This window comes from Flavobacterium sp. T50_26, assembly GCF_057652995.1.
Genome location: NZ_JBYFCC010000011.1, coordinates 57,672 through 115,342 on the forward strand (window position 1 = coordinate 57,672; position 57,671 = coordinate 115,342).

Annotated in this window: 64 protein-coding genes (1 of these 64 only partly in view); 46 read left to right on the forward strand and 18 right to left on the reverse strand. The window is 33.0% G+C overall.

From position 1 onward, the window contains the following. From AC23MC_RS08280 to AC23MC_RS08335, 12 genes are all read left to right on the forward strand, one after another. Positions 1-596, forward strand: the 3' portion of a protein-coding gene (locus AC23MC_RS08280) for an O-methyltransferase (protein WP_487567943.1). Its footprint begins 226 nt before the window's first position; 596 of the gene's 822 nt are visible here — the last part of the coding sequence; its start codon lies off the left edge, out of view; its stop codon occupies positions 594-596. Between the two features lie 73 nt (positions 597-669). Continuing rightward, positions 670-1,359 (forward strand): ABC transporter ATP-binding protein, encoded by a 690-nt coding sequence (locus AC23MC_RS08285; protein WP_248434807.1) that lies wholly within the window; start codon positions 670-672, stop codon positions 1,357-1,359. A gap of 35 nt (positions 1,360-1,394) precedes the next feature. After that, entirely contained in the window at positions 1,395-1,529 is a 135-nt protein-coding gene (locus tag AC23MC_RS08290) for a hypothetical protein (RefSeq protein WP_487567942.1), read from the forward strand. Between the two features lie 4 nt (positions 1,530-1,533). Continuing rightward, the gene (locus tag AC23MC_RS08295; protein WP_487567941.1) at positions 1,534-2,403 is read left to right on the forward strand and encodes an ATP-grasp domain-containing protein; all 870 of its coding nucleotides are present in this window, start codon (positions 1,534-1,536) and stop codon (positions 2,401-2,403) included. Between the two features lie 82 nt (positions 2,404-2,485). After that, complete coding sequence (locus AC23MC_RS08300) at positions 2,486-3,058, forward strand: cob(I)yrinic acid a,c-diamide adenosyltransferase (RefSeq protein ID WP_487567940.1); 573 nt, start codon at positions 2,486-2,488, stop codon at positions 3,056-3,058. Between the two features lie 184 nt (positions 3,059-3,242). Continuing rightward, entirely contained in the window at positions 3,243-3,464 is a 222-nt protein-coding gene (locus tag AC23MC_RS08305) for a DUF2795 domain-containing protein (RefSeq protein ID WP_002986941.1), read from the forward strand. Between the two features lie 82 nt (positions 3,465-3,546). After that, positions 3,547-6,897: a preprotein translocase subunit SecA gene (gene secA, locus AC23MC_RS08310; RefSeq protein WP_487567939.1), complete on the forward strand. Its 3,351-nt coding sequence runs from the start codon at positions 3,547-3,549 to the stop codon at positions 6,895-6,897. 225 nt (positions 6,898-7,122) lie between these two features. Continuing rightward, a complete protein-coding gene (locus tag AC23MC_RS08315) occupies positions 7,123-7,968 on the forward strand; it encodes an MlaE family ABC transporter permease (RefSeq protein ID WP_487567938.1) in 846 nt (281 codons plus the stop codon). Next, complete coding sequence (locus tag AC23MC_RS08320; protein WP_487567937.1) at positions 7,965-8,714, forward strand: ABC transporter ATP-binding protein; 750 nt, start codon at positions 7,965-7,967, stop codon at positions 8,712-8,714. Before AC23MC_RS08315 ends, AC23MC_RS08320 begins: the two co-directional genes overlap by 4 nt. A 6-nt stretch (positions 8,715-8,720) precedes the next feature. Continuing rightward, positions 8,721-9,488 (forward strand): MlaD family protein, encoded by a 768-nt coding sequence (locus tag AC23MC_RS08325; protein ID WP_487567936.1) that lies wholly within the window; start codon positions 8,721-8,723, stop codon positions 9,486-9,488. Between the two features lie 44 nt (positions 9,489-9,532). Next, entirely contained in the window at positions 9,533-10,111 is a 579-nt protein-coding gene (locus AC23MC_RS08330) for a hypothetical protein (protein ID WP_487567935.1), read from the forward strand. A gap of 238 nt (positions 10,112-10,349) precedes the next feature. Then, positions 10,350-10,919, forward strand: coding sequence for a hypothetical protein (locus AC23MC_RS08335; protein WP_487567934.1), 570 nt, complete (start codon positions 10,350-10,352; stop codon positions 10,917-10,919). Here AC23MC_RS08335 and AC23MC_RS08340 read toward each other — a convergent pair whose 3' ends face one another. Continuing rightward, the gene (locus AC23MC_RS08340) at positions 10,920-12,314 is read right to left on the reverse strand and encodes an FAD-binding oxidoreductase (RefSeq protein ID WP_487567933.1); all 1,395 of its coding nucleotides are present in this window, start codon (positions 12,312-12,314) and stop codon (positions 10,920-10,922) included. A gap of 32 nt (positions 12,315-12,346) precedes the next feature. Then, positions 12,347-13,258 (reverse strand): AEC family transporter, encoded by a 912-nt coding sequence (locus AC23MC_RS08345; protein WP_487570641.1) that lies wholly within the window; start codon positions 13,256-13,258, stop codon positions 12,347-12,349. Between the two features lie 102 nt (positions 13,259-13,360). Between AC23MC_RS08345 and meaB the strand changes: the two genes are divergently transcribed. Continuing rightward, complete coding sequence (gene meaB / locus AC23MC_RS08350) at positions 13,361-14,452, forward strand: methylmalonyl Co-A mutase-associated GTPase MeaB (protein ID WP_487567931.1); 1,092 nt, start codon at positions 13,361-13,363, stop codon at positions 14,450-14,452. A gap of 7 nt (positions 14,453-14,459) precedes the next feature. Here meaB and AC23MC_RS08355 read toward each other — a convergent pair whose 3' ends face one another. From AC23MC_RS08355 to AC23MC_RS08390, 8 genes are all read right to left on the reverse strand, one after another. Further along, positions 14,460-14,687: a hypothetical protein gene (locus AC23MC_RS08355; RefSeq protein WP_112087232.1), complete on the reverse strand. Its 228-nt coding sequence runs from the start codon at positions 14,685-14,687 to the stop codon at positions 14,460-14,462. A 45-nt stretch (positions 14,688-14,732) separates the two neighbouring features. Then, entirely contained in the window at positions 14,733-15,911 is a 1,179-nt protein-coding gene (locus tag AC23MC_RS08360; protein ID WP_487567930.1) for an AIR synthase related protein, read from the reverse strand. A gap of 72 nt (positions 15,912-15,983) precedes the next feature. Further along, entirely contained in the window at positions 15,984-16,739 is a 756-nt protein-coding gene (locus tag AC23MC_RS08365; protein WP_487567929.1) for an OmpA family protein, read from the reverse strand. After that, the gene (locus AC23MC_RS08370) at positions 16,736-17,569 is read right to left on the reverse strand and encodes an OmpA family protein (RefSeq protein ID WP_487567928.1); all 834 of its coding nucleotides are present in this window, start codon (positions 17,567-17,569) and stop codon (positions 16,736-16,738) included. Before AC23MC_RS08370 ends, AC23MC_RS08365 begins: the two co-directional genes overlap by 4 nt. Continuing rightward, positions 17,566-18,453: an OmpA family protein gene (locus AC23MC_RS08375; protein ID WP_487567927.1), complete on the reverse strand. Its 888-nt coding sequence runs from the start codon at positions 18,451-18,453 to the stop codon at positions 17,566-17,568. Before AC23MC_RS08375 ends, AC23MC_RS08370 begins: the two co-directional genes overlap by 4 nt. A 475-nt stretch (positions 18,454-18,928) precedes the next feature. After that, entirely contained in the window at positions 18,929-21,118 is a 2,190-nt protein-coding gene (locus tag AC23MC_RS08380) for a glutamine synthetase III family protein (RefSeq protein WP_487567926.1), read from the reverse strand. Positions 21,119-21,654: 536 nt separating this feature from the next. Then, positions 21,655-22,587 carry a calcium/sodium antiporter gene (locus AC23MC_RS08385; protein WP_487567925.1) on the reverse strand — a complete coding sequence of 311 codons (933 nt, stop codon included), beginning with the start codon at positions 22,585-22,587 and terminating at the stop codon, positions 21,655-21,657. An 88-nt stretch (positions 22,588-22,675) separates the two neighbouring features. Then, complete coding sequence (locus tag AC23MC_RS08390; RefSeq protein ID WP_487567924.1) at positions 22,676-23,191, reverse strand: hypothetical protein; 516 nt, start codon at positions 23,189-23,191, stop codon at positions 22,676-22,678. Between the two features lie 107 nt (positions 23,192-23,298). On the opposite strand from AC23MC_RS08390, the gene AC23MC_RS08395 reads away from it, so the two are divergent. From AC23MC_RS08395 to AC23MC_RS08415, 5 genes are read left to right on the forward strand one after another with little or no spacing between them, the layout of a single operon-like run. Next, the gene (locus AC23MC_RS08395) at positions 23,299-23,874 is read left to right on the forward strand and encodes a DUF1543 domain-containing protein (RefSeq protein WP_487567923.1); all 576 of its coding nucleotides are present in this window, start codon (positions 23,299-23,301) and stop codon (positions 23,872-23,874) included. Then, complete coding sequence (locus tag AC23MC_RS08400; RefSeq protein ID WP_487567922.1) at positions 23,864-24,772, forward strand: SMP-30/gluconolactonase/LRE family protein; 909 nt, start codon at positions 23,864-23,866, stop codon at positions 24,770-24,772. Before AC23MC_RS08395 ends, AC23MC_RS08400 begins: the two co-directional genes overlap by 11 nt. Then, on the forward strand, positions 24,759-24,911 hold the full coding sequence (locus tag AC23MC_RS08405; protein WP_291119858.1) for a hypothetical protein: 153 nt from the start codon (positions 24,759-24,761) through the stop codon (positions 24,909-24,911). Before AC23MC_RS08400 ends, AC23MC_RS08405 begins: the two co-directional genes overlap by 14 nt. A gap of 13 nt (positions 24,912-24,924) precedes the next feature. Continuing rightward, positions 24,925-25,335, forward strand: coding sequence for a nuclear transport factor 2 family protein (locus AC23MC_RS08410; protein ID WP_487567921.1), 411 nt, complete (start codon positions 24,925-24,927; stop codon positions 25,333-25,335). Positions 25,336-25,353: 18 nt separating this feature from the next. Next, complete coding sequence (locus tag AC23MC_RS08415) at positions 25,354-25,827, forward strand: hypothetical protein (protein WP_487567920.1); 474 nt, start codon at positions 25,354-25,356, stop codon at positions 25,825-25,827. 49 nt (positions 25,828-25,876) lie between these two features. On the opposite strand, the gene AC23MC_RS08420 is transcribed toward AC23MC_RS08415, so the two are convergent. Further along, positions 25,877-26,881, reverse strand: a complete 1,005-nt coding sequence (locus AC23MC_RS08420) for a metal-dependent hydrolase (protein WP_487567919.1) — start codon at positions 26,879-26,881, stop codon at positions 25,877-25,879. Continuing rightward, positions 26,881-27,375, reverse strand: a complete 495-nt coding sequence (locus AC23MC_RS08425; RefSeq protein WP_487567918.1) for a hypothetical protein — start codon at positions 27,373-27,375, stop codon at positions 26,881-26,883. The genes AC23MC_RS08420 and AC23MC_RS08425 overlap by 1 nt, the downstream gene beginning before the upstream one ends. 156 nt (positions 27,376-27,531) lie before the next feature. Between AC23MC_RS08425 and AC23MC_RS08430 the strand changes: the two genes are divergently transcribed. The 6 genes from AC23MC_RS08430 to AC23MC_RS08455 all read left to right on the forward strand — a co-directional run bounded on the left by AC23MC_RS08430 (position 27,532) and on the right by AC23MC_RS08455 (position 31,913). Beyond that, a complete protein-coding gene (locus AC23MC_RS08430) occupies positions 27,532-28,404 on the forward strand; it encodes an alpha/beta fold hydrolase (RefSeq protein ID WP_487567917.1) in 873 nt (290 codons plus the stop codon). A 795-nt stretch (positions 28,405-29,199) separates the two neighbouring features. Further along, the gene (locus AC23MC_RS08435) at positions 29,200-29,895 is read left to right on the forward strand and encodes a hypothetical protein (protein WP_487567916.1); all 696 of its coding nucleotides are present in this window, start codon (positions 29,200-29,202) and stop codon (positions 29,893-29,895) included. Between the two features lie 122 nt (positions 29,896-30,017). Beyond that, positions 30,018-30,278, forward strand: a complete 261-nt coding sequence (locus AC23MC_RS08440; protein WP_487567915.1) for a hypothetical protein — start codon at positions 30,018-30,020, stop codon at positions 30,276-30,278. A gap of 4 nt (positions 30,279-30,282) precedes the next feature. Next, complete coding sequence (locus AC23MC_RS08445; RefSeq protein ID WP_487567914.1) at positions 30,283-30,549, forward strand: hypothetical protein; 267 nt, start codon at positions 30,283-30,285, stop codon at positions 30,547-30,549. Positions 30,550-30,743: 194 nt separating this feature from the next. Beyond that, positions 30,744-31,331 (forward strand): RDD family protein, encoded by a 588-nt coding sequence (locus AC23MC_RS08450; RefSeq protein WP_487567913.1) that lies wholly within the window; start codon positions 30,744-30,746, stop codon positions 31,329-31,331. Positions 31,332-31,514: 183 nt separating this feature from the next. Continuing rightward, on the forward strand, positions 31,515-31,913 hold the full coding sequence (locus AC23MC_RS08455; protein ID WP_487567912.1) for a hypothetical protein: 399 nt from the start codon (positions 31,515-31,517) through the stop codon (positions 31,911-31,913). Between the two features lie 143 nt (positions 31,914-32,056). Here the strand turns inward: AC23MC_RS08455 and AC23MC_RS08460 are convergent, their stop codons facing one another. Then, positions 32,057-32,461 (reverse strand): helix-turn-helix domain-containing protein, encoded by a 405-nt coding sequence (locus AC23MC_RS08460; RefSeq protein ID WP_487567911.1) that lies wholly within the window; start codon positions 32,459-32,461, stop codon positions 32,057-32,059. 463 nt (positions 32,462-32,924) lie between these two features. On the opposite strand from AC23MC_RS08460, the gene AC23MC_RS08465 reads away from it, so the two are divergent. The 5 genes from AC23MC_RS08465 (at position 32,925) to AC23MC_RS08485 (ending at position 39,121) form a co-directional block, all read left to right on the forward strand. Then, positions 32,925-33,740, forward strand: a complete 816-nt coding sequence (locus AC23MC_RS08465) for a glycosyltransferase family 32 protein (RefSeq protein WP_487567910.1) — start codon at positions 32,925-32,927, stop codon at positions 33,738-33,740. A gap of 6 nt (positions 33,741-33,746) precedes the next feature. Continuing rightward, complete coding sequence (locus AC23MC_RS08470) at positions 33,747-35,885, forward strand: family 16 glycosylhydrolase (RefSeq protein ID WP_487567909.1); 2,139 nt, start codon at positions 33,747-33,749, stop codon at positions 35,883-35,885. Between the two features lie 482 nt (positions 35,886-36,367). After that, positions 36,368-37,600, forward strand: coding sequence for an AAA family ATPase (locus AC23MC_RS08475; RefSeq protein WP_487567908.1), 1,233 nt, complete (start codon positions 36,368-36,370; stop codon positions 37,598-37,600). Positions 37,601-37,606: 6 nt separating this feature from the next. Beyond that, positions 37,607-38,275: an HNH endonuclease gene (locus tag AC23MC_RS08480; protein ID WP_487567907.1), complete on the forward strand. Its 669-nt coding sequence runs from the start codon at positions 37,607-37,609 to the stop codon at positions 38,273-38,275. A 66-nt stretch (positions 38,276-38,341) separates the two neighbouring features. Further along, on the forward strand, positions 38,342-39,121 hold the full coding sequence (locus tag AC23MC_RS08485) for an abortive infection family protein (protein WP_487567906.1): 780 nt from the start codon (positions 38,342-38,344) through the stop codon (positions 39,119-39,121). A gap of 82 nt (positions 39,122-39,203) precedes the next feature. Here AC23MC_RS08485 and AC23MC_RS08490 read toward each other — a convergent pair whose 3' ends face one another. Continuing rightward, the gene (locus tag AC23MC_RS08490) at positions 39,204-42,638 is read right to left on the reverse strand and encodes a methylmalonyl-CoA mutase family protein (protein ID WP_487567905.1); all 3,435 of its coding nucleotides are present in this window, start codon (positions 42,636-42,638) and stop codon (positions 39,204-39,206) included. A gap of 626 nt (positions 42,639-43,264) precedes the next feature. On the opposite strand from AC23MC_RS08490, the gene AC23MC_RS08495 reads away from it, so the two are divergent. Continuing rightward, positions 43,265-43,975, forward strand: a complete 711-nt coding sequence (locus AC23MC_RS08495; RefSeq protein ID WP_487567904.1) for a DUF4197 domain-containing protein — start codon at positions 43,265-43,267, stop codon at positions 43,973-43,975. A 206-nt stretch (positions 43,976-44,181) separates the two neighbouring features. Here the strand turns inward: AC23MC_RS08495 and AC23MC_RS08500 are convergent, their stop codons facing one another. Then, entirely contained in the window at positions 44,182-44,967 is a 786-nt protein-coding gene (locus AC23MC_RS08500) for an alpha/beta fold hydrolase (protein ID WP_487567903.1), read from the reverse strand. A 107-nt stretch (positions 44,968-45,074) separates the two neighbouring features. On the opposite strand from AC23MC_RS08500, the gene AC23MC_RS08505 reads away from it, so the two are divergent. Next, entirely contained in the window at positions 45,075-45,230 is a 156-nt protein-coding gene (locus AC23MC_RS08505; protein WP_487567902.1) for a hypothetical protein, read from the forward strand. Here the strand turns inward: AC23MC_RS08505 and AC23MC_RS08510 are convergent. Together AC23MC_RS08510 and pyrF are read right to left on the reverse strand one after the other, a co-directional pair. Beyond that, complete coding sequence (locus AC23MC_RS08510) at positions 45,225-46,010, reverse strand: ABC transporter substrate-binding protein (protein ID WP_487567901.1); 786 nt, start codon at positions 46,008-46,010, stop codon at positions 45,225-45,227. The two genes, AC23MC_RS08505 and AC23MC_RS08510, sit on opposite strands and share 6 nt — an antisense overlap. A gap of 8 nt (positions 46,011-46,018) precedes the next feature. Beyond that, on the reverse strand, positions 46,019-46,843 hold the full coding sequence (gene pyrF, locus AC23MC_RS08515) for an orotidine-5'-phosphate decarboxylase (protein WP_487567900.1): 825 nt from the start codon (positions 46,841-46,843) through the stop codon (positions 46,019-46,021). 160 nt (positions 46,844-47,003) lie between these two features. Between pyrF and AC23MC_RS08520 the strand changes: the two genes are divergently transcribed. The 15 genes from AC23MC_RS08520 (at position 47,004) to AC23MC_RS08590 (ending at position 56,494) form a co-directional block, all read left to right on the forward strand. Beyond that, on the forward strand, positions 47,004-47,189 hold the full coding sequence (locus AC23MC_RS08520; RefSeq protein ID WP_291094874.1) for a CsbD family protein: 186 nt from the start codon (positions 47,004-47,006) through the stop codon (positions 47,187-47,189). A 79-nt stretch (positions 47,190-47,268) separates the two neighbouring features. After that, the gene (locus AC23MC_RS08525; RefSeq protein WP_487567899.1) at positions 47,269-48,396 is read left to right on the forward strand and encodes an AI-2E family transporter; all 1,128 of its coding nucleotides are present in this window, start codon (positions 47,269-47,271) and stop codon (positions 48,394-48,396) included. A 144-nt stretch (positions 48,397-48,540) separates the two neighbouring features. Then, positions 48,541-48,726: a CsbD family protein gene (locus tag AC23MC_RS08530; RefSeq protein ID WP_291094877.1), complete on the forward strand. Its 186-nt coding sequence runs from the start codon at positions 48,541-48,543 to the stop codon at positions 48,724-48,726. 126 nt (positions 48,727-48,852) lie between these two features. Then, entirely contained in the window at positions 48,853-49,233 is a 381-nt protein-coding gene (locus tag AC23MC_RS08535; RefSeq protein ID WP_487567898.1) for a lipocalin family protein, read from the forward strand. Positions 49,234-49,346: 113 nt separating this feature from the next. Further along, positions 49,347-49,901 (forward strand): helix-turn-helix domain-containing protein, encoded by a 555-nt coding sequence (locus AC23MC_RS08540; protein WP_487567897.1) that lies wholly within the window; start codon positions 49,347-49,349, stop codon positions 49,899-49,901. Between the two features lie 18 nt (positions 49,902-49,919). Then, positions 49,920-50,366, forward strand: coding sequence for a response regulator (locus tag AC23MC_RS08545; protein WP_487567896.1), 447 nt, complete (start codon positions 49,920-49,922; stop codon positions 50,364-50,366). A gap of 1 nt (position 50,367) precedes the next feature. Next, complete coding sequence (locus AC23MC_RS08550; protein ID WP_487567895.1) at positions 50,368-52,140, forward strand: sensor histidine kinase; 1,773 nt, start codon at positions 50,368-50,370, stop codon at positions 52,138-52,140. A 12-nt stretch (positions 52,141-52,152) separates the two neighbouring features. Then, positions 52,153-53,151 carry a YihY/virulence factor BrkB family protein gene (locus AC23MC_RS08555; RefSeq protein WP_487567894.1) on the forward strand — a complete coding sequence of 333 codons (999 nt, stop codon included), beginning with the start codon at positions 52,153-52,155 and terminating at the stop codon, positions 53,149-53,151. A gap of 200 nt (positions 53,152-53,351) precedes the next feature. Next, entirely contained in the window at positions 53,352-53,882 is a 531-nt protein-coding gene (locus tag AC23MC_RS08560; RefSeq protein WP_487567893.1) for a hypothetical protein, read from the forward strand. A 19-nt stretch (positions 53,883-53,901) separates the two neighbouring features. Beyond that, a complete protein-coding gene (locus AC23MC_RS08565) occupies positions 53,902-54,543 on the forward strand; it encodes a porin family protein (protein ID WP_487567892.1) in 642 nt (213 codons plus the stop codon). Between the two features lie 26 nt (positions 54,544-54,569). Further along, positions 54,570-54,722 (forward strand): lmo0937 family membrane protein, encoded by a 153-nt coding sequence (locus tag AC23MC_RS08570; RefSeq protein ID WP_487567891.1) that lies wholly within the window; start codon positions 54,570-54,572, stop codon positions 54,720-54,722. Positions 54,723-54,740: 18 nt separating this feature from the next. Then, positions 54,741-55,022 carry a YtxH domain-containing protein gene (locus tag AC23MC_RS08575; RefSeq protein WP_291094892.1) on the forward strand — a complete coding sequence of 94 codons (282 nt, stop codon included), beginning with the start codon at positions 54,741-54,743 and terminating at the stop codon, positions 55,020-55,022. Between the two features lie 11 nt (positions 55,023-55,033). Further along, a complete protein-coding gene (locus AC23MC_RS08580) occupies positions 55,034-55,423 on the forward strand; it encodes a hypothetical protein (protein WP_487567890.1) in 390 nt (129 codons plus the stop codon). 4 nt (positions 55,424-55,427) lie between these two features. After that, complete coding sequence (locus AC23MC_RS08585; RefSeq protein ID WP_487567889.1) at positions 55,428-55,808, forward strand: hypothetical protein; 381 nt, start codon at positions 55,428-55,430, stop codon at positions 55,806-55,808. Positions 55,809-55,831: 23 nt separating this feature from the next. Continuing rightward, positions 55,832-56,494 carry a DUF6565 domain-containing protein gene (locus AC23MC_RS08590; RefSeq protein WP_487567888.1) on the forward strand — a complete coding sequence of 221 codons (663 nt, stop codon included), beginning with the start codon at positions 55,832-55,834 and terminating at the stop codon, positions 56,492-56,494. Between the two features lie 53 nt (positions 56,495-56,547). On the opposite strand, the gene prfA is transcribed toward AC23MC_RS08590, so the two are convergent. Further along, positions 56,548-57,621, reverse strand: a complete 1,074-nt coding sequence (gene prfA / locus AC23MC_RS08595; protein ID WP_487567887.1) for a peptide chain release factor 1 — start codon at positions 57,619-57,621, stop codon at positions 56,548-56,550. Positions 57,622-57,671 lie beyond the last annotated feature (50 nt).

A 57,671-nucleotide genomic window follows, 5' to 3' on the forward strand; every position in this document is an offset into this window, starting at 1 on the left:
ATAGAAAAATTTCTGCTATTGCAAAAAATGCCGGAATTTCTCCGAAAAGAGCAGAATTATTATTTAGAATTACGAACTATTTTCAACCGGAAAGTATTTTAGAAATCGGAACTTCGTTGGGATTGGCTACTTCTGCCCTTTCATTAGGAAACAAAAAATCAAAAGTAATTACGCTAGAAGGTTGCCCACAAACAATGTCAATTGCAAAAAATCAATGTCAATTACAAAATCTTAATAACATTGAATTTGTAAACACAAAATTTGAAGACTACCTCAAAAACCCGCAACCCGCAACCCGCAACCCGCAACTAATTTACTTTGACGGAAATCATTCTAAAAAAGCAACTTTAGACTACTTTGAACTTTTATTAACAACCATTTCAAACGATTCGGTTTGGATTTTTGATGATATTCATTGGTCAAAAGATATGGAAGAAGCTTGGGAAATAATTAAAAATCATTCAAAAGTGACAGTTACGATTGATACTTTTCAATGGGGAATCGTTTTTTTTAGAAAAGAACAAGAGAAAGAACATTTCATCATCAATCCAAATAAAAACATTAGTTCGTATATTTTTGAACGAATTAGGATTTAATTTGTAACAAAGTCCGATTTTTTTCTACTTATAAGAAAATTACAATATCCGATTTCTAAATTCTCAATTAACTATGGCAAATCCATTAATCAAAATAACCAATCTAAAACGAAACTTTATTTTAGGAAGTGAAACGATTTATGTTCTAAAAGGCATCGATTTAGAAATTAACAAAGGTGAATATGTTGCTTTGATGGGACCATCGGGTTCAGGAAAATCAACGTTAATGAATCTTTTAGGTTGTTTGGATACGCCAACATCCGGAACATATATTTTGAATGGAAAAGACGTAAGTCAAATGCACGATGATGAGTTAGCCGAAATCAGAAATAAAGAAATTGGATTCGTATTTCAAACTTTCAATTTGATGCCAAGAACAACGGCTTTGGACAATGTAGCTTTACCAATGGTTTATGCCGGTTACTCAAAATCGGAACGAAATGTACGGGCAACAGAAGTGCTCACGCAAGTGGGATTAGCCGATAGAATGGATCACAAACCCAACGAACTTTCGGGTGGTCAACGGCAACGTGTGGCAGTTGGAAGAGCCTTAGTAAACAAACCTTCTATCATTTTGGCCGATGAACCAACCGGAAATTTAGATTCCAAAACATCTGAAGAAATCATGGCTTTGTTTGGCGAAATTCACAAAAACGGAAATACGGTAATTTTGGTTACTCACGAAGAAGAAATTGCAGCCTATGCACACCGAATTATTCGTTTGCGAGACGGAATTATCGAAAAAGACGAGCGGATAAAATAAACAATTTGTAACTTTGTTTTATAAGTTTTACAACTATGAAAACACTTATTATCGTCATGATTGTTCTTTTTGTGGCTGTTATTATTGTAACAAGAATAGCAAACAAACAAAGAGGAAATCGCCGAAATCGCAGTTTTAAAACCAATTATTATTCCAAAAAGAAACAATAATCTGATGAAAATTGGAATACTCACTTGTGCCCGATTACCTGAACTTTTAGAATCGGATCAAAAATTAATTCCGCTTTTTGCAAAGGAAAATATTGCTGCAAAAGCAGTGATTTGGGATGATGAATCGGTCGATTGGACTGAATTTGATTACCTTATTTTCCGAAATACGTGGGATTATTATCAAAAAGAAATTGCGTTTAATTTATGGTTGGATAAAATTGAATCGTTAGGAATTAAAACACTCAATCCTATTTCAATCATTCAAAAAAACAAACATAAATTTTATTTAAAAGAATTAGAAAACCAAGGAATTTCAATACTTCCGACTATTTTTTTAGAAAAAAATTCAACTTCAAATTTACAAACTTTAATTCCTGAAAGTTGGGAAAAAATTGTCATAAAACCTGCATTTTCCGCAGGAAGTTATTTGACTAAATTAATTGATCGAAGTGAATTAAAATCCATCCAAACAGAATACAAAGAACATTTTGAAACCAAAGATTTTCTTTTACAGGAATTTCGTCCGGAAATAAAAGAATTGGGCGAAACATCCTTCATCTTTTTTGATGGAAAGTTTTCGCACGCCGTCAACAAAAAACCAGTAGAAAATGATTTTAGAGTTCAAATTCAATACGGCGGAAAATATAGTTTAATTCAACCCAATGCTGATTTATTGCTTCAAGCTGAATTAGTTTTATCTAAAATTTCAGAAAAATTATTATATGCTCGCGTGGATGGAATTGTTATCGAAAATAAACTTCACTTAATGGAAATCGAACTCATTGAACCCGATTTATATTTTGATTTGGCTGATGGAGCAAGAGAAAGATGTGTTGAAGCTTTTTTAAGAGTTACTGAGTCGCTGAAATACTGAGTAACTGAGTAAAAAAAACTTCGTAAATTAGCAAAATAAAAACTCTGTTACTTAGCAACTCAGAATCTCAGCAACTTAAAAAATGAAAATATACACAAAAACCGGCGATAGCGGAACCACAGCACTTTTTGGCGGAACACGCGTTCCCAAACACCACATTCGTATTGAAAGTTACGGAACGGTGGACGAATTGAATTCGCACATCGGATTAATTCGAGACCAAAACATCAATCAATTGTATAAAAATGTTTTAATTGAAGTGCAAGACCGACTTTTTACCGTTGGAGCCATTTTAGCCACACCTCCGGAAAAAGAAGTTTTAAAAAATGGTCAACCGCGTTTAAACATTAATCGAATTTCGGAAGAAGACATTCAATTATTGGAAAATGAAATTGATACAATGAACGATGCGTTGCCTCCGATGACTCATTTTGTACTTCCGGGCGGACACACAACTGTGTCATATTGTCATATTGCCCGTTGTGTTTGTCGAAGAGCAGAACGCCTATCGGTGCATCTTCACGAGTTAGAACCGACAGATGAGCAGGTTTTAAAATACTTAAACCGACTTTCTGACTACCTTTTTGTCTTGGCACGAAAGTTGTCGTTTGACCTTCAAGCGGATGAAGTAAAATGGATTCCGAGGAAGGAGTAATCAGTTAGCAGTTCTTAGTTGGCAGTTAATTACTGAACACTAAATACTGATTACTGCACACTTTTCTAAACACGTTCTTACCCTTTAAAAAAGTAAAAAAAATACTTTTTGGTAAAATAAATCACTTTTTACTTGACTATGTCAGTAGAAAATTTATTTTTGCATAAAATTAAATCGATAGAAGATGTATTGGACATTAGAATTAGCATCCTATTTAAGCGATGCACCGTGGCCAGCCACCAAAGATGAGCTTATTGACTATGCCATCAGAACGGGAGCTCCCCTCGAAGTAGTGGAAAACCTTCAATCTATAGAAGACGAAGGCGAAATTTACGAATCGATGGAGGAAATTTGGCCGGATTATCCTACAGACGAAGATTATCTTTGGAACGAGGACGAATATTAATCAAAAATAAAAAACACCAGAAAGAAGTCTCACACGAGGCTTTTTTTTTGTGTAAATTTGCACATTTAAAAAAACAACCATTATGAGTTTCATTAATAGTATTCTTAAAGCATTTGTGGGCGACAAATCCGAAAAAGATGTCAAAGCAATACAACCTCTTATTACTAAAGTAAAATCGTTTGAAAGCAGTCTTTCATCTCTTTCAAATGATGAATTGCGTGCTAAAACTACTTATTTCAAAGAAAAAATAAAGCAAGCTCGTGCAGAAAAAGATGCAAAAATTGCTACACTAAAAGCTGAAGTGGATCAAATTTCGGATATTGATAAAAGAGAAGACATTTATCTTTCTATCGATGCTTTGGAGAAAGAAGCTTATGAAATTTCAGAAAAAACATTAAATGATATTCTTCCTGAAGCGTTTGCTGTGGTAAAAGAAACAGCAAAACGTTTTAAAGACAATACCAACATTACCGTAAAAGCTACGCCAAAAGACATTGAGCTTTCAGCCTCAAAATCCTATATTTCTATTGAAGGTGATAATGCTGTTTGGGCAAATTCTTGGAATGCTGCCGGAAAAGAAATCACTTGGGATATGATTCACTACGACGTTCAGTTGATTGGTGGAGTTGTATTGCACCAAGGAAAAATTGCTGAGATGCAAACCGGTGAAGGAAAAACGTTGGTGGCTACCCTTCCACTCTATTTGAATGCGTTAACCGGAAACGGTGTCCATTTGGTTACTGTGAATGATTATTTGGCAAAACGTGATAGTACTTGGAAAGCTCCATTATTTGAATTTCACGGCATAACCGTTGATTGTATTGATAATCATCAACCAAACACGGATGCGAGAAGAAAAGCATACGAAGCAGATATTACGTATGGTACAAATAACGAATTTGGTTTTGATTATTTGAGAGACAATATGGCTCATTCGCCAAACGATTTAGTACAACGCAAGCATAATTTTGCTATTGTGGATGAGGTCGATTCGGTTTTGATTGATGATGCCAGAACACCTTTAATTATTTCAGGTCCGGTTCCGCAAGGTGACAGACATGAATTTAATGAATTGAAGCCAAAAGTTGATAACTTGGTTTCACTACAACGAAATTTAGCTACCGGATTTTTAACGGAAGCCAAACGCTTAATCAAAGAAGGAAACACCAAAGACGGTGGTTTTCAATTGTTGAGAGCCTATCGTTCAATGCCGAAAAATAAAGCATTGATTAAATTTTTGAGTGAAGAAGGTATCAAACAATTACTTCAAAAAACGGAGAATCAATACATGCAAGATAACAACCGTGAAATGCCAAAGGTTGATGAAGCGTTGTATTTTGTTATCGAAGAAAAAAACAATCAAGTTGAATTAACCGATAATGGTGTGAAGTTTTTATCACAAGATACCGATGAAAATTTCTTCGTATTGCCGGATATTGGTTATGAAATTGCCCGTATTGAAAAAATGAATTTGGCTAAAGATGCCGAAGCTGAAGAAAAAGAGAAATTGTTTCAAGATTTTTCGATTAAATCGGAACGCATTCACACGCTAACTCAATTATTGAAAGCCTATACTCTTTTTGAAAAAGATGTAGAATATGTAATCATGGAAGATAAAATCATGATTGTAGATGAGCAAACCGGTCGTATTATGGATGGTCGTCGTTATTCTGACGGATTACACCAAGCGATTGAAGCCAAAGAAAATGTAAAAATTGAAGCCGCAACGCAAACTTTTGCAACGGTTACACTTCAGAATTATTTCCGTATGTACAGCAAATTAGCGGGTATGACGGGAACAGCTGTAACAGAAGCGGGTGAACTTTGGCAAATTTACAAATTGGATGTGGTGGAAATTCCAACCAATCGTCCGATGGCAAGAAAAGATCAGGAAGATTTAATTTATAAAACGACTCGCGAAAAATTTAATGCTGTAATTGAAGATGTAACCAAATTATCCTTAGCCGGAAGACCGGTTTTAATTGGAACAACTTCAGTTGAAATTTCAGAATTATTGAGTAGAATGTTGAAGATGAGAAACATTCCACACAACGTTTTGAATGCAAAAATGCACAAAAGAGAAGCAGAAATTGTTGCCGAAGCCGGTAAAGCCGGAATCGTAACCATTGCAACCAATATGGCCGGTCGTGGAACGGATATTAAACTAAGCCCGGAAGTAAAAGCAGCAGGAGGTTTGGCCATTATCGGAACAGAACGACACGATTCACGTCGTGTTGACAGACAGTTGCGTGGTCGTGCCGGTCGTCAAGGAGATCCGGGAAGTTCGCAGTTTTATGTTTCGTTAGAAGATAATTTAATGCGTTTATTTGGTTCAGAAAGAGTAGCCAAAGTTATGGATAGAATGGGCTTGAAAGAAGGTGAAGTGATTCAGCATTCGATGATGACCAAATCGATAGAAAGAGCTCAGAAAAAAGTAGAAGAAAACAACTTTGGTGTTCGTAAACGTTTGTTGGAATATGATGACGTAATGAATTCGCAACGTGAAGTGGTTTATAAAAGAAGAAGACATGCTTTGCATGGTGAACGTTTGAAAGTGGATATTGCTAATATGCTTTATGATACTTGCGAAAACATCACCAACGAAAATAAAGCAACTTCAAATTTTAAAAATTTCGAATTTGAATTGATAAGATATTTTTCAATTACATCGCCAATTACTGAAAGTGAATTCAACAAACTTTCCGAAATGGAAATTACCGGAAAAATCTACAAAGCAGCATTGGCTTATTATCATGAAAAAAATGCCAGAGATGCCAGAGAAGCTTTCCCTATCATAAAAGATGTTTTTGAAAATCCAAATAATCAATACGAGCGAATCGTCGTTCCGTTTAGTGATGGTCAAAAAACATTGAATGTGGTTACGAATCTTAAAAAAGCATACGAAACAGAAGGAAAACAATTGGTTGCTGATTTTGAAAAAAATATCACATTGGCTATTGTTGATGAAGCTTGGAAGAAACACCTTCGTAAAATGGATGAATTGAAACAATCCGTTCAATTGGCTGTTCACGAGCAAAAAGATCCGTTGCTGATATATAAATTTGAAGCGTTCAATTTGTTTAGAACGATGTTGGACAAAGTGAATAAAGAAGTGATTTCATTCCTTTTCAAAGGTGATTTGCCAAATCAAAACACAGCAAATATTCAGGAAGCTAAAGAAGTTCGTCAAAAGGAAAATTATCAAACTTCGAAAGATGAAATTCCAAACTCAGATACATTAGGTGAACAAAATCGCGAAGCCGGACAAACGCAACGTCAACCGATTACTGAGACAATTGTTCGTGAAACACCAAAAATTAACCGAAATGACACCGTTACATTAAAACACGTAATGAGCGGAAAAACGGAAACAATGAAATATAAAAAAGCCGAAAGCATGATTGCAAGCGGCGAATGGGTTCTCGTTTCTTAGAAACAATAAACAAACAATTGCAAATCCTCATAAGTGAAAACTTTTGAGGATTTTTTAATTTATAAACATTTTCATGTGTGAATTATATAACGTTTTACAATAGTTGTATAACAAAACATTTGCTGAAAAATAGAAATTTGTAGATTATAAGAAAAATTATTCTACGCCACTTCTTCACTAAAAGAATAATAGCATTAATCTAAATAATTAACCGGTAAATTTATCATGAAAAAATTCTCCAATTTAAAAATTATACCGTCGGTTAATCAAACCAAAGAACAAATCATCAAATTGAGTGATAAAACACTTCGTAAAAAAGAAGAAACAAGTTCATTTTTAACAAAAACTGCTGATGTAACGTTGTTCATTACACAAATATTTAAAGAAACATTTTCTAGGGATTTTGAGTTCAAAGAATTCTTGAAACAATGTTATCAAATTGGCTATAAAACTTTACCGCTAATTTCTATTACAGGAACTATTATGGGGTTGGTTCTTACTATTCAATCACGTCCGGTTTTAATAAAATTTGGTGCAGAAACCATGTTGCCCAGTATGGTTGCACTTTCAATTATTCGAGAAATGGGTCCGGTAATCACCGCATTAATTTGTGCAGGAAAAATAGGGTCAGGAATTGGAGCAGAATTAGGTTCGATGAAAGTAACCGAGCAAATTGATGCCATGGAAGTTTCTTCCACCAATCCGATTCGATTTTTAATTGTTACTCGAGTATTGGCCACAACATTAATGATACCACTATTGGTTTTGTATGCCGATGGTTTAGGGATTTTAGGCAGTTGGATGGGAGCAAATATTAAAGGAGATGTTCCGTTTGTGCTATTCTTTTCACAAGCTTTCAAACCGGTTGAATTTATTGATTTTTTCCCAGCTTTAATCAAAACTTTCTTTTTTGGAGCAGCTATTGGATTGGTTGGTTGTTATAAAGGTTTTAATGCCGGAAGAGGAACAGAAAGTGTTGGAAAAGCAGCCAATTCTGCGGTAGTTTTAGCTTCATTATTAGTGATTATAATCGATATGATTGCAGTTCAAATTACAGATATGTTTATATGATGACAGATCAAACAAATAGAAAAAAAGTGGTTGAAATAACCAATCTTAAAAAATCATTTGGCAATCAGGTGATTTTAAAAGATGTTACTTTATCGTTATACGAAGGAGAAAATTTAGTTGTTCTGGGAAAATCCGGTACAGGAAAATCGGTTCTAATTAAATGCTTGGTGGGATTATTGCCAACAGATAGTGGAACAATTTCTGTTTTTGATGAAAACATGACAGCTGCTTCGGGAAAAGAATTAGCTTCTATTAGAGAAAAAATGGGATTTCTTTTTCAAAGTGGAGCTTTATATGATTCGATGACGGTGAGACAGAATATTGAATTTCCGCTACGACGGATAAAAAAAGATCTCACTGAAGAACAAATAGAAGAAAAGGTAAAAGAAGTTTTGGAAAATGTTGGCTTAGCCGATTCCATCGACAAAATGCCTTCTGAACTTTCGGGCGGTATGCGAAAAAGAATCAGTTTAGCTCGCACACTTGTGATTGATCCGAAAATAATGTTATACGATGAACCAACAACCGGACTTGATCCGATTACATCAAACGAAATTAGTATGCTTATTTTAGAAATTCAAAAAAAATATAAAACATCATCCATCATTATTACACACGATATCAAATGTGCTCAAAAAACAGCCAATAGGATTATTATGTTAGACGAAGGATTAATATATAAAGAAGGAAGTTTAGAAGATTTCGAAACATCAACAGATACAACATTACAATCATTTTTTAATTAAAAAAATATGGAAACTCATTCTCAAAATTTCAAAATCAGACTCGGTTTATTTGTAGCCGGAGGTATAGCATTATTTGTTTTTGCAATATTCATTATCGGAAAACAAAAAAACTTATTCAATCCGGTTTATTCACTCACCACCACTTTTTATAATGTGAGTGGACTGCAAGTTGGAAATAAAGTTCGCTTTTCCGGAATTGATGTAGGAACGGTTGATAATATTCAAATTATCAATGATTCTACCGTTAAAGTAAACCTATTTATCCGAAAAGAAGTGCAAAAATACATCAAAACAAATAGCGAAGTTGCCATTGCTTCTGAGGGTTTAATTGGTGATAAAATGCTTCAAATTACGCAAGGAACACACAATGCTTCATTTGCAAAAGACGGTCAATACTTAAAATCTTTAGAGCCAGTTGAAATTGATGCAATTATGGCAAGTTTACAATCTACAGTTGATAATGCAGAAATAATTTCGGATGAATTGGCAGACATTATGATAAACATTAATAGTGGCGAAGGAACACTTGGAAGGTTAATTAAAGATACTGTAATTGCCGAAAATTTAAGTCAGACAATGGTAAATCTTAAACGAAGTACAAAAGGTTTGAACGAAAATATGGAAGCTGCTAAAGAAAATTTTCTTTTAAAAGGCTATTTTAATAGAAAAGAAAGAGCAGAACAAAAAGCGAAGAAAAAGGCCGAAGAGAAAAAAGAAAAAATCAGAAAAGAAGAAGAACGCAAAGCAGAAGAAGCAAAAAAGAAGAAAAATTAATTTTAGTTATTGGAAAGATTTATATTTTTGATAAAAATATACTTATGAAATTTAAATTGACATTCCTTTTTATTCTGCTAAATTATCTATGTTTTTCTCAATCCTTGGAAACTTTAAAAGCGGATTGTGTAAAAATGTATGAATCAACATATAACATGGAATTTGAAAAAATTCTGGATTATACACATCCTAAAGTATTTGAAATAGCTGATAGAGAAACTATGCTAACGATTTTGGATGAAACTTTTCAAAATGATCAATTACGCATTCGGTTAGTTCATCCAAAAACAACATTTACTTTTTCAGAAGTTAAAGAAATTGACGGAAAGAAAATTTGTGTGGTAGAATATCCGCAAGCCATGCGAATGATTTTTGAAAATCCGCTTTCGGAGGAAGAAAAAAATTCGATTGAAAAATCGTTGAAAACAACCATGACATCCAAAAAAGTTACTTTTGAAAAAGACCGTAATGCATTTTATATCGATGGAAAAGATATTATGATTGCCGTTTCGGAAGAAGCCACCCAAAACAAATGGAAATTGATTAATTACGATAAAAATCAACCCCAATTGTTAAACATGGTTTTAGGAGAAAATGTTGTAAAACAACTAGGTTTGCAATAATTAAAAAATAAATACTATCTTTACTTTAATGCTTCTAATGGCATTACCAAAAAATTATGGCAAAGAGTCAAGATGCTAAGAAAAACGTAAAGAAAGAGCCTTTAAAAACGGCAAAAGAGAAAAAAGAGGAGAAACGCGAGAAGAAAAACAAAAGGGATTAATTTTTTAATCCCTTTTGTTATTTTTAAATACTTGGTATTATATTTGACAAGTTTATATATGTTAAAAATCCATTCCGATGAAAAATAGTATTATAATATTTCTACTTTTTATTTTGAACTCTCAAGCTCAAACTATAGAACAATTGAAATTAGAAACTAAAAAGTTTTATGACGCTCATTACAATATGAGTTTAGATGACATTACTTCGCTTTATCATCAAAATTATTTTGAAAAAAACACAAATGAAACAATCACTTCAAGTTTAGATGAATGGTTTCAAAATGACGTTTTAGGACATCGAATCGTATTTCCTACAATGACTTTTATATATAGTTCAATTTTTGAAATTGATAACACAAAATATTGTGTGATAACATTTAAAAACTCGTTTCGAATTAATTTAGAAAACAAAATTACAAATGACCAAGTTAAGAAAGATTTAGCAGCTTATAAAGAAATACCTACTTATAAATCAGTTAAATATGAAGCAAATCGAAATAGTTATTTAATTGAAGAAAATGTAACTTGGATTGCTGTTACTTCTGCTTCAACAGGAAATAAATGGAAATTTGTAGAAAAAAAACCTAAATTTAATTATTTTGACGAATTATTGGCTCCAGAAATTCAAAAAAAATTGGGAATGTAATCAAGGTAAAATCTTCCCTGGATTCAAAATCCCATTCGGGTCAAAAACAAACTTAATTCGTTCCATTAATTCTAAATGTGTTTTAGAAAAAGCGATATCCATATACTCTTTTTGAACGTAACCAATGCCGTGTTCGCCGGATAAAGTTCCGTTTAAAGAAACGGTTAATTCAAAAATTTCTCGAATTCCTTTGGTTATTTCTGAATTCCATTCTTGGTCAGAAAGCGTGCCTTTGATGATGTTAACGTGTAAATTTCCATCGCCGGCATGACCATAACAAACCGATTTAAAACCATACTTTTTTCCAATGGATTTGATTCCTTCTAGTAATGTTGGCAAAGCATAACGCGGAACAACCGTATCTTCTTCTTTGTAAATTGAATTGGATTTAACTGCTTCGGCAATACTGCGACGCATTTTCCATAAGGCATTTTTTTCGTCTTCGGTATCGGCAAAAAGAATGTCATCAATTTGAAATTGTTCTACAACGGTCATAATTTTTTCGGCATCAGCCATCAAAATTTCGGGATAATTCCCATCTACTTCGATAAGTAAATGAGCTTGAATTTCAGGTTTTACTTGCACGTTCAATCCATCAATGTATTCTAAAGCCCAATCAATGGCATCGCGTTCCATAAATTCCAATGCACTAGGCACAATTCCTGCTCTAAAAATGGCGGAAACTGCTTCACAAGCTTCATTCGCTTTGTAAAACGGAACCAACATCAATACGTTATGCGTATTTTTCGAAAGTAATTTTAAAACAATTTTTGTGACGATTCCCAACGTTCCTTCGCTTCCAACCATCAATTGTGTCAGGTTATATCCTGTTGAATTTTTTAAGGTATTGGCTCCGGTCCAAATAATATCTCCGGTAGGCAAAACAACTTCTAAATTCAAAACATAATCTTTGGTTACGCCGTATTTTACAGCTCTTGCTCCACCGGAATTTTCGGCTACGTTTCCACCGATGAAACAGCTTCCCATGCTGCTTGGATCGACCGGATAGAAAAGACCTTTTTCAGAAACGGCTTCACGTAATACTTGCGTAATCACACCGGGTTCGGTAATCACTTGTAAATTTTGTTCGTCGATAGATAGAATATTATTAAATCGTTCCATCGAAAGTCCGATTCCGCCTTGAACTGATAATGCTCCGCCGCTCAACCCTGTTCTTCCACCAATTGGAACAACCGGGATTTTGTATTGATTGGCTATTTTTAAAATTTCAGAAATTTCTAAAGCGGAGGATGGTTTTACTACAACATTTGGCGGAAAAACATACGCTTCGGTTTCGTCGTGACCATAGTGATTTCGGGTTTCTTCATCGGTAAAAACAAATGATTGACCAACGATATTTTCTAATTTGATTAGAATTTCGGAATTGAGCTGCATAGTTTATTTTTAAACCAATAAAGGTAAAAAAATTATAACAACGAAAGTAGCCAATACCAAAAAGCTAAGGTTAAAAATGAAAGCGGAATTCCAATACCAATCATCATGCTACTCAATTTAGGTTTTAATCCATAGGTTGATGCCAAAATTGCTCCGGTTATCATGGGAGCCATCGCCGATTCCATGATAGAAACATCAACTATTAAACCTTGACCTCTGAGAATAAATTTGTATAAAATCACGAAAAATAAAGGCGTTAGCATCAATTTAAAAAACAATCCTAACGCTAAAAAATTCCAATGCTGACTATTTTTATCAATTTTCAATTGCAATCCTACAGAAACCAAAGCAATTGTTGATACGGTTCCGCCTACTTTATAAAAAACAGATTGCATCATTTCTGGAAAATCAAGCTTCAAAACATTCAGTAAACAAGCCATTACAAAAGCATTAAAGGGTGGAAAGAACAAAATCTTCTTTGCTATTAATTTTGAATCAACTTCTCCTTTTGAAAAAACAGAAGCAACAATTATCCCTAAAGTAGCCAAAACTACAAACGAACCTGGTTGATCCACAATGATTGCAGTCTGCAATCCATCTTGACCATACAATGCTTCTATTACGGGAAACCCAACAAATGATGTATTACCTAAGCCACCAGTTAAAACCAAACAGCCAATAAGTTTTTTGGACCAATTGAGCCATTTCCCTAAACTGTAAAAAAATAAAAATGACAAGCCAAATCCTATCCAAGCAATCCCAATTGGAAAAAGTAATTTTGAAGAAATTTCAATTTTCGGAATATAATACAAAGCCAACGCTGGCAACGAAATATAAATCACAAAATGATTGAGTGCTACATATCCATTTTTGGGAAAACTTTTGAGAAATTGCAATCCAAAACCAAGAGCTAAACAAAGAAAAATTAAAATGATGTTATCCATACCTATTTTAAAACTCAAAAATACACTTTTGAATAATAAAAACGGTTTAAAAAATTAGCTACGTTTTTCTTTTTTGTAACTTTACCTTTCAAAAGAAATAAAGTGACTCAAAAAACTTCCAAAACATCTGCTTTGCATGAGAAAGAAGGAGTTGTTCAACCTGAAACAGTTAATCACAATTCCGTAAAAATCATTAAACAATTCAGGCGAAAAAGCACTTCTTCTGAAGAACTGATTTGTGGTATTTTAAATGGCAACATAACCGATTTAAGTCGAGCCATTACTTTAGTAGAGAGTACAAATACAGAACATTTGGTCAAGGCAAATGAAGTAATAAATGGTTGTTTACCACATGCAAACAAATCTGTTCGAATTGGTATAACCGGTGTTCCCGGCGTCGGAAAAAGTACGTTTATTGAAGCTTTCGGAAAACACTTAACTTCGTTAGGAAAAAAAGTAGCCGTTTTGGCTGTTGACCCAAGTAGTACTATTTCTCACGGAAGTATTTTGGGCGACAAAACCCGCATGGAAGAATTGGTAAAAGATAAAAACGCCTACATTCGACCTTCTGCTTCTGGAGAAACGTTGGGCGGCGTTGCCAGAAAAACCCGTGAAACTATTATTCTTTGTGAAGCTGCCGGATTTGATACAATTATTATTGAAACAGTTGGTGTGGGTCAAAGTGAAACCGCCGTTCACAGTATGGTTGATTTCTTTTTACTGTTGAAAATTTCCGGTGCAGGCGACGAATTGCAAGGTATTAAACGTGGGATCATGGAAATGGCCGATGCAATTGTAATTAACAAAGCGGATGGTGATAACATCAAAAAAGCCAAATTAGCCAAAACTGAATTTAATCGAGCTTTACATCTTTTTCCCGCTAAAAAATCAAGTTGGATGCCGACTGTTTCCACTTGTAGTTCTTATACAAAAGAAGGAATTGATGACGTTTGGAAAACTATTTCAGATTATTTGGAATTAACTCAATCCAATACTTATTTTCAAGAAAAGAGAAAAGAGCAAAATCAATATTGGATGATGGAAACGATTAATGAACAATTGAAAAATCATTTTTACAACCATCCTGAAATTATTGATTTATTGGATAAAAATAAAAAAGCGGTTCAAAATGATGAACTTTCTCCTTTTGCAGCGGCTATGGCGTTGTTAGATAAATATTTTAAAAAGAGTTAGTTACAATTTACTCTTCATATCTTTCCATCTCCCGATCATAAAAAGCTCCGGCTAATTCAATTAGCTTTTCCATTTCGGTTTCAAGATCTTTTTCATCTTCTGCATCAACTTCTTCGATGATTTCCACTTCATCATCTTTCAAATTGATTATAAAACGAGGATATTCTAAATGAATGATAAAAATATCTTCCGGATGATCGGTATTGTCTGCTAAAACGAATTTTGGTAAGTCCATATTTTAAAGGTTAGCGGGTTGAAAGTTGCGAGTTGCGGGTTGAAATTAGTATTCAAATATACCAAATTCACTCGTAATCGTTAATTTTTTATGTTCGGATGCTTCTACTCTACCTACAATTTGAGCATCGACATTGAATGATTTTGAAATTTCGATAATGTCGTTAGCTATCTCGGCAGGAACATACAATTCCATTCGGTGACCACAATTAAACACTTGATACATTTCTTTCCAATCGGTTTTGGATTGTTCTTGAATCAATTTAAATAAAGGCGGAACCTGAAATAAATTATCTTTGATAATGTGCAAATTATCAATAAAATGTAAAATCTTCGTTTGTGCTCCACCACTACAATGCACCATTCCGTGAATTTCTTTTGGAGAGTATTTTTCTAAAATCGTTTTGATAATCGGAGCATAGGTACGAGTTGGAGAAAGCACTAATTTTCCGGCATCAACCGGACTATTTTTCACTTCATCTGTCAATTTCACTTGACCGGAATAAACCAAATCAGAAGGAACGGCAGCATCAAAACTTTCCGGATATTTTTCGGCTAAATACTTTGCAAAAACATCGTGACGAGCAGAGGTTAAACCATTGCTTCCCATTCCTCCGTTGTATTCTTTTTCGTAAGAGGCTTGTCCGAATGAAGCCAAGCCAACAATTACATCACCCGATTTAATGTTTGCATTGTCAATCACATCGCTGCGTTTCATTCGGGCAGTTACGGTAGAATCTACTATGATTGTTCGAACTAAATCGCCCACATCAGCAGTTTCACCACCGGTGGAATGAATAGTTACGCCAAATGATTTTAGTTCTTGGATTAATTCTTCGGTTCCGTTGATGATGGCAGAAATCACCTCAGCCGGAATTAAATTTTTATTTCTTCCAATGGTAGATGAAAGCATAATATTATCTGTTGCTCCTACACACAATAAATCATCAATATTCATAATCAACGCATCTTGAGCAATGCCTTTCCATACCGAAATATCGCCAGTTTCTTTCCAATACAAATAAGCTAAGGAAGATTTTGTACCGGCACCATCAGCGTGCATTAAGAGACAATAGGCTTCATCTCCTGTTAAATAATCGGGAACAATTTTGCAGAAAGCTTTTGGAAATAACCCTTTATCAATGTTTTTGATGGCATTATGCACATCTTCTTTGGCGGCAGAAACTCCGCGAAGAGCATAACGTTTGCTGGTATCAGAACTCATAGTTGTGTTGTTGTGTTTGGCAAAGATAGGATTAATGTGAAAATGAAGCAATTTTAAAATAGGTTGAACTATTTATTTTTCTAGAATAAGAATTTCAACTCTACGATTGGCTATACGTTCCTCTTCATTTTTTTCCGGTAAAGGATAAATTGGTCTTGTTGAAGCAAATCCCTTATAAGAAATTCGATTGGCCATAACTCCGTTTGATAACAGAAAATTATAAACTGTTTTTGCTCTTTTAATTGAAATATCTTCAACTTCAACCTCTTTACAACAAATATGTCCTTGGATTTCAACTTTTAAGGATGGGTTTTCATTCATAATTTGAAGTAATTCATCCAAAATTGGCCTTGAATCAGGAAGAATTACATCAATCATATTATAAAAATTCAATCCTTTTAGCTTTAATAATTCACCAACTTTTGACTTTTTTACCTTTTCGGAAAAAGAATTTGTTATTGGAATTTGATAAAAAATGCGGACTTTTCTGTTATCTTCTTGGTTTGAAGAAAAATCGAAGTCTTCACCAAAAGGAACTCTTTCCAATTTATCGACTACTTTAATTTTATTGAGTTTTAGAATATTTTCGATGGAATGTATTCGTCGTTCGGCCAATTTTAAATTATATAATTTCGAATCTACCGTATCACAATAACCTTCCATTTTATATATTTCTGCAGATGAATTATTTTTTATCCATTCGTCCAACGATTTACTAGAATTTGAATTAGGATACGCTTTATCAAACTCAAAAAAAACGTCGAATTTCTCCTGAGCAGAAAGTGGAATAAAAAATAAGGCTATAAATAAGCAGTTTACTATTTTCATTTTTTAACAATTTCAATTTCTACTCTGCGATTGGCTATTTTTTCTTCTTCGTTTTTTTCAGGAATTGGGTAAATTGGTTGATTACTTCCAAAACCTTTATAAGCTAATCTTCGCAGTTGAATACCGTTATCTCTCAAATAATTAAAAATTTTTAAAGCACGACGATATGATAATTTTGTATCATTTGGGTCAGGATTACAGCAAATATGTCCAAATATTTTAATTTCTAAATCCGGATTCAACTCCATAGCTAATAGTAATTGCTCCAGCAAAGGTTGGGATTCAGGGATAATAATTTCTGAATTAAATTGAAAGTGAATGTTATTAATCACAATTTTATCTCCAACATTCGCTTTTTCAAACTTATCTAGTAATGAAATTCTTTCCTTTTCAATTTTCTCAACAAGCGATTCTTCTTTGGGCTTTTCTTCAACCAATAGTTCGGTTTCTATGATTGGTTCTTCCGCTATTTTGTACAAAAAAGTTACTTTTCTATTTTCAGCTTGTATTTTTGATTGTTTAAAATCTTCGCCAAAAACTTCTTGAATTAAATTGTTAGAAATTCTACTATTTTTTGATTGTAATAAAGTTAAAACACTCTGAATTCTTTTTGAAGCCAGTTTTTTGTTTGATAAATTGGTATCAACGGAATCGCAATAACCAGCTATTTGCAGAATTTCTATATTTTTATTTGAATTAATCCATTCATCAAAATTTTTTAAAGAAATAGCGTTTGGCTCCTCTTTGGCAAAATCAAAATAAAGTGTTTTTGATTCTTGAGCTTGAAGAAATGAGAAACATAAACTACAAAAAAATACGACTACTCTCAATTCTTAACAATTTCAATTTCTACTCTACGATTAGCAGCTCTTTCTTCTTCATTTTTTTCCGGTAGCGGATGGATGGGTTGCGAACTACCAAAACCTTGATAAGTAACCCTCGAATTTTCAATTCCATTCATTCGCAAAAACTGACTAATTGCTTTGGCTCGTTGAGTTGAAAGATTAGTACGGTCGGTTGGCATGCAACACAAATGGCCTTGAATATCAATAGAAAGTTCAGGATTTTGTTGCATCACGATGAGTAATTCATATAATTTTCCGCGACTTTCATTTACAATGGCAAATGTGTTTAATTGAAAATTAAGGTTTTCCAATTTTAGTTTTTCGCCGGGTTTTGCTGCATCAACTTGTTGCATGAATTCTACATTTAATTCAAAAGTAGATTCTGTTCCATTAGGATTTTGAATCACAATGGCTTCCGGAAATTGTTTTTTTGGTTTGGGTTTAGAGACAATTTCTTCTTTCTTAATTCCTAAAATTTCATCTTCTCTCGCTAAATCTTTTGCTTCAATATAATAAACGGTAACTCGTCTGTTTTCTGCTTTATTGTCGGATTGTTTGTGCAATTTACCGAAGCTTCGGGTTTTAAAATCATCTCTGATTTTGACTTTATCTTTTACAAATTGATAAATAAAATCGACTCTTTTTTGAGCTAATGTGTCATTAAAACCAATCGTTCCATCTTCATCCGTATAACCATTAATGGCAACAATTTTAACTTCTTTGTTGTTCGAAATCCATTCGTTTAATTTCTGGATTTCTGAATTTTTAAGTTCATGTTTATTAGTGTCAAAATAATACGATGTCTGTTCCTGAGCAGAAATAATTTGAATTGTAAAGAAAAATAACAGTGCTGATACTAGCAATTTCATGATTGAGGTTTTTACAATAACGAAAATACAACTAATTAATTTTATAACCTCCAAAAAAAAACAAAGTGGGATAACTTTCGTTATCCCACCCGCTTTAGTGTTAATTTGTTGGAAATTTAGTTTTGTTGTGACCAAAATCAAAAAAGATTTTGATGTAGTATTTTTGAACACAGAAAACTCACTGTTAAAATACCACTATACTTCCACGGCTATATCGTTTAGATTTTTATTAATGCTGGGGCATTTTGCTTCTGAAAAAAGTATTTGTTTACAAAAGCGATACGAAAATATAAAAATATTTTAATATTGTAACATTTTCATAAAATAAATTTAATGTTTTATAAAAAAAGGGCACAACTCAAAAAACACACAAATATTAATAGTAAAAAACAATATAGCCACGAATTACTCTAATTCATACCAATTAATTCGTGGCAATTAGTGAAATTCGTGGCTACTTTTTTATGAGTGAAATTTATCTCGTAAACAATAACTCTCTATATTTTGTCAACGTCCAAATTTCGTCGTCAACCAACAATTCTAGTTTATCGCAGTGTTCTCTAATGATTTCAAAGTATGGTTTTACTTTATCACAATACATTTCTGCCATTTTCTGAGCATCGGTTAAAGCATTTGCTTTTTTACGAGCTTCGGTCATTGCCTCTACATTTGAATTAATTCCTTCGATGTGTGCCGAAATTTCTTTGATTAATGAAATTTGTTCTTTGGCAATTTTCTCGAAATCTTTTCCGAAAATTTCTTTTAAACCACGAACGTTTTCAATTAATGTATTTTGGTAACGAATAGCGGTTGGAATTACGTGATTTCTAGCAATATCTCCTAAAACTCTTCCTTCAATTTGAATTTTTTTAGTGTATTCTTCCAATTCAATTTCGTAGCGAGCTTCTACTTCCACATGGTTCATCACATTCAAATCTTTGAATAAATCCAATGCTTTTTTAGAAACTTTTGCTTTCAAAGCTGCCGGAGTTGTTTTGAAATTGCTCAAACCGCGTTTTTTAGCTTCTTTTTCCCAAGCATCGCTATATCCGTCACCTTCAAAAAGAATATTTTTGGTCTCTTTGATATATTCTCTCAAGACGTTGAAAATTGCTTCGTCTTTCTTTAAATCTTTTTTCTCAATTAAAGCATCCACTTCTTTTTTGAATTCTTTTAATTGCTTTGCAACAATAGAATTCAATGTTGTCATCGCATTAGCACAATTTGCAGAAGAACCAACGGCTCTAAATTCAAATTTATTTCCTGTGAAAGCAAATGGAGAAGTTCTGTTTCTGTCTGTATTGTCTAACATTACATCCGGAATTTTACCTACTACATTTAACTTTAAATCTGTTTTTTCTTCCGGTGAAAGTTTTCCTTTGGAAACACCTTCTAAATTCTCCAATACTTTGGTTAATTGCTCTCCAATAAATACAGAAATAATTGCAGGTGGAGCTTCGTTAGCACCCAATCTGTGATCGTTACTAGCTGTAGCAATGGCAGCTCTTAACAATTCTTCATATTCATTAACGGCTTTAATGGTGTTAATGAAAAATGATAAAAATTGCAAGTTACTCATTGGCGTTTTACCTGGCGAAAGTAAGTTCACACCCGTATCTGTAGCCAATGACCAGTTATTGTGTTTTCCTGATCCGTTTACACCTTTGAATGGTTTTTCGTGGAAAAGTACTTTAAAATCGTGACGTTCACCCACTTTTGACATTACATCCATTAATAATGAATTGTGGTCAACCGCCAAATTGGTTTCTTCAAAAATTGGAGCTAACTCAAATTGGTTTGGAGCTACTTCGTTGTGACGTGTTTTTACCGGAATTCCCAATAACATACACTCTTCTTCCAGTTCTCTCATGTAAGCCAATGCTCTTGATGGAATTGATCCGAAATAATGATCGTCTAATTGTTGTCCTTTGGCAGATGTGTGTCCAAGCAACGTTCTTCCTGTTAACATTAAGTCAGGACGTGAGTTTGCTAAGGATGAATCTACTAAAAAATATTCTTGTTCCCAACCTAACGTTGCGGTTACTTTTTTAACGTTTTTATCGAAATATTTACACACTTCGGTTGCTGCTTCATCTACAGAATTTAAAGCTCTTAATAAAGGCGTTTTATAATCTAATGCTTCACCGGTGTACGAAATGAATACAGTAGGAATACACAAAGTCGTTCCAAAGATGAAAGCTGGAGATGTTGGATCCCAAGCAGTATATCCGCGAGCTTCGAATGTATTTCTGATTCCACCATTTGGGAAAGAAGAAGCATCCGGTTCTTGTTGAACTAATTGTCCGCCACCAAATTTTTCTACCGGATCTGAACCGTCATACGAAGTTTCGAAGAAAGCATCATGCTTTTCTGCAGTTGAACCCGTAAGTGGTTGAAACCAGTGTGTATAATGTGTTACACCTTTTGCCAACGCCCATTCTTTCATTCCAAGTGCGATGTAGTCGGCTAATTTTCTGTCAATTTTTGTTCCGTGTTGCACGGCATCTTTTACACCTTTGTAGGCATCGGCAGTTAGGTACTGTCGCATTGATTTGTCGTTGAATACATTGGATCCGAAAAGTTCAGATTTTCTGCCGGACTCTTCAAATTTTACAGGTTTTCTGCTTGATGCATCTTTTAATGCTTGAAAACGTAATGTTGACATAAAATTAATTTTTAAGGTTTAGTTTCTTATTTTATGGTGCAAATATATTTAAAAATTATTTTATTACAACATTACCCCTATTTTTTTAGGGGTTAAATCTATAAAAAGTAAAAATTATCGATTAATTGTGGGTAAATTTTGAGAGATTAGTAGTTTTAGATTAAAAAATGCTTTTGCCATAAAGAAAAAAGGCACGAAGCTTGTGAAAACTATTTTCTCACAGAAAGCACGAAAAACACAGAAAGAGATTTCTCCTTAGTCGGAATGACAAGATTGTGTGAAAGCGGTGACTGAAACCTCAAACTTGAAACTTGAAACTTGAAACCTGAAACTTGAAACTTGAAACTTAAAACCCGCAACCCGTAACTTTCATACTCGCAACTTTTAGCCCGGATAGTAGCGGAAACCCCGCAGGCCTAAAAGCTAATTTTTCTTGGCTTTTTGGGGCGACCAACGGAAGCCACGAAAAAGCCTTAGAAAAATAGCTTTTAGGCCGAGGAGTTGTAGCGGATAGCCGGAATAGCTTCTAAAAAAAATTAAGCAAATGTTAGATATACAAACAAAATATAACTTGCTAATAATATCACTCCGGCTTTTCGGTCAAGGTAACCTTTTTGTGGCATATAAACCAATGGCAACAAAATGAATGCAAAGCCAATCATCCAATAAATATCGAAAGTAAGCAGGCGATTATCTACTAATTTTATAGGATGAATGATGGCTGATAGTCCGAGTACGGAAAGTATGTTAAAGATGTTTGATCCTATAATGTTACCAATAGAAATCGAGCTTTCTTTTTTGATGGCTGCGATTAGCGATGCTGCAAGTTCGGGAATACTTGTTCCTACTGCAACAACAGTTACGGCGATTACTCTATCTGAAACTCCAAAAGCCTGAGCAACATTTACAGCTCCTTTGATTAAAAACTCTGAACCTCCGTAAAGAGCTGCTCCTCCAACAACAAGAAATCCAATGATTTTATACATTTCCATGGTTTCTTCGAGTGGTACTTCTATTTCTTCTTTACTTTTTTGTGATTTTACGAGGTAAACAACAAAAGCTATGATTAAGAAAAACAATACAAACCCTTCTATTCTGCTAATTTCTCCATCGTATAAAAGTATTCCAAAGAGAAGAAAAGAAGACAGCATCATGGCAGGCCAGTCGGTTTTGAAGAAAGATTCATCGACTTTCATTTTGCTGATAATCATCACCAATCCGAGAATCAGACCGATATTAGCAATGTTAGAACCAACAACATTTCCGAGAGCAATATCCGGAAAACCGGCCATAGCAGATTTGACACTTACAATTAATTCGGGAGCAGATGTGGCAAAAGACACAACTGTCATTCCGATTACGATTTTGGAAATATTGAGTCGAAGCGACATCCCGACTGCTGCTTTGAGCAACCAATCGCCACCAAAAACTAAAAGAACTAAACCTAAAATGATAAATAGAAAATCCATAACTGCTTTTATAAGAACTGCGAAAATAAGAAATTAAAACGCATAAAAAAAGGTCTTCGAAAAGACCTTTTAAAAATTTATTTAGAAATTACTTACGTTCACTGAATGGCTTTACATCAGCTTCGGTGAGTCCGTTTGCAAGCATTACTTGGTTATAGTCGCTATAATCCATTCTTCCTGAAAAATATCCCGGAATGATTACGATGCGGAACGTTTGATTGTCAAGATATTGCGGAGTTGTTTCCAAATCATATGTTCCATCGGCATAAATTGTAAAATCAACTCGACTGAAATCAAAATCATAATCCAATTCACCTTGGTTTAAAAAAAGTGTACGTGGAATTTGTTGCCAAATTGGGGTTGAAGAATCAATTGTTCCCGCCATTCTGTATATTAAAATTACATCCGAATTCAAAATTGGTGGAGTTAATTCTTGATAGATTGAATAGCCCAATTGACTGCTAAATCCAAAATTTATGTTTCTCAATTCAAACACTTCTGCTTCTGCACTAAAACCATCTCTACCAGGAGGTCCTTCCGGCCCTTCGCAACTTTGTAATGTTATCATCCCGATTAACACTAAAATGAATGTAAATTTTTTCATACGTCTATTTTTTAATGATTAATGATAGTTAGCACTATCCAATACTCATGCCAAAGTTATCTTTTTTGAACCATTTGCCCTAATTTTATTTTTATTACTTTTGAAAGATGAAAGAAAATCATACACTTTTTATGGTCATGTTAGGAGCTACTCCACCCGGAAGACTGACCGAACAACACGATATTTTTTTTGGAATTGGTAAGAATTTAAAAGAATTAATACCGGCTATGAATGCTTTTTGGCAAGAAGCAAAAGGCCAAATACACATTGATGCATGGCGAAAAGTATCTTTTGTTGATGATTTTAAAATTGAAATTGTATCACGTGAGGAAAATTTACTCAACCCCGAAAAATTATTTTTCATCAACTTGGGTGGTTATAAAGAAAATGAATTTGAAGAATTTCATTATAAAGTGTTAACCATAGCTCAAAACAAAGCCGAAGCCATCAAAAAAGCCAAAGCTACTTCGTTCTTCAAACATTGCGGTTTTAAAGGTGCTACGTCGCATATTGATGATAAATATGGTGTGGATGTAGATGATATTTATGAAATTGAAGATATTTTATCTCCACAATTTAAAGAGAAATTCAAATTGAAATTAACAAAAATAAATTCAGACCAAAAAGATGGTTTGGAAATTGGTTATCTAAAAATTGATAAATTAGCAAAAGATGAATACTAAACTTCTATTTCTATTTCTTTTGGTTTACGGAAAGCAATTCGGGCAAATTACGGATTCAAAAAACTTAATTGCCACTAATGAAAAACTTGAACTTTTGGAAGACGGTTATATTTTTACAGAAGGCCCGATTTCGGATAAAAACGGAAATGTGTTTTTTACTGATCAACCAAATAATCAAATTGTTCGTTGGGATGCAGAAACAGGCAAAACCTCTGTGTTTAGTTATGATTCCGGTAGGTCAAACGGTTTATATTTTGACAAAAAAGGAAACCTCATCGCGTGTGCAGACATGCATAATCAACTCTGGCAATTTGACAAAAAAGGGAAACATAAAGTGATTTATGAAGATAAAGTAAACGCTCATAACGGTCCGAATGATTTGTGGATTGATGCCAAAAATGGTATCTATTTTACTGATCCGTTGTATGTCCGGAATTATTGGGAAAGAGATTCCATCAGCAAAAGAACGGGCAATCACGTTTATTATCTTTCATCGGATAGAAAAAAAATTATCGCCGTTGATGAAAATTTAGTGCAACCGAATGGCATTGTTGGATCGGCGGATGGAAAAAAATTATATGTAGCAGATATTAACGATCAAAAAACGTATGTGTATACCATTCAACCTAATGGAACGTTGATGAATCGAAAAGTTTTTTGTGAAATGGGTTCGGATGGAATGACGGTTGATAGCGAAGGAAATGTTTACTTAACCGGAAACGGTGTGTCTGTTTTTAATAAAAATGGTTTTCCGGTGGCTCATATTCCTGTCCCCGAAAAATGGACAGCCAATGTTTGCTTTGGTGGAAAAAACAATGACCTCTTATTTATCACAGCGATGGATGCTGTGTATGGTTTAAAAATGAATGTAAAAGGAGTGACTTATGGGCAGAAATAATCCGAAAAATATCAAAATTCACAACGACAAATTGCACAAGGAGCAAGCCAAGAAGAAAGAAAAAGAAATGGCTAGAAAAGAGAAGTTGAAAGCCATTGTGCGGAAGTTTAATAGTGACGAAAATGAAACCACTAACTAATTAACTCATTGATATGAAAAATTTACTTTTGATTACTTTCGTATTTTTATCTATTTCTTATGGAATTGCCCAAGACAAGGTTGCGATAGAAAAAGAAGCCGCTGCCTTAGCTCAAGAACAATTGGATGGCTACAACAAACGAGATATCGAAGCATTTTTGAAACCTTACAGTGAAAATGTAAAAGTCTATGCTTTTCCCGATCAGCTTTTATATGAAGGAAAAGCAAAAATGCGAGAAGAATATACCCAAATGTTTAACCAATTGCCTGATTTGAATTGCAAATTGGTCAACCGAATTGTGTTGAACAACAAAGTCATCGACCACGAAGAAGTTGTTTTTATAAAATCGGAACCAAAATTGTATGCGATTGCGGTTTATACTATTTTGGATGGTAAGATTAGTGAGGTGAGGTTTATGCAGTAGAATAAAGTAACAAGAAAAATGAAAAATTTAGAAAGATATGGATATCTTATATTTGCAGTTTTTGTCATTTTTATGTTTGTCAAACCTGTAGTTTGTTTTTTAATTTTAGGTTTTTACATACTTTATTTAGTATCTGAATATAAGACCACAATTGATGAAATTGAACAAAATGGCATAACCGCAGAAGGAAAAATTATCAAATATTCTCGCGATGATGAAGGATATCAAATACCAATTATAAATTTTTCAACAAATAAAGGTGAAACCATTGAAAAGGAACCCCACTATTATTTTATAACTGACTTTCAGGTATTCAAATCATTTAAAAATTCTATTGGAAAAACAACTTTTGTTAAATATAACTCTAAAAACCCTGAACAATTTGTAATTGATGGAAAGTATAGTTTACACAGAACAACAATCATTATTATGATAGTAATTAGTTTAGTGTTGATCACTTTTGGTACATTATCAATTTTTGGACTTATATAGTGAACTTTTTAAAGCTTTTTACTAAAAAATAATAACTATTGAAATAAACTTAATTCCCCCACAACCTCACCCATAATTTCCCTAATAATTTCTTTGCCTGTGCCCTATTTTTATTCGGCAATTCCATCGCTTTAATTTCTCCATTTTCTTTAGTAATTTGATAACTAAACGAAAACTGTAAATCATTGGGTTCCGCATTCATCACCCCAAATCGCAAATCATTAAAAAGGAGTTGGTTTTCTTTTTGGGTGATGCAGTACCAACCTTCCGAAATTCGTTTTAATTGTTTGATAACCGCTTCATTTTCATATTCAGTAATCAATTCATTTTGTTTTGGAATAAATTGAAATTGAATCGGTTTAGTATCAAAAAAAGAATAATCGCCAATGTAATATCCGTTATCGACTTTAATATTGGTAGTCCATAAAATAATATTGAATGGCGATGGTTTTACGACAATTTCCTGGTAAGTAATATTGTCTTGCTCTAATTGTTTTTCAAATTTATTCGTCACAATCGATTGTACTAAAAGCGTGAGAAACAAATACGAAGTACTCACAATTAATCCAATTCTGTTCCAAAACATTCTTTTGGGGTCTTGTTTCTTTTTCTTCATTGAAAGAATGAGAGACACCAAAAAAGGCAATGTATATAAAGGATCAATCACAAAAATAGATTGCAATGAAAACCGTGTTTCGAGTGGCCAAAACAACTGCGTTCCCCACGTGGTGAACAAATCGAGTAATGAATGCGTTTGCAAAATAAGGAACGAAAACAGCGTTGCTTCTTTGAAATTTACTCCTTTTTTATGTTCCAGTTTTTGTAAAATCCATCCTAAAATGGGTGAAAGAAAAAGGAAAAATAAAGTGGAATGACTAAAACCGCGGTGAATTTCGGTGGCGGTTAACGGGTCTAAAAACTTTCCGTAAAGCACATCCAAATCCGGCATCGTTCCGATGATGGCTCCGTAAAGAATGGCTTTGTTACCAATCTTCTTGCCGAGCACTTGATTGCCCACTGCGGCACCGAGAACGATTTGACTGAGTGAATCCATTAATTCATTTTTCCTTCAAAATAACCTGAAATAATTTTTATTTCTTCCTCTACAAAAGGATTTACAGCCTGGATATTTTGAAAATCCAATCGGTATTCATCTTCACCCAAGGCTGTTACTTGAACTGTATATCCTGCTAAACTATAAACGGTATCCCCTTTTACATAAGATCCATTTGCAAATAACATTTCACCAATAACGCCTATTCCAAAATCGTAAACGCCATTTGGAGCACTACTTGAAGTTTGTGGATAATTAATTTTGAATTGAATTGCTTCATAATTAGAACTACCAAATGCACCTTTTGTTAATGTAAAATTCAAAGCTGATTCGCCAGGCATATTTGCTGTAGCAGAAGAAACAGTTGCTGTTGTAGGCACAAATTGAACACCATCTACACTAATGTTAGACTCAAAAGTTGGTGCTGAGTCATCGGATGATTCGCAGCTTATAAACAGTAGAGCTGTAAACAAAATAAGAATAAAATTTTTCATGCTTTTTTTTGTAAAAGTAAGATTTTAAAGTAAAAAATAAAAGTCACAAATAGTTAAAAACAAAACTGATAATTATACAACAAAATCAAATAATCTTATAACATGAAGATTAAATTATATTCGACCTTTATAACTATAATTTTAAATTTATTTATAATGGAAAAGTCTAATTCAACCCTCAATAGTACAATCGAAGTTAATAACATCAAATTATCTTATAATGATGTTGGAATTGGGAAAATACCCGTTGTGTTTTTACACGGTTTTCCTTTTAATAAATCGATGTGGGACAATCAATTAAAAACTTTTGAAGCATCGCACCGTTTTATATCGGTGGATTTTAGAAGTTTTGGTCAATCGACCAATGATGATTCGGCGTTGAGTATGGATGTATTGGGCGATGACTTGATTGGTTTTTTGAATGCGTTAAAGTTGCAACGAGTGATTATTTGCGGACTTTCGATGGGTGGATTTGTGGCGTTGAATGCGATTACACGTTATCCCGAGCGGTTTGCCGCTTTGATTTTATGTGACACGAATTGTGTTGCCGACAAGCCTGAACAAAAAGAAAAACGCTACAAAACCATTGAAGAAATTGAGCAAAACGGAACGTCGAAATTTGCGGCTACGTTTTTGGATTCTGTGTTTGCGGATGACACCTATTCTTCGGATAAAGAATTAGTTAAAAAAATAAATGCGGACATTTTGGCAAATACACCCGAAGTAATAATTAACGGTTTGAAAGCGTTGGCTACCCGTAGCGAAACGTGTTCTAAATTGGGAGAAATTGCTGTTCCTACGTTGATTATTTGTGGTCGTGAAGATGAAGTAACACCGTTAGAACAATCAGAATTTATGAATAAACACATTAAAGATTCAACGTTGAAAGTGATTAATAATGCAGGGCACTTGTCGAATATGGAGCAACCGCAAGACTTTAACGCAGAGCTTTTAGAGTTTTTGTCTTCGGAACCGATTATCACGATGGTGAATTCTATTAAAGAACCGAATGCGAATTTGTTTGTGTAGGTTGATTGGTTAGCGTTCTTGCTTTTTATATATAACCCCTTTATTAAGTTTTATAGCTTGGTTAAGGGGTTTTTACTATCATCTTAGCATAGAGCATTAAGCTTTAGTTGAGATAACCTAAATAAAGAGTGACTAAGAGTTCTTTGCCCTATTCTTTTATTTAGCGATTACTGAAAGGAAACACAGTGTAAAGTTTAATTTAAGAAGACTTTAGTTGAAGGGCAATTGAGGATCTAGAAAATCTGTCACGATTGATGCTTTATTCATACACTATCCATACACTATCTATACTTGATCCATACTTGATCTATACAGTTGAACCGTCCTTGACCCGTCCTAAAATAACTATACAAATTAATAAATAAATCCTATAATAGTTATACAAATATAATTCTTAATCCTACAACTACTATACAACTGTTTTTTCATAATTAAAACTTCTATTATAATTCTTCCATCGTTTGTTTAATTTCTCTGATTTCAAATGAGCTTGGTTAGGGGTTAAATAATCACAACTTGCATGAGGTCTTAATTCATTATAAGACTTAATACTTTTACTTACTTGATATCCTGTTTGGTCAATGACCCGTCCTAAAATAACTATACAAATTGTCTCATACTAGTTTTAGTTTACAGTTTTAGATTAATACTGTTTTTAGTTTACTAAAGTTTTTTGTATTTTAGTAAACAAATAAAACTCAATTCCAATTGAGCATAAAACTATCAAAGCAGTTATATATGCTCAATAAAGTATATAATAACTGAGTATATAAACAAGTTATAGCCAATGTTAAAATGACGACAACGAGAAACATATTGACACTTTTTATAGGACTGACTTTTATGGCTTGTAACAATTCAGCGACAGACAGCAAAAGTATTTCGATACCTTCAGACACAATTAAAACAGTTTCGGTGGACAGTCTGATAATGGACAAAAATGAAGTTCCCAGAGACAAAATAAAAACTGAAATAGTAGTAAAGAACAAAGCCGACTATTCCGAAAATTTTATTCAAGGACTTAGAGAACTTGGTTATGAAAAATTTGTGCTTAAAGACAGTTTGCTTTTAATCAACGGCAAAGACACTGCATATTTTCCTGAGACACCTAAAATTGGAAAGCACATAGTTCTAACAGGCAGAAAAGGTAATCTTGCAATTGCATTGACAGTAAAACGCATTAATTACACGACCGTTGACTATATAATTGAAATGGTTGAATTCGGCAAGTCAAGCCACAATCAAAGCGGACAAGCAGACATAATTTCAAGTTTCTTTTTAGGAGCAGAATCAGACGAAAGTGAAAAAACAGGAAACGGGTATTTTGTAACTGAGTATACTGAATACAAAGACAAGGACTGTTACACTTTCATTCGACTTGGTTACGAAGAAGAAACTGGACTAAACTTGTTAGGTAAGCTTAAGAAGAATTGCAACGGAAAAATTATGGACATTGACCTTGACAACTTTACGACACTTATCGAAAAATGAGAAGAAACACTGGCTATAACAGCACATTTTAAATGACTACAGAAACGAACATAAGCAGACCGACATTTTTGACAATATCTATATTGACAATAATTCTGTGTGGACTTTTGACACTTGTGAACTTGGGAGAATTTTACTTGATTGGAATTTTAAACAACACAGACGGTTATCCATTTGGCGGAGAAGGTCCGAAACCTTACTACTACAAGACAGCCAGACTTTACTCAACAGTAAATCTCATTTGGGGACTAACTTTCCTTACGACACTTTTCCTTACTATTCTGACAACTACCAAAGGACAACGAAAAAATGCATTTTGGTTTTTAGGCTTGACTGTTTTACTCATACTCGGACAATTTTTACACGGACAAATTGGAACTTAGCAAAATGTTTATAATCGAAGACGAAATACACGCAGAACCACAGAAAGGAGAATATAAAAAATTTGAAGACGCTATCTCTGAACTTAAAAAAAGAGCGACAATCCCGTGGGACGAAAAACCAAATCGTTGTCCTTGCACAAATTGGAAAGACTGTGAAAGAAACTATCAAATAATTGAATACAACACAACAAAATCACCTTGGAAAGAACTACAACGCAGGGACATTATGACAATATCAGCAAAAGGAGTAAAATGGACAGAAGAGAAATAAAAACGTGCTATAACAGCACCTACCCAAAAGTGGCGGTTCAATGGTTAAATCAAGCATTGTGCTTCTATCAAAGTTTGTGCTTGGTTGACAGTGAAGTGCTTCGAAATCGCCACCTTCGGGTAGCTGCAAAACGTTATAGGCTATGTGGGACGACCAAATCTCAAGAACTAAAGACAAACATAAATTGACAAAAAATGAATACAAACTTTAAAGACGCAATGTCAAAACGAACTGATGAAGAGCTAATTAAAATCGTTACGATAGACAGAAACAAATATCAACCTTTGGCTATTGAAGCTGCTGAACAAGAAATTAAAAATCGCAACATTGACACGTCTAAAATTGTGGAAGTAAAAGCTGACCTGACAGCTAAGATTGTAAAACAAAAGGAGTTTGACTCTAAAAAAGTGAGTTCTTTGACAAGGTTTATACATTTGATTGTTGACACAATTGCTTTCATAATTGTAATGATCATTTTTGCCTTTATATTTGGACTTTTCATTAATCCGACAGACGAAAGTTTAATAGCAATTTTGGGCTACTTGATACTTGCGGCAAGCTTTTTTGGCTATTATGTCTTTATGGAAACTAAATATCAAAAGACAATTGGGAAGTTTATTACCAAAACAAAAGTTATAAATAAAAATGGTACAAAACCAGAACTTGGGGATATTGTGAGAAGAACATTTTGCCGACTTATTCCATTTGACCGAATTTCATTTCTGTTTACAAAAAATGGATTTCATGACAGACTTTCGGACACGACAATTGTTAAAGATTAAAATAAAGGAAGACAAACAAACATAGCCTATAACACAGGTTTTGCAAGATTGCGGGTTTTGGGCTTAATTTAAAGTTGGTTTTATACTTTCAAAGTCAGTTAAAAAAACCGAAAGTTTAGAATTCTTTAACCGCCACTACTGCAAGCGGCAAAACGTTAACAACACTATTATAAATAATATATTATGAAAATTCAATTCAAAATACTTTTTACTTTTATACTTTTTTTAATTAATTTCTCCTCGAGAGCACAAGAAACCGAAAATTTTGAGAAACTTATTGTAAACAATTGGCTGTTAAAGTCATTTGAAGTAAATGGACAAATTTTCCCGCCAAAAGAAAAAAATAAAAACGATCGAATGGTATTCTATTCAGATAAGAGTGCCGAATCAATCAGTTCCGATAAAGTCCAAAAAGGAACTTGGTCTTACGACAAAAATTCTCAAGTAATAAAAGTTATAGATAATAATAGTAAATTTGATATGCGACTCAAATTAATAAGTATTACAAGTTCTGAATGCGTCCTAGAACTAGAGAATCCGGAAGGTACTTTTGTAAGATTGCATATGATTGCTACAAAATAAAACCTACTTCTACACCCGCAAATGCGAGCGTCATGCTGGTATGCACAAACATGATTAAGTATTTTCATCTTTGCACAGCGATTTAAACTTTAGTAGCGATAAACTAATCGAGATTTACTAAGAGCGTTTCTTTGCCCTATTCTTTATTTAGCCATTAACCGCTCTAAATAAGCGACCTTATCTTGCTCTGCTTTTAACAAGCGTTCATACAACTTTTCTTTTTCTTCAAAGAGAGCAATGACTTTGTCTAAAGGGTTGAAAGTGCAACCATAATTGACAGCAGAAGAATTGTCAACATTATATGTGTTTCCAATTATATTTAATACCGCTTCTTCACTAAAGTTCTTGATACCTTCGACTGTTACTTCTAATGCATCGGCTACTTTTTGTAAAACAGTTTCCTCAACTGTTTCACTATTTTCAATATTACTCACGGTTTGTTGGCTTACACCAATTGCGATGGCCAACGCCTCTTGCTTCATGCCGCGTAGTTCTCTAATCTTACTTATTTTTCGCCCAATGTGGCCTGTTTTTTCTGCTGTGTTCATGGTATAAATGTACTAAAAATATAAACAAATTGGTCTTGGTAAACTACCATAATTATTGGTACAGTACTACGCCTCTTTACTCACCAATTCACGTGCATTCAAAAATAATAAAAGGCGTTCTAACAAAAATACAAATTTTACTTAATGGTTTATTTAAAATGTCAAATAGTTTTTACATAATAGCTGTTGGGGTATTTTTTGTAGTTGGCGAAACTTTCCTTTGGTGTTTTAAGAGTTCTAAAAGATGTAACCTCTTTATTGGGTTTTATGACTTTGTAAAGGGGTTTTGGTTTCTAGAAATTTTTTGGAGAAATGTTAAAGTGGGGAAATTTTTAGTATTTTAGTGGAGAATAAGATACAATTAGAATTGAACATACCACTATTTATGTAATTATATATCCTTAATAAAACTTATAATAAATGAGTCTATTTATAAGTTTGTTTAATAACTAACATGATCTAAATGAATGAGAAAAACATAGAGCAAATAGCTGAAGATCACGATGCTCGATCAAAATTTATTTATAATTTTTTGAGAAAAGAAAAATTCAGTCCAAAAAATGACATTGCAATTCCTAAGGTAATAATGCAATATTGGCACTCTTTAAAAGAGATACCAAAGGATGTTTTAGAATGTATCGATAGCTGGAAAATTTTAGTAAATAAAGGATTTAGGTTTGATTTCTTCGATGACGAATCAGCTAAGTGTTTTATAACAAAACATTTAGATAAAGAACATCTAAACTCATATTTAAAATGCCATCATCCGGCAATGAGATGTGATTATTTTAGATTATGTTACTTATATGTTTGTGGTGGATTTTATGTTGATGCTGACGAACTGCTTTTAAATACTGAAATTGATTTCCTATTTGATAATAATAACATTAAAATTCAACCTTTATGTTATTCCTTAAAAGAAGAAAAAATGGTTGATAATAAAGATTTCTTACGAGATCTATTTGACGAAACTAACATTTATTACTTCAATAACAATCCTATCATATCACCACCAAATCATATTTTAATTGCTATTGCTCTTAAAAGAGCAACTGATAAGTTAATTAGTGAAGAGAATATTTTTAATATTCAGGAAACTACAGGGCCTGGAAACCTGAGTGCATCCTTGACAAATTATCTCATAAACGAAGGAAGTGATGTAGAGTATATTGAGGACTGGAATTCTATATCAACAAGTGTCTGGTCATTAAATTATCGAAATGATAATCGAAATTGGAGACTTTATAAAGGAAATGAACAGAAATGGTTTGAGGAATAAGTAATTATGAATATAATAACTGGTAATCGTAACTTTCTATTTTTAAAATATAAGTTAAATAAATTAATAAGATTTTTAATAAAACAGGAAAAACTAAAGACATTTGGTGATGGTGAAGATAAAATAAATAAGATTTTTGTTATCAATCTTGACAGGCAAAAGGGAAGATGGAAGCTAATTCAAGAAGAACTTATGAAAATAAAGGTTCAGAATAAAAACAACCTTCTAAATTTTACAGAAAGATTCTCAGCTATTGATGCGAAAAGCCAATCAATAAGGACAACTAAAGTTAACCCTTCTTATAAATTAGAAGATCAATATTTTGTAGATCCAAATCCCGAATTATTAAATATTATTCGAGAAAAAGAAATAAAAATTGACCTCACAAAGCAAGAAATCGCTGTCGCGTTATCTCATCTCTCTATTTGGAATAAAATTATTGACGAAAATATTCATAACGGACTTATTTTGGAGGATGATGTTTATTTTGAAAACAAATTCTCAAGTAAATTAAACTCATTATGGAAAGAAATTGTTGAATCTAAAATTGATTTTGACATTATTTATATTTCGTTTAAGAAAGTTGACCATAAGCCCGACATAAAACAAATATCCAATAATCTTTCCATACCTAATAGAGGCATTTGGTGGTTTTCAGGATATATTTTATCTAATAAAGGAGCAATAAAGCTCGGAGAAAAACTACCAATAACTGGACCTGTTGACCTCTGGATTAATCATAAATTTAACGATCTTGAAGTTTATATATGTAATGAATCAATAATTAATCAAAAACTTTTTGTAGCCTCAGATAATAATTATTCAATACTTCCAATACTGTCGCAAATAGGTATAAAATCTAATAAAACATTTATTGATTTAGATAAATTGAAAGGTCGTAATCCTGTTTTTATATTTGATTTAAGTCAAAATAAATCAAATCTTTTCAAACTTGAAATACTTTTAAGTTTAAATAGCTATCGCACTCACTATATGAAATTTAACAGAGAGTTAGATCATATTACAAACTTGATTGATAAAAAAGAAGCACTACTATTTGATGCCTACATTGGGTTTAATTCATTAATTGAAATAATACCCTCTTTAATAGGATTTTATCCAAATGTTATAATAATTTTTCTTTCAAAGAATAATGATTCAGTCCCACAAGACTGCTCTTCATATATTAATAAAAATATATTTTGTATTGATCCTAAAAAAAATATTACTAAAGAGGTTTCTAAGTTACTTAAAATCCAAAATTGGAATCTTGATAGTAATGATATACTAAAAATAAATACCGAACTTAATGAAGTAGTAATAGAAACAAGTATTTCTAATAATTACAAATATTTGGAACATGATGTTAATCCGTGGGTTTTACCTATTGAAAACATAAAAAAGTACTTGCCATATGATTTTAATAAAAATGAAATAATATCAATTGCTCAACGCGTTGAAAATAGAATAGATTACTTTGAAGAATTTGACTCTAATTTTTGGGACATTTTAGAAGATACTTTTCCATCGAATCAATCTCAATTTAATAAAGAAAATTTCAGTCTATCTATTGGACTAGAATCTGGATTTCAATTAAAAATAACAAATAGTGCTCAAGGAGACAAAAATTATTCATCTTCATCAATCGTTTCTAAACAAAAATATATACATGGTAGTTTTGAAATTTCAATGAAGCCTATAAAAGGAGAAGGTATTATTTCTGCTTTTTTCTTGCATAGAAATGATCCTTGGCAAGAAATAGATATTGAGTTTTTAGGAAACGATACAACTAAAATATTATTAAATGTTTATTATAATCCTGGTATTATAAACACTAAATATAATTATGGAGTAAGAGGCACTCCTATATTAATTGATTTAGGTTTTGATGCTTCTGAAGATTTTCACGATTATAGGATAGAGTGGGAATATCATGAGATTAGATGGTATGTTGATAACAGAGTTATCCATGTTAGAAAAACATGGATGCCAACACCTATTCCAAATCTTCCTATGGCAGTTTATGTAAATTCATGGATTACTAATTCAGAAGAGTTAGCAGGAAAATTTGAAGAAAGTGTACTACCCAAAACTTCATTCATTAGATATATTAAAATATATAATTTTGACTATATAAAAAACTAATTACCAGATACAGGATCTAGCACACTACTCTTCGATGATCTCCCCACCTGGAAGCAAATAATCATTTCTCAATTAAAAAAAGAACAGCCCAAGTCTTTACAAGCGTAATCATCACGTTCATCCACCCAAACAAAATCACTATTTTCTACAATGGAAAAAGAGAATCAAACTTTAGTTAATTTATACTTCACGGGTGCGAATTTGTTTGTGTAGGTTTATTGGTTAACGTTCTTACTTTTTAAATATAACCCCTTTATTGAGTTTTATGACTTGGTGAAGGGGTTTTGGTTTTTAGAATTTTTTTGAAGGAATGTTAAAGTGGGAGAATTTTGTGTATTTTAGTGGGGAAATTAGTTCTATAGTTGTATTTATAATTAAGTGAAATACTTAAATGTATGACTGGAAAAATAAGCATATAAATAAGTTGGTTGTAAGCTTATCAAATATTTAAGTAAACAAAAGAAATGTAAGAAAATTACAATATGAGTGAAAATTTTATAACAGATATTTACGTCGAAAATTCGATAAATATTAAAGATTTAAGTATTTCCCTTGCAAAAGATCATTGTCAACATTTAATTATCACTGGGAAAAATGGAAGTGGAAAAACAAGTCTCTTACTAGAAATAAATAAATTTCTATCGCAATTAGAAAGTCCGATTTCGCAAACTGTCGTAGCTGCCTTTGATCGAATTGAAAACATAGAAAATCAGTTAAAAGACTCAAATCTTACACAAACTGAAAAAGATAATTTAAATAGACTCTTAGGTCTCCAAAAAATACAAATTAAAAATTCAGGAGGAACACGACTGTTTTTCTCAAACAATATTCGAGAACTACATTCAACTATAAAAAAAGGCGAATTTCTGCTTGCATTCTTTGATTCAAAAAGGCATACAGATTTAAGTATACCGAAAGGTATAAACAAAATTGAACTCAAGAAAAAATACAATTTGAAAGAAAAAGCAAATACAAATTTCATTCAATATATAGTTAATCTTAAAGCAGATCGCTCTTTTGCTAGAGATGATAACGAAATTGATGTTGTGCAAGAAATTGATAATTGGTTTATTCGTTTAGAAGAACGTTTAAAATTAATATTCGATGTGGATTCATTAGAATTACGTTTTAACAGAAAGTCTTATAATTTTGATATTTTCATAAATGACAGCCAGTCATTTAATTTTAATACATTATCTGATGGATATTCTGCAATTATTAGTATTGTCACTGAACTAATTCTTAGAATGGAGGCACATAATCGAAAATCATACGATTTAGAAGGTATTGTTATAATCGACGAGATTGAGACGCATTTACATGTTGATTTACAAAAAAAGATTTTACCATTTCTTACTGACTTCTTTCCTAAAATTCAATTCATTGTTACTACACATTCTCCTTTTGTTTTATCTTCTTTGTCGAATACTACAATATGTGATTTAGAAACAAGGATTGTTACTACAGATTTATCAGGTTATTCATATGATGCATTGCTTGAAAGTTATTTTAAAACTGACAAATATTCAGAAGAAATAAAAAGTAAAATAATCGAATTTGATAAATTGACTTCGCTAAAGGAAAAAACAGCAGAACAATTAGAGCAAATAAGAAATTTAAGAAATTATTTTGCCCATACACCTAAGTATCTCGCTACCGAACTTTTGGTTAAACTGCAACAAATTGAGTTAAATGAATTGAATGATAAAAAGTAATCATATATGGTATATTTTGAAAAATCCCAGCCAGCACCTGATTGCTTGGAAATAGAAAAAACAAAAGCTAATGGTGATTATAAGTGTTCAAATGTTCTTGAAAGAATAAAAGACGATTTCAAAAACAAATGTTATATCTGTGAATACAAAGAACCTATAACAATAAATATTGAACATTTTAGACCTCACGAAGGTAACGTGAATTTAAAATTCGATTGGAATAATTTGTTTTGGTCTTGTAGTCATTGCAATAACACTAAATTGGCAAATTTTCAAAACATTCTAAACTGTACTGATAATAAAGATGATGTAGAAAATAAATTGAAGTATGTATTTAAGCCGTTTCCTTACGAACAGGTACAAATTATAGAGTTAGATAATTCTCCTGAAACAATTATGACAAGAGATTTGCTTACGGCAGTTTATAATGGCACCACAAAACTGAAGACTATCGAATCTGCAAACTTAAGAAACAAGATGTTAGAGGAAATAATGGATTTTCAAAAACAACTTTGTGAATATTTTCGGGATACAAATTCTGCAGAAGATAAAGAATATTTTTTAATAAAAATTCGTGGACACTTAAATCGTGGTTCAAATTTTACAGCATTTAAACGATGGATAATTATTGAAAATCAAAAATTAAAAGATGAATTTGAAAAATACTTTGACTAAAAAGCTGGCAAATTACCTTTGAAGAAAACCCAAAAAATAAACTTAAAAAATAAATTTTAAAGTAAAATGGACGAACTCATTTCACCGAAATATCAAATGCAACTTGTAAATTCTGTTCAGGAAAAGATTTGGGAAGAGTTCAAATCATATAAAAATGTTTCATTTTATATAAAAAAATGGCATAGAAGTTCAGAAGGTTATAATTTTAATGATAATTGGGAAAATTTTATAATTCACCTGGATGATAATGGTAATATAGATTTATCATCCACTTTACATTCAGTAAGTGGTAGTGACTTGCTTAAAATTGCAATAGATTTAGGTTTAGATACCCCAGATTTCATACCAGCTATACCACAATTTAAAAATGAAATTAAAGAACAATATGAAAATGTTTATGATACATTTTTGAAATCTATAAAAAACATTGAAAATGACCCAAGTTTAGCAATTGGCTTAGCAAATTCCGCATTTGAAAGCTTAATCAAAGAAATCCTTAAAGATGAACGAATCAATTCTAAATTAAAAGGGAACGAAACTCTTTTTAAATTAATTCAATCAATAATTAATGAATTTAAACTAAATAGTGAAGATTTTCCACTAGAAGCGAGAACAATTTGTACATCACTTATTTCAATTAGCCAATCTATTGAAAAATTAAGAAGCGAAAAAACTATTTTTCATGGAAAAACTAAGGAAGATTTGTTAATTGAAGATTCTATTTATGTTTACTTAACAATAAACTCATTTACAACTGTAGGTCTATTTTTGAATTCATACTATAACAAAAAATTTCCAAAACTAAAAGTAGAAAACATTGATGAAACGGAAGATTTGCCTTTCTAAGCTTGTGAAATAGTCGTGCTCGTACCTGATAAACCTAAAAAAGGACAACTCTCGTCGTCCTTTAAAATCATATACATAAAACCTACATATTCCTTCTATACTGCCCACCCACTTCAAACAACGAACTCGTAATTTGACCTAATGAACAATATTTGGTGGCTTCCATCAAACGTTCAAAAATGTTTTGGTTGTTGATGGCGGCTTCTTGTAAGCTGTTTAATTGTTCGTTTACTTTTTGCTCGTGCAATTGGTGTAAGGTTTCCAAGGTTTTAATTTGAAATTGTTTCTCTTCTTCGGTAGCACGAATTACTTCTGCCGGAATCACCGTTGGCGAACCTTTTGAACTTAAAAACGTATTCACCCCAATGATTGGGAAATCGCCATTGTGTTTTAAGGTTTCATAATACAACGATTCTTCTTGAATTTTAGAACGTTGGTACATCGTTTCCATTGCACCTAACACACCACCACGTTCTGTGATTCGGTCGAATTCCTGTAAAACAGCATCTTCCACTAAATCGGTTAATTCTTCAATGATAAACGAACCTTGAATCGGGTTTTCGTTTTTGGCTAAACCTAATTCTTTGTTGATAATCAACTGAATCGCCATCGCACGACGCACCGATTCTTCAGTTGGTGTGGTAATGGCTTCGTCATACGCATTCGTGTGCAACGAGTTACAGTTGTCGTAAATCGCATACAACGCTTGCAAAGTCGTACGGATGTCATTGAAATCAATTTCTTGAGCATGCAATGAACGTCCCGAGGTTTGAATGTGGTATTTCAACATCTGAGCTCTTTCGTTGGCTCCGTATTTATTTTTTAAAGCTTTTGCCCAAATTTTTCTTGCCACACGACCAATCACGGCATATTCCGGATCGATTCCGTTCGAGAAAAAGAAGGATAAATTGGGACCGAAATCGTTGATGTTCATGCCACGACTCAAATAATATTCCACGTAAGTGAAACCATTGGCCAACGTGAACGCTAATTGCGTGATTGGGTTTGCTCCTGCTTCTGCAATGTGATAACCCGAAATGGAAACCGAATAGAAATTACGCACATTCTTTTGAATGAAATATTCCTGCACGTCGCCCATCAAACGGAGAGCGAATTCGGTGGAGAAAATACAGGTGTTTTGGGCTTGATCTTCTTTTAAAATATCGGCTTGAACAGTTCCGCGAACTTGTGCTAAGGTTTTAATTTTAATGTCTTGGTACACGTCTTGCGGTAGCACTTGGTCTCCGGTTACGCCTAATAACATCAACCCTAAACCGTTGTTTCCTTTGGGAAGTTCGCCGTTGTAGGTTGGACGAACGAAACCATTTTTCTTGTAGATTTCGTTGATTTTTTCTTCAACCTCAACTTGTAAATTATTTTCAATGATGTATTTTTCACAATTCTGATCGATGGCGGCATTCATAAAAAAGCCAAGCAACATCGGAGCCGGACCGTTGATTGTCATACTCACAGAAGTTAACGGATGACTTAAATCGAAACCGGAATATAATTTTTTGGCATCGTCTAAACAACAAATGGAAACCCCAGCATTACCAATTTTTCCGTAAATATCCGGACGTAAATCAGGATCGTTTCCGTATAATGTTACCGAGTCAAACGCCGTTGATAAACGTTTGGCGGGTAAACCTGCACTCACGTAGTGAAAACGTTTGTTGGTTCGCTCCGGTCCACCTTCTCCGGCAAACATTCGCGATGGATCTTCGCCTTCTCGTTTGAAGGGATAAAGTCCTGATGCAAATGGAAATTCGCCGGGAACATTTTCTTGTAAATTCCACTTTAATATATCGCCCCACGCTTGGTATTTTGGCAATGCTACTTTTGGTATTTGCGAATGCGAAAGCGATTCGGTATGTGTTTGAATTTTGATTTCTTTGTCGCGAACTTTGAACGAATAAATCAGGTTTTTGTATTTGTTTACTTTTTCGTCCCACGTTAAAATGATTTCCCAATTGAATGGGTCGAGGTTCATTTTTACGCGGTCGAATTCTTTTGCTAGTAAACTTAAAAATTCTTTGTTGGTAGTTGATTCAGCGTTTTGAAGTTGTTCTTCGTTGATTCCGAATTTGGTTAAACCCAATTTGTTGATATGACCAACCGATTCGATGGTTTTATAAATTCCGTATAATTTTTGTGCGACTTCCACTTGCGATAAAACTGTTTCGTCATATTTGCGGTTATTCTCTGAAATTTCAGAAAGATAACGGGTTCTGTGTGGCGGAATGACGAAGATTTTCTCGCTCATTTCACGTGTGATTTCGAACGTAGATTGTAAATCAGCTTCTGTTTTTTCGACGATTTTGTCCATCACTTTTTTGTAAAGTGTGTTCATTCCCGGATCATTGAATTGCGAAGCAATTGTTCCGAAAACGGGTAGTGAATCTAAATCGGCATCCCAAAGGTTGTGATTGCGTTGGTATTGTTTTTTTACATCGCGAAGAGCATCGAGCGAACCTCTTTTGTCAAATTTGTTGATGGCAACTAAATCGGCAAAATCAAGCATATCGATTTTTTCGAGTTGGGTTGCGGCACCGAATTCAGGAGTCATTACATAAAGAGAAACATCCGAATGTTCGATGATTTCAGTATCACTTTGACCAATTCCAGAAGTTTCCAGAATGATTATGTCGTATTTGGCAGCCTTCAATACTTGAATGGCTTCGGCAACATATTTTGATAAGGCTAAATTGGATTGACGAGTAGCCAACGAACGCATATAAACGCGAGGATTATTGATGGCGTTCATTCGGATTCTGTCGCCCAACAAAGCACCGCCCGTTTTTCTTTTAGATGGATCGACGGATATTAATCCGATTGTTTTTTCAGGGAAGTCGATTAGAAAACGACGAACTAATTCATCTACTAAGGATGATTTTCCTGCTCCACCTGTTCCGGTGATTCCGAGAACGGGAATTTTTGAGGATTCATTTTCTTTGTGAATAGTGTCTAACGTTTCTTTGGCAATATCCGGAAAATTCTCTGCAGCAGAAATTACGCGAGCAATGGAACGTGGATTTTTTTTGTATAATTCTTTGGCTTCGCCGTTCAAATTATCGCCAATTGGGTAATCGGATTGTTGGACTAAATCGTTGATCATTCCTTGTAAGCCCATCGCACGACCGTCATCAGGTGAATAAATTCGAGTGATTCCGTAGTCATGAAGGTCTTTAATTTCTTCAGGAAGGATTACGCCTCCTCCACCGCCAAATATTTTGATATGACCGGCTCCTTTTTCTTTGAGCAAATCGTGCATGTATTTGAAATATTCGTTGTGACCGCCTTGGTAGGATGTCATGGCAATTGCATTGGCATCTTCTTGAATAGCAGTGTTTACGACTTCTTCAACGCTTCTGTCGTGGCCAAGGTGAATGACTTCCACGCCTGTGGCTTGAATGATGCGTCGCATGATGTTGATGGCTGCATCGTGTCCGTCAAAAAGTGATGCGGCAGTTACAATTCTTACTTTATTTTTAGGAATATAAGGAGTTGCTTGTTCCATTGATAAAAAAATGATGTTTTTGAGGGTGCAATTTACGGAATTAATAAAAATAATTTAGTTTTTTTTTGGTTGTCGGTTGTCGGTTGTTGGTTGTCAGTTTTAGGATTGGGTAATTTTGGAGATAGAATTTGAAATTTTTGACGAGATTGCTTAGCCAGTTCGCTATCGCTCGTGTCCTCCTGCGTCGGAATGACAAGATTGCGGGAAATTGCGAGTGAAAACTTTTTTTCTCACGGAAAACACGGAAAGCACAGAAATGAGATTGCTTCGCCAGTTCGCTATCGCTCGTGTCCTCCTGCGTCGGAATGACAAGATTGCGGGAACGTGACTTAAAACTGAAACTCACAACTCGTAACCTTTTAACCCGAAACCTTTCAACCCGCAACCCGCAACTTTTCACCCCGCAACTTCCTAGCCCCGATTGAAATGGAAAGCCTTGAGCAGGATTGTTGTATTTTTTTCTTGGCGAAAAAGAGCGACCTTGGGAGCTACTTTTTTGCCTTAGAAAAAAACAACAAGACAAACAAGCTTGGAATGGAAAGCGGGAATAGCTTCTTAAAAAAAACTTAGTGCGAATGGAAAAGGCATGCTATTTGCTTACTTTTGGGATATAAATTTATTCTAATATGAAAAAAACGATTTTATTTTTGTGTGCCTTTACATTTTTTAGCTGTGCAGAAATGCAACAAATTGCAGCTCAACTTCCTCAAACAGGCGGTATGCTTGGTAATGCTGATATTGCCAGTGGATTGAAGGAAGCCTTGAACAACGGAATTGACAAACAGGTTTCGAAATTGACTAAAACAGATGGATTTTTTAAGAACGAAGCCGTTAAAATTTTGCTTCCGGATGAGTTGAAAATGGTGGATTCGCGTTTACGAGCGATTGGTTTATCGAGTTTGGCTGATGAAGGTTTGAAAGTGTTGAACCGTGCTGCGGAAGATGCTGTGAAAGAAGCGACTCCGATTTTTGTGGATGCGGTGAAACAAATGACATTTAACGATGCGAAGAATATTTTGATGGGAAATCAGACGGCGGCGACTTCCTATTTGCAGAATTCGACTTCGACGGCGTTGTATGGAAAATTTAATCCGGTGATTAAAAATTCGTTTAGTAAAGTGGGTGCGGATAAGGTTTGGAAAGAAATCATTACCAAATACAATTCGATTCCGTTAGTGAAAAAAGTGAATCCTGATTTGACGGATTATACGACCACAAAAGCAATGGAAGGTGTTTTTAAAATGGTGGCTGTGGAAGAAAAAGAGATTAGAACAAATTTGAGTGCGAGAAGTTCTGATTTGTTGAAGAGGGTTTTTGCGATGCAGGATAACAAATAGAAGTTTCAGGTTTCAAGTTTCAGGTTTCAAGTTTCAGGTTTGAGGTTGAGACAGCTAAAAATTTAATAATCAATAACATATATATAACAAATGCTTAACATAACCATCTAAATTTTCTGCCGATATTTGCAGTATAAATTTAAGGTTTGTTTGGTTAGAGTTAGTTAGTAAAAAGAAAGTCAGTGATTGAGACCGCTGACTTTTTTTTATGCTTTAGACTGAACGAATGAAATGACAGCCGAATTAAACTGCAGCGGTTGCTCAACGTTTACTACGTGTCCGCAATTTTCTATCACAAATAATTCTGCCGTTTTATAGTGTTTTTCAACGACTTGACGAACAGAGGGCAGAAACATATAATCTTCTTGGCCCATGACATAAAGGGTTGGAATATTGATTTCGACTTGGCGAAACCAGCGAAGAACCGGATTGATTTCTGCGGTTAGTTTAAACCATTTAATGAATTCTTTTTGGTATAATTTTTTGGCTTCGTTGATGAAAAGTAATCGCGATTGTTTGTGATTTTTCTTTGGCATAATCACAAAGGCGAAAAAGCGATAGAGTACTAAATAAGGTAAAACGTATTTAAAAATGTTTCCGAGTTTCATTAAAATTTGTGAGCGGAAATTCATTTTTAAAATCGCTCCACCCATTATCATTGATTTTACTCGGGTGGGATGCATTTCTGCTAATTGTCTGATGACGATGGTTCCGAGTGAGATGCCGACAAAATGAGAAGATTCTATTTTTAAATGATCGATTACTTCGTAAACATCTTGGGCGATGGATTTGAAAGTATATTTTTGTTTGAATCCGTTTTTTAGGTTTGGTTTTGAATCTCCATGACCACGCAAATCAAGTAATAAAACATTAAAATGCTTTTGAAATTCTCTGATTTGCTTGAACCAAATAGACGAACTTCCTCCTGCTCCATGCACGAAGGTAACCCACTCTGAAGAAGTTTCGTTTTTGTATGTTGAATAGGAAATCAAACTTTTTTTGGCAAATGTAGCATTTTTACACAAATTTTGAATCTTAACAAATCATAATGAAAATATAATAATTTGATAATGTATCTTTGCAAAAAAATTTCACCCCAATGAAAGGCGTTTTTAAAGAAAATAAAGATTTAAAGTTTTTGAAACAAGAATTTTCAAACTTTTTGAAAAAGAAAAAGCAACCTATTGCTGAAAAACCGGAAAATGTTCAAGCTGAAAAGAAAGAAACACTTGTTCTAGAGGAAGTTGAACTATAATTTTTCGTGTAACGTTTTAAAGTAATCAAAAGCTTTTAGAATTCGGCTTCCGTACCAGGAAAAACATTCACCGTCCACTTGTATAAATTGTACGTTGGAAGTAAATTTTCCAATTTCAACTTCATGACTTTGATTGAATGGATAAGGTTCAGAAGACAACAAAATTAAATCGACATCACATTGTTTTAATTCATTCACTTGTATTTCTGGATATCGTGGATTTTTGAAAGCGTTTTGAAAATTGTTTAGCTTTAACATGGCATCAATAAACGTCTCTTCTCCAGCTACCATATAGGGTTTTGCCCAAATAAAATAAAGTACTTTTTTGATTGGTTTATCAACCATAAAAAACTGAAAATCAAGGTAAGCCAAACTTATATTTGAAATCCATTGCTTCGCTTCTTCTTTTTTATTGAATAGCTGACCAAAATCTTCAATCATTTTGATATTGTCTTCCACCGATTTAATGTCGGTAACAATCACAGGACAAATTTGACTTAATTGGTCAACAATTACTTTTGTATTTTCTTCTTTGTTGGCAATTATTACATCAGGATTTAGTTCTTTAATTTTAGTAAAATCTACAATTTTTGTTCCGCCAATTATTCTTTTTGTATTTTTTAAGTGAATTGGATGAACGCAAAATTTTGTGATTCCCACAATTGAATCTTCCAAACCTAAATCATATAGAAGTTCGGTTTGCGAGGGAACGAGGGAAACGATTCGTTTGGGTGTGGTTTTAAAAAAATGTGAAGTTCCGAGTTGGTCGATGAAAGTCATTATTGTTTTTATTTCAGAATTTCTTCCATTTCCTTTTGCAACTTCAACGCTTCTTCTCTTGCTTTTGCTGCAAAATCTAATTCATTTGAAGCATAAATAATTGCCCGTGACGAATTGATTAACAATCCAACATTGGCGTTTAATCCATATTTGCAAACTTCTTGTAAACTTCCGCCTTGTGCTCCTACTCCGGGAACTAAAAGAAAACTATCGGGAACAATCTTTCTAATTTCCGTAAAATATTCTGCTTTGGTGGCTCCAACAACATACATTAAATTCTCGCTGTTTTTCCACGTTTTGGAAGTTTCTAAAACGTGTTTATAAATTTCCTTATTTCCCGAAGTGTCGGGAGAAAGTTTCGTTTGAAAATCAAATGCTCCTTCGTTGGATGTTAGAGCAAGTAAAATGGTGTGTTTATTTTCAAAAGCCAAAAACGGTTCCACCGAATCTTTTCCCATATAAGGTGCAACAGTAACCGAATCAAAATTCAAATCTTCTAAAAAAGCTTTGGCATACATGGTAGATGTATTGCCAATATCGCCTCGCTTTGCATCGGCAATCGTAAAAATTTCGGGATAATTTGTATTAATGTAATCAATGGTTTTTTGCAACGATTGCCATCCTTTTAATCCATATGCTTCATAAAATGCGGTATTTGGTTTATAGGAAACACACAAATCGTGCGTGGCATCGATGATTGCTTTGTTGAATTCAAAAATTGGATCATCGGTTTGGAGCAGGTGTTTTGGAATTTTATTTAAATCCACATCCAAACCTATGCATAGAAACGATTTTTTAGTGTAAATTTGTTTAATAAGTTGTGTTGTAGTCAATTTGTTGGTTTTTGTAGTTTGGCAAATTTACAAAGTAGATTTAGACAATCAATAAAATTATATAACAATCTCGGAAAATTGTATAACAATATCCGCCGGTTTAAATGATAATTTTGTAAATACAATAACAAACATTGTATTAATTTAAAATTCAACTATTATGAACACAACAGATTTAAAAGGAAAATGGAACGAGTTAAAAGGTAAATTAAAACAACAATATGCCGATTTAACAGATGATGATTTACTTTACGTTGAAGGAAAAGAAGACGAACTTTACGGAAGAATTCAACAACGTGTTGGAAAATCGAAAGAAGAAGTTAAAGATATGATTGACAAGCTTTAATTTTTTGATTACCAAAAAAATATCTTAAAGAGGAATTATAACGATTCCTCTTTTTTTAAATTTAATCACTATTTGCTGCATGGTAACAACTACAAAAAAAGAAAATTCCGCTGCTCTAAACCTTCTTTTCATCATAGGTTTAGTTTTTGTTTTATATGTACTGAAGCCGGTGATAGTGCCAATGATTATTGCCATTATTTTAAGTGTTTCGGTCTTTCCGTTTGTATTGTATTTAGAAAGAAGATGGCACTTTAATAGAGTAGTTTCGGCAATTTTTGCAATCTTATTGTTATCACTTTTGGTTTTTGCTTTAATTACATTTATCGGTTTTCAAATTTCCGATATTATGGATAAAGGAAGTGATTATGCTGATAAATTGAGTCAAGTTTACAATGATCTTGCCACAAAAATCGAGTCTACTTTTGGAATTAATAAAAGTGAATTGTCTTTAAAAAAGCTAAATCTTGGTGAGACTTTAAAAGAGAATTCCTCTAGTATTTTTGAATTTGTTACCGTGTCCGGAAGTGTTTTTACAGATATAATTTTGATTCCGCTCTATATCTTTTTCTTCTTAATATATCGTAAATTTTTTAAAAGCTTTATTTACAGAGCTTTTTCAAAAGATGGTAATACTTTAAAAGCTAAAACAATTTTGAGCAAACTTTATGATGTTCAACAAAACTATTTAGTAGGGTTGTTTATGGTAATGGGAATTGTGGGTGTTCTCAACTCAGTTGGTTTATTAATTTTAGGAATTGATAATGCCATTTTCTTTGGATTTCTTGCTGCTTTGCTGTTATTAATCCCTTATATCGGAATTATAATTGGATCGTTACTTCCGGCAATTGTTGCTTTGGCCACAAAAGATTCGTTATGGTACCCTATTGGCGTTATTGCTATTTTTGTTTTTATTCAATTTATAGAAGGAAATTTTATTACTCCAAAAATCACAGGTTCAAAAGTGAGTATCAATGCCTTTGTTGCCATTCTTTCCATCATCTTGTTCTCAATGCTTTGGGGAACAGCCGGAATGATAGTAGCTTTACCTGTTGTTGCCAGCTTAAAAGTTGTTTTTGATACGATTCCGGAACTCAAACCGTATGGTTTTTTGATTGGCGAACCGCTTGATGAACATTTGAGAAGCACCGCCAGAATACGGTTAAAAAACTGGAAAAAAATTAGAAAAGAAAAACTAAAAGTTAATTAGTTTTCAAGCTTAGTTTATCCAAAAGTTACTAGCTTTCCTCGAAATTATATAACAAACAAACAAAATTGTGTAACATAACAAGTGCTATGTTGGGCTAGCTTTGTAGTATATATAAACGAAATTATTAATTTAAAAACCAAAATCATGAATACAACCGATTTAAAAGGAAACTGGAATGAGTTAAAAGGAAAGTTAAAACAACAATACGCTGATTTAACCGACGATGATTTATTATACGTTGAAGGAAAAGAAGATGAACTTTACGGAAGAATCCAACAACGTGTTGGAAAATCTAAGGATGAAGTTAAAAAAATGATTGATAAACTTTAAGTTTAGTTATAAAAAGCTACGAAAAAGAATGGCTTTCAAAGAATTAGGTTTGATTTTAAGTAATTGAACCTAATTCAATGACAGTCTTCAAATCAATTACAATTAATAACATTCAAATTTACTTATATGAAATCAATTTTTACTTTATCTTTTGTTGCCGTTCTGTTTTTAACTTCTTGTTCTGAAAAAATTGTTGGAACATGGAACGTTCAAAAGTTTGAAACAATTAAACCCGGCGAACAAAATATTTCTTTGAACAACATAGGAACTATTACCTTTAACAAAAACAATACAGGAGAAAAAAGCTTATACTATAATGTTTTAGGAGTAGAAACAAAAGATGATGTTCCGTTCAAATGGAATCTAAACGAACCATACATAACAATTGAAAGCGAAAATTCTACGATTGCCAAAACATGGATTTTAATTGAAAACAACAGAAAATCACAAAAATGGAAATCTACAGATGGTTCCAATGAAATTCAAACCTTAGAATTAACAAAGTAGACTTATTAATTCACCCTGCAAGACATAGCCCCTAAAAAAGTTATGTCTTGTTTTATATTAAAATTGAATTTATCGTCTTTTTTGCTAAATTTACTACGAATTAACCACAAAATATGAAAGCCTTTTTAAAATTTGATTTCAATATCTTAACTAAAAAAATTTTAGAACAAAAACTTGGCGAATTAGGCTTAAAACCTGTGATTCTAAGTTTTGGCGAAATTGAGTTTTCAGAAAATATTTCTGCTGAAAAACTACAAGAAATGACCATCATACTAAATGAATATGGCATTGAAGTTATTGAAAATCAAAAAAGTATATTGGTGCAAAAGATAAAAGACACTATCGCCGAAATGGTGAATAGTGAAGAGCCTTTATCTGTAAAAAGTTCTGTTTACCTCACAGAAAAACTAAATCATAGTTATGGCTATTTATCCAATTTATTTTCGGAAGTAACTTATACTTCTATTGAAAATTTTATTATCATCCAAAAAATTGAATTGGCCAAAAGCTTAATAATCAATAATCAATTAACTTTAACCGAAATTGCATTTAAATTAAATTATTCCAGCGTTGCTCATTTGAGCACACAATTTAAAAACATTACCGGAATTACACCATCCGCCTTTCAACGAATCATTGCCAAACGAAGACTAAACACATTCAACTAACTATAATAAACACTTTGTATGCAAAAAGAACACATTACCATTGCCTTGGCCGATGATGATGAAGATGATCGTCTTTTTTTTAAAGATGCCTTTGAAGAATTAAAAATTAATACTGTAGTTTCTACCCATTGTGATGGTGAAGAATTGATGAATTATCTTCACAATCCGGAAACGGTTTTGCCAAATATCCTTTTTTTAGATTTGAATATGCCTAAGAAAAATGGATTTGAGTGCTTGTTGGAAATAAAAAAAATACAAAAATTTAATGATATAGCAATTGCTATTTATTCTACCTCCTCATCGGAAGAAGATATAGAAAATACATTTGTGCAAGGAGCAAATATTTATATTAAAAAACCAAGCGATTTTAGTACACTAAAGAAAATATTGAGCGAGGTAGTTACGCTAAATTGGCAATATCACACATCCGGCTTAAACAAAGAAAATTTTTTATTAAGAATGTAAAATGAAAATTCAAGACCTAAAAAAATCGACTCTACTACTCAAAATCGCGTTTGTGGTTTCTTTGGCAGTCATTTTATTTACGGCTTCTGTTTCATACAAGCATATCATCAATCTGAATAAATCGAGAGATTTAGTCATTCATTCCTATGAAGTTCAATTAGAACTTGAACGGGTTATTTCCTATATTAAAGATGCCGAAACCGGTTATCGTGGTTACTTATTGTATGGAGACACAACTTTTTTAGATTCGTATTCCAACTCAAGAGAAAAAGTTAATCAAGCTTTTTTCGATTTAAAAAATCTTACGGCAGACAATCAATCTCAACAAAAAAAGTTAAAAGAACTTTATCATTTGATCGTTTTGCGTTACACTTATTTTAATAAAAGTTATGAAGATAAAGATCTTTATAAAAAATATTATGAAGCCAATGGCAAGAAAGTGATGGATCAAATTCGGAATAAGGTTGACGAAATGGTTTCGCTTGAAAACAGCATTTTGAAAAAACGTGAATTTGATTTTCGAGATTCTGTTTCCTACACACCACTTTATGCTTTATTGGTCATTCTCATCACATTATTTTTTATTGTCATTGCTTATATTAAAATTAATAGTGATTTTAAAAAAATTGAACGATCTAATTCCAGACTAAGGGTTTCGCAAGAATCTATCAATCAAGCAGAAATATTAGGAAATTATTGTAGCTGGACATGGAATTTGGAAAAAAATGAAATTCAGTTTTCAGACAACCAGTTTAGACTTTTTGGATTAGAACCTCAAGTTTTTGAAGCCACACACACCGATTTTCTAGGTTTTGTTCATCCGGATGATTATGAAGTAACATCAAAAGCATTCAATGATATTCCAATTAATAAAAGTCTTCTTACAATTAATTATAGAATAATTAATAAAAATGAAGAAGTACGTCATTTGCGTTCGGTTGGGAAATTATTCATCAATCGCTTTAACGAAAAAATTATCATCGGAACCACACAGGATGTAACCGATGATATTGTGAAAAAAATTATTCTTCGCGAAAAAAACACCGATCTAGAAAGAAACAACAAAGAATTAGTAGAATTTAATTATGCCGCCAGTCATGATTTGCAAGAACCATTAAGAAAAATTCAGACCTTTATTTCTCGTATAAATGAAAAAGAGAAGGAAAATCTTTCTGAAGCCGGAAAAGAATATATGGAAAGAATAGTGGTTTCAGCTAGTAGAATGAGGGTTCTAATTGATGATTTACTGCAATATTCTCGCACTAATAAAACAGATGCCAGTTTTGAAGAAGTAGATTTGACTGAAACCGCCACAGCTGCTGTTCAAGAATTATCTCAATTGATTGAAGAAACCAATGCAACCGTTGATTTTTGTCAATTACCCGAAATCAAAGGAATTCCATTTCAGTTAAGGCAATTATTCATTAATTTAATAAATAATTCCATTAAATACAAAAAGCCGGATCAACCTCCAATCATTACAATAAGCTATGAAAAAATAAAAGCCAGCGAAGATGATCAAATTGATGATAATTCAAATAGAGTTTATCATAAAATTAGTTTTGTAGATAACGGAATTGGTTTTCATCCTGATGATTCAAAGAAAATTTTTCTGCTCTTTAATCGACTTCATGCTAAAGATAGTTACCCAGGAACCGGAGTTGGATTAGCAATTTGTAAAAAAATTGTCAAAAATCATTATGGTTTTATTTGTGCCAATGGTCAGCCAAATGAAGGTGCTTTAATCACTGTTTATTTACCAACAGAATACTAAAAAAAAATTTAAATGCCGGCTATACAAACTTATTTCAAATCATTTTACGAAGTTATTCTAGATACTTTTGATGGCTTTACTGAGTTCAAAATCCTCAAAATGAGTTCTTCATTAGCCTATATTACTGTTTTTTCGTTAGCCCCTTTATTACTCGTGATTTTATTTATCTGCGATGTATTTTGGGGCAGAGAAGCGATTGAAGGAGCTATTTATTCTCAAATGAAAGACTTTCTCGGACCGTCTGCAGCAGAGCAAATTCAATTAATGATTCAAAATTTAGCATTATCTCCAAACAGCACTGTTGCGGCAGTTATTGGAATTGGCACATTGATCTTTGCTGCAACATCAGTTTTTGCAGAAATTCAAGATTCTATTAATACCATTTGGAGTTTACGCCCAAAGAAAAGATCGGGAATTTGGCTATTTATCAAAGCTAGATTATTATCTTTTGGAGTAATTGGAAGCTTAGGATTCATTATGCTTGTGGCACTTGGTTTTTCAACTTTGTTAGACGGTATTAGTGATCGATTAGCTCTAACCTATTCTGAAATTAGTGTTGGCTTTATCTATTTTTCAAACATTTTTGTAACGTTCATCATTACATCATTGCTTTTTGGAGCCATTTTTACTATACTTCCTGATGCCGACATTACATGGAGACAAGTTCGTGTTGCTGCCTTTACAACCACAGTATTGTTTATGCTTGGAAAATTTCTAATTACCTTCTACATCGCTAATTCAAATATTAGTGATGTATATGGAGCCGCCGGATCTATTGTGGTTTTAATGGTCTGGGTTTATTACTCGTCTGTTATCTTATATTTGGGGGCAACTTTTGCCAAATGCTATGCAGTAAAATTTGCGGAACCAATAAAACCTTCAAAATATGCCGAAATCGTTCAATATATAACAGTTACTACTGAGGCCAAAACAATTCAATCTGCAGATGTTGAAATTAAAGAATTGAAAAAAGACAATTCAATATGTATTAATGACATTAAAACTAGTTAATTAATTCAATTATTCTGAATATAAAAATTTCTTTTATAAAATTAAATCTCATGTAAAAATGAGATTTTTTTTGCTTATACCCCCTTTGCAAACCCTTTAAAATAGCAAGATGTGGTAATTCTATAACAAAATCAAAATATCATGTAACACTATTGGTGGTTGATTGTCGGAACTTTGTAATGTTAAATCAAGTGAATAAAATGAAAAGAATTAACACTAAAAAGTTTTTTGAAATTACGGCATTTATCTTAATGATTTTGATTGTATCTATATCATGTGTTGAAGAAGAAGAAAAAAAAATGATGAACTCAGAGTCGGATTTTGAGATTGAAAACATAACAAACGTGAGTTCAATTAATTTCAAAATTAAGTCTGTTATTAATCAGTTAATCGAAAAAAGCAATGATAGTTTATTAATCGAATTGCTTTCAGAAATTGAAAAAAATCACACTCAAGTTGATACTATTGTTAACTCTGTTGCTCAAAAAAAGTTGATTGTTCTATCCGATGGATTATCAACAAAAACGTACTATATAAAATATTCAACTAAAAATAGTTTAAACGATTTTATAAAATTTTTGGAAAATGAGAAATATAAATTTGAAAAAATTCGTCATAAAAATGAAATTTCTGAAATGAGCGATTTTTACGAACGTAAAATAGAAGAACTTGAACAAAACATAACTAAAATCAATGATTTTTTAGAAACCCAAAATAAACCCAATTACTAATTATTTAATTACTTGCATTATGAGAAAATTAATTTTAACAGCTCTAACTTGTGCCGCTTTCAACGTTTCAAACGCACAAACTAATGACAACGCTTCAACCGGAGCTAGCTTTGGAATCAAAGGAGGAGTAAACTTCTCTAACCTTTACACAGAAGACGTTGATGACAATAATGTTTTAACCAGTTTTAATGTAGGAGTATTTGTTTCCATGCCTATTACAAGTTTCATCTCCATTCAACCCGAATTTCTTTATTCCAGAAAAGGTGCAGAATTGGTTTATGACAATGCCTTTGCATCAGGAACCGGAAAATTCAAATTAAATTATCTTGAAGTGCCGCTTTTGTTGAAATTAAATGTAGCTAAAAACTTTAATCTGCACGCAGGTCCATATTTTGCCTACTTAATTGATGCAGAAGTAACCAATGAATCAGGAAGCGGAAGTTTTGATTTTGAAGAAAACATGGACAATGATGATTTTAACAAATTTGATTATGGTCTTGCTGCCGGAGCTGGTTTTGATTTTGGTTCAATCGGATTTGGAGTTCGTTATAACTATGGTTTATCAACCGTTGGTAAAGAAAGAAGTTTCTTAGGAACAAATTATACTTTTCCTGATGGAAAAAACAGTAACTTAAGTGTTTACGCCGCTTTTCAATTTTAATTAGTAACCATTAATAACCTCTTATTATGTCAAATTTATTATACACCGTCGCAGTAGTTTTAGTAATACTCTGGGCACTAGGATTTTTTGTTTACAGCATCGGATCAATTATCCACGTTCTATTAGTAATCGCTGTAATCGCTATTTTATTCAGATTAATCAAAGGAAGAAATATTTAAACATTAAAAACACAAATTATGAAAGCATCAAATGTATTATTAGGAGTTTTAGGCGGATTAGCCGCAGGAGCAGTTTTAGGAGTTTTATTTGCACCGGACAAAGGTGAAAATACCCGTAGAAAAATTGCCAAAAAAAGTGGTGATTTAAAAGATACCGTAAAATCAAGTTTTAATGATTTCTTGACTTCTGTTGAAGATCAGTATCATTCACTTACTTCAAAAGCAGAAGACGTTGCTCACAACGTTGCAAACGAAGGAAAAGCGAATCTTGAAAAAATCAACCGCGAATTGAATAAATAAAAATATAAATAATGGAAAATATAGCCACAAACTTAGGTAAGCTTTACGACAAAGCAGAACAGTATTCAAGAACGAGTCTAGAACTCATCAAATTGAATGCAATTGATAAATCATCAGATGTTATATCATCTCTTGCTGTAGTTGCTACGCTGGCTTTTATTGTGGCTATATTTACACTATTTATAAATCTTGGATTAGCATTGCTTATTGGTAATGCATTAGGAGATTATGCCATGGGATTTTTCATAATGTCCGGATTCTATGTTTTTGTTGGAATTGTATTGTATGTTTTTAGAAAAAACTTAATCAAAGTCCCAATTGATAATATGGTTGTTGGAAAATTAATGAAAGAGAAAGATGATAAATTCTACGAAGAAACTATCAATAATTCAAATCTATAAAACCATGAAAAAGCCAACACAAAACGAATTATTAGATCAAAAAATTGCTCTTTTAACCCTGCAACATAGACGAGAACTTGCTGAGATTAAAGAACAGTTTAATAAAGTAAAAGAAAGTATTTCTCCGGCCAACATTATCCAAGAAGGACTTCAAGGTGTTTACCAAACCGTTACTGATAAAAATAAACTACTTCCTATACTTCCAACTTTTTTGAGTTTAGTTGGTGGATATGTTTCAAGAAAAGTAATAATTGGCAATTCCAGTAATCCAATAAAAAAAGTGCTTGGTACCGTCTTACAGTTCGTAGTAACCAATTACTTAACAAAAGTAAATTCAAAAGAAGAAACTGTTTCAGAAACAGAAGAACCAGAATTAAATAAATAATAATAACCTTAAACCTTAATAAAATGAAAAATTTAAAATCACTTTTTGTAGCTTCAGTTGTTGCAGCTACTTTCGTTTCATGTGCAGACGAGAAAAAAACACAAGCAGAAAAAGCCGTTAACAATTACACAGCCTACATCGATTCTGTTAGCAATGTAGCTTCAGAAGATTTAGCTGAAAAATGGGATGCTGTTGAAAACGCTTACATCGCCAAAAAAATTGAAGCAGAAAGTGCTTTAGAAAATCTGGAAGACAGAGCAGAATTAGACAGAAAAATTGAAGCTTCTTCAGCAAAATATGAAGAATTTAAAGCGAATTTAGTTGCAGAAAGACAAAAAATGGAAGCTGCTAATTATAAAGCTAAAGTAAGATCGTCTCTTTTTGTTGGTCAACAAATTGGTGATGACATGAATTTTTCTTGGGTAAACAAAGATAACATCTTGCAAACCTATGAAACTTTTGTAAACACAACTTCAGATAACAAAGACAACTATACAAGAGAAGAATGGGACGAAATCAAATTGCTTTATGAAGCATTGGATACTCGTAAAAATACAGTTGAAAAAGAAGGATTATCTGGTTCAGATAATTTAAAAATTGCAGGATTAAAAACTAGATTTGCTACGTTCTTTAAAGCAAATAGAATATCTGCAAAATCAGAGGAAAACGCTGAAGCAAAAGAATAACCTACTCTTTTGTGGAAAGGAAAACGGAGCCAATTTTAGGCTCCGTTTTTTTTTTAAAATACTTCTGATTCTTTTAATTTTTCTGTGTTGGAAACGAGCTGCAACTCATCAATCATTTTTTGAATATTTCCGTTCATAAATCCATCTAAATCGAAAATACTCAATCCAATACGGTGATCGGTTATTCTACCTTGAGCATAATTATAGGTTCTAATTTTTGCCGAACGGTCTCCACTACTCACTTGCGAGGTACGCTTAGTTGCATCTTCCGCTTGCTTTTTCGCCAATTCCATTTCATACAAACGTGAACGCAAAACCGTTAACGCTTTGTCTTTGTTTTTATGCTGTGATTTTTCATCCTGACATTGAGCCACCAATCCGGTTGGAACGTGCGTCATTCGTACTGCTGACTTTGTCGTGTTCACCGACTGACCACCAGGACCAGACGAACAGAAATAATCAATTCGAACATCATTCATATCAATTTGAACATCAAATTCTTCCGCTTCCGGCAAAACCATTACGGTTGCTGCTGAAGTGTGAACTCTACCTTGTGTTTCCGTTTGCGGAACGCGTTGCACACGGTGAACGCCAGCTTCAAACTTTAATGTTCCGTACACATCTTCTCCGGTTACTTCAAAAATTACCTCTTTAAAACCTCCGGCAGTTCCTTCATTCATATCTACCACAGACGTTCTCCAACCTTTACTTTCGCAATATTTGGTGTACATTCTGTATAAATCTCCTGCAAAAATTGAGGCTTCGTCGCCACCTGTACCTGCACGAACTTCCACCATCACATTTTTGGCATCTTCAGGATCTTTCGGAATCAACATAAACTTGATTTCGTCTTCTAATTCAGGAAGTCTTTCCTTTGCATCATCTAACTCCATTTTGGCCATTTCCACCATTTCGGCATCCGAACCATCGGCAATAATTTCGTTGGCTTCTGCCATATTTTGGGTCAAACGGATGTATTCTTCACGCTTATCCACCAAACCTTTTAAGGTTTTATATTCTTGGTTCAATTGCACATAACGCTTCTGATCGGCAATCACATCAGGCTGAATAATCAAATCCGATATCTCGTCGAACCGTTGTTTTACATATTGTAATCTGTCTAACATAGTCTTATAACTCTATTTTGGAGTGCAAAAGTACGACATTTTGTTTCAAG

Excerpts from the sequence above, each read along its gene's own strand:
- AC23MC_RS08285 (WP_248434807.1), top strand. The coding sequence starts at position 670 with ATGGCAAATCCATTAATCAAAATAACCAATCTAAAACGAAACTTTATT.
- AC23MC_RS08290 (WP_487567942.1), top strand. The coding sequence starts at position 1,395 with ATGAAAACACTTATTATCGTCATGATTGTTCTTTTTGTGGCTGTTATT.
- AC23MC_RS08295 (WP_487567941.1), top strand. The coding sequence starts at position 1,534 with ATGAAAATTGGAATACTCACTTGTGCCCGATTACCTGAACTTTTAGAA.
- AC23MC_RS08300 (WP_487567940.1), top strand. The coding sequence starts at position 2,486 with ATGAAAATATACACAAAAACCGGCGATAGCGGAACCACAGCACTTTTT.
- AC23MC_RS08305 (WP_002986941.1), top strand. The coding sequence starts at position 3,243 with ATGTATTGGACATTAGAATTAGCATCCTATTTAAGCGATGCACCGTGG.
- secA (WP_487567939.1), top strand. The coding sequence starts at position 3,547 with ATGAGTTTCATTAATAGTATTCTTAAAGCATTTGTGGGCGACAAATCC.
- AC23MC_RS08315 (WP_487567938.1), top strand. The coding sequence starts at position 7,123 with ATGAAAAAATTCTCCAATTTAAAAATTATACCGTCGGTTAATCAAACC.
- AC23MC_RS08320 (WP_487567937.1), top strand. The coding sequence starts at position 7,965 with ATGATGACAGATCAAACAAATAGAAAAAAAGTGGTTGAAATAACCAAT.
- AC23MC_RS08325 (WP_487567936.1), top strand. The coding sequence starts at position 8,721 with ATGGAAACTCATTCTCAAAATTTCAAAATCAGACTCGGTTTATTTGTA.
- AC23MC_RS08330 (WP_487567935.1), top strand. The coding sequence starts at position 9,533 with ATGAAATTTAAATTGACATTCCTTTTTATTCTGCTAAATTATCTATGT.
- AC23MC_RS08335 (WP_487567934.1), top strand. The coding sequence starts at position 10,350 with ATGAAAAATAGTATTATAATATTTCTACTTTTTATTTTGAACTCTCAA.
- AC23MC_RS08340 (WP_487567933.1), bottom strand. The coding sequence starts at position 12,314 with ATGCAGCTCAATTCCGAAATTCTAATCAAATTAGAAAATATCGTTGGT.
- AC23MC_RS08345 (WP_487570641.1), bottom strand. The coding sequence starts at position 13,258 with ATGGATAACATCATTTTAATTTTTCTTTGTTTAGCTCTTGGTTTTGGA.
- AC23MC_RS08355 (WP_112087232.1), bottom strand. The coding sequence starts at position 14,687 with ATGGACTTACCAAAATTCGTTTTAGCAGACAATACCGATCATCCGGAA.
- AC23MC_RS08360 (WP_487567930.1), bottom strand. The coding sequence starts at position 15,911 with ATGAGTTCTGATACCAGCAAACGTTATGCTCTTCGCGGAGTTTCTGCC.
- AC23MC_RS08365 (WP_487567929.1), bottom strand. The coding sequence starts at position 16,739 with ATGAAAATAGTAAACTGCTTATTTATAGCCTTATTTTTTATTCCACTT.
- AC23MC_RS08375 (WP_487567927.1), bottom strand. The coding sequence starts at position 18,453 with ATGAAATTGCTAGTATCAGCACTGTTATTTTTCTTTACAATTCAAATT.
- AC23MC_RS08380 (WP_487567926.1), bottom strand. The coding sequence starts at position 21,118 with ATGTCAACATTACGTTTTCAAGCATTAAAAGATGCATCAAGCAGAAAA.
- AC23MC_RS08385 (WP_487567925.1), bottom strand. The coding sequence starts at position 22,587 with ATGGATTTTCTATTTATCATTTTAGGTTTAGTTCTTTTAGTTTTTGGT.
- AC23MC_RS08390 (WP_487567924.1), bottom strand. The coding sequence starts at position 23,191 with ATGAAAAAATTTACATTCATTTTAGTGTTAATCGGGATGATAACATTA.
- AC23MC_RS08395 (WP_487567923.1), top strand. The coding sequence starts at position 23,299 with ATGAAAGAAAATCATACACTTTTTATGGTCATGTTAGGAGCTACTCCA.
- AC23MC_RS08400 (WP_487567922.1), top strand. The coding sequence starts at position 23,864 with ATGAATACTAAACTTCTATTTCTATTTCTTTTGGTTTACGGAAAGCAA.
- AC23MC_RS08405 (WP_291119858.1), top strand. The coding sequence starts at position 24,759 with ATGGGCAGAAATAATCCGAAAAATATCAAAATTCACAACGACAAATTG.
- AC23MC_RS08410 (WP_487567921.1), top strand. The coding sequence starts at position 24,925 with ATGAAAAATTTACTTTTGATTACTTTCGTATTTTTATCTATTTCTTAT.
- AC23MC_RS08415 (WP_487567920.1), top strand. The coding sequence starts at position 25,354 with ATGAAAAATTTAGAAAGATATGGATATCTTATATTTGCAGTTTTTGTC.
- AC23MC_RS08420 (WP_487567919.1), bottom strand. The coding sequence starts at position 26,881 with ATGGATTCACTCAGTCAAATCGTTCTCGGTGCCGCAGTGGGCAATCAA.
- AC23MC_RS08425 (WP_487567918.1), bottom strand. The coding sequence starts at position 27,375 with ATGAAAAATTTTATTCTTATTTTGTTTACAGCTCTACTGTTTATAAGC.
- AC23MC_RS08430 (WP_487567917.1), top strand. The coding sequence starts at position 27,532 with ATGGAAAAGTCTAATTCAACCCTCAATAGTACAATCGAAGTTAATAAC.
- AC23MC_RS08435 (WP_487567916.1), top strand. The coding sequence starts at position 29,200 with ATGACGACAACGAGAAACATATTGACACTTTTTATAGGACTGACTTTT.
- AC23MC_RS08445 (WP_487567914.1), top strand. The coding sequence starts at position 30,283 with ATGTTTATAATCGAAGACGAAATACACGCAGAACCACAGAAAGGAGAA.
- AC23MC_RS08450 (WP_487567913.1), top strand. The coding sequence starts at position 30,744 with ATGAATACAAACTTTAAAGACGCAATGTCAAAACGAACTGATGAAGAG.
- AC23MC_RS08455 (WP_487567912.1), top strand. The coding sequence starts at position 31,515 with ATGAAAATTCAATTCAAAATACTTTTTACTTTTATACTTTTTTTAATT.
- AC23MC_RS08460 (WP_487567911.1), bottom strand. The coding sequence starts at position 32,461 with ATGAACACAGCAGAAAAAACAGGCCACATTGGGCGAAAAATAAGTAAG.
- AC23MC_RS08465 (WP_487567910.1), top strand. The coding sequence starts at position 32,925 with ATGAATGAGAAAAACATAGAGCAAATAGCTGAAGATCACGATGCTCGA.
- AC23MC_RS08470 (WP_487567909.1), top strand. The coding sequence starts at position 33,747 with ATGAATATAATAACTGGTAATCGTAACTTTCTATTTTTAAAATATAAG.
- AC23MC_RS08475 (WP_487567908.1), top strand. The coding sequence starts at position 36,368 with ATGAGTGAAAATTTTATAACAGATATTTACGTCGAAAATTCGATAAAT.
- AC23MC_RS08480 (WP_487567907.1), top strand. The coding sequence starts at position 37,607 with ATGGTATATTTTGAAAAATCCCAGCCAGCACCTGATTGCTTGGAAATA.
- AC23MC_RS08485 (WP_487567906.1), top strand. The coding sequence starts at position 38,342 with ATGGACGAACTCATTTCACCGAAATATCAAATGCAACTTGTAAATTCT.
- AC23MC_RS08490 (WP_487567905.1), bottom strand. The coding sequence starts at position 42,638 with ATGGAACAAGCAACTCCTTATATTCCTAAAAATAAAGTAAGAATTGTA.
- AC23MC_RS08495 (WP_487567904.1), top strand. The coding sequence starts at position 43,265 with ATGAAAAAAACGATTTTATTTTTGTGTGCCTTTACATTTTTTAGCTGT.
- AC23MC_RS08505 (WP_487567902.1), top strand. The coding sequence starts at position 45,075 with ATGAAAGGCGTTTTTAAAGAAAATAAAGATTTAAAGTTTTTGAAACAA.
- AC23MC_RS08510 (WP_487567901.1), bottom strand. The coding sequence starts at position 46,010 with ATGACTTTCATCGACCAACTCGGAACTTCACATTTTTTTAAAACCACA.
- AC23MC_RS08520 (WP_291094874.1), top strand. The coding sequence starts at position 47,004 with ATGAACACAACAGATTTAAAAGGAAAATGGAACGAGTTAAAAGGTAAA.
- AC23MC_RS08525 (WP_487567899.1), top strand. The coding sequence starts at position 47,269 with ATGGTAACAACTACAAAAAAAGAAAATTCCGCTGCTCTAAACCTTCTT.
- AC23MC_RS08530 (WP_291094877.1), top strand. The coding sequence starts at position 48,541 with ATGAATACAACCGATTTAAAAGGAAACTGGAATGAGTTAAAAGGAAAG.
- AC23MC_RS08535 (WP_487567898.1), top strand. The coding sequence starts at position 48,853 with ATGAAATCAATTTTTACTTTATCTTTTGTTGCCGTTCTGTTTTTAACT.
- AC23MC_RS08540 (WP_487567897.1), top strand. The coding sequence starts at position 49,347 with ATGAAAGCCTTTTTAAAATTTGATTTCAATATCTTAACTAAAAAAATT.
- AC23MC_RS08545 (WP_487567896.1), top strand. The coding sequence starts at position 49,920 with ATGCAAAAAGAACACATTACCATTGCCTTGGCCGATGATGATGAAGAT.
- AC23MC_RS08550 (WP_487567895.1), top strand. The coding sequence starts at position 50,368 with ATGAAAATTCAAGACCTAAAAAAATCGACTCTACTACTCAAAATCGCG.
- AC23MC_RS08555 (WP_487567894.1), top strand. The coding sequence starts at position 52,153 with ATGCCGGCTATACAAACTTATTTCAAATCATTTTACGAAGTTATTCTA.
- AC23MC_RS08560 (WP_487567893.1), top strand. The coding sequence starts at position 53,352 with ATGAAAAGAATTAACACTAAAAAGTTTTTTGAAATTACGGCATTTATC.
- AC23MC_RS08565 (WP_487567892.1), top strand. The coding sequence starts at position 53,902 with ATGAGAAAATTAATTTTAACAGCTCTAACTTGTGCCGCTTTCAACGTT.
- AC23MC_RS08570 (WP_487567891.1), top strand. The coding sequence starts at position 54,570 with ATGTCAAATTTATTATACACCGTCGCAGTAGTTTTAGTAATACTCTGG.
- AC23MC_RS08575 (WP_291094892.1), top strand. The coding sequence starts at position 54,741 with ATGAAAGCATCAAATGTATTATTAGGAGTTTTAGGCGGATTAGCCGCA.
- AC23MC_RS08580 (WP_487567890.1), top strand. The coding sequence starts at position 55,034 with ATGGAAAATATAGCCACAAACTTAGGTAAGCTTTACGACAAAGCAGAA.
- AC23MC_RS08585 (WP_487567889.1), top strand. The coding sequence starts at position 55,428 with ATGAAAAAGCCAACACAAAACGAATTATTAGATCAAAAAATTGCTCTT.
- AC23MC_RS08590 (WP_487567888.1), top strand. The coding sequence starts at position 55,832 with ATGAAAAATTTAAAATCACTTTTTGTAGCTTCAGTTGTTGCAGCTACT.
- prfA (WP_487567887.1), bottom strand. The coding sequence starts at position 57,621 with ATGTTAGACAGATTACAATATGTAAAACAACGGTTCGACGAGATATCG.